Annotated in this window: 38 protein-coding genes and 6 pseudogenes; 18 read left to right on the forward strand and 26 right to left on the reverse strand. The window is 57.0% G+C overall.

All coding sequences use genetic code 11. From position 1 onward, the window contains the following. The 4 genes and pseudogenes from ASD54_RS06340 to ASD54_RS27500 form a co-directional block, all read right to left on the reverse strand. A partial coding sequence (locus ASD54_RS06340; protein ID WP_156379103.1) for an SDR family NAD(P)-dependent oxidoreductase occupies positions 1-193 on the reverse strand: 193 nt, incomplete at its 3' end. A gap of 75 nt (positions 194-268) precedes the next feature. Then, positions 269-493: a hypothetical protein gene (locus tag ASD54_RS27225; RefSeq protein WP_244484699.1), complete on the reverse strand. Its 225-nt coding sequence runs from the start codon at positions 491-493 to the stop codon at positions 269-271. Between the two features lie 3 nt (positions 494-496). Further along, positions 497-799: a hypothetical protein gene (locus tag ASD54_RS27230; RefSeq protein ID WP_244484700.1), complete on the reverse strand. Its 303-nt coding sequence runs from the start codon at positions 797-799 to the stop codon at positions 497-499. 64 nt (positions 800-863) lie between these two features. Further along, positions 864-1,025: pseudogene (locus ASD54_RS27500) on the reverse strand (MarR family transcriptional regulator); the annotation flags it as partial. 764 nt (positions 1,026-1,789) lie between these two features. Between ASD54_RS27500 and ASD54_RS06350 the strand changes: the two are divergent. The 4 genes and pseudogenes from ASD54_RS06350 to ASD54_RS27240 all read left to right on the forward strand — a co-directional run. Continuing rightward, positions 1,790-3,298, forward strand: a complete 1,509-nt coding sequence (locus tag ASD54_RS06350; RefSeq protein ID WP_062553785.1) for an ATPase domain-containing protein — start codon at positions 1,790-1,792, stop codon at positions 3,296-3,298. Beyond that, positions 3,282-5,327, forward strand: a complete 2,046-nt coding sequence (locus ASD54_RS06355) for a hybrid sensor histidine kinase/response regulator (RefSeq protein WP_062553786.1) — start codon at positions 3,282-3,284, stop codon at positions 5,325-5,327. The genes ASD54_RS06350 and ASD54_RS06355 overlap by 17 nt, the downstream gene beginning before the upstream one ends. A gap of 788 nt (positions 5,328-6,115) precedes the next feature. Then, a complete protein-coding gene (locus ASD54_RS06360; protein ID WP_244484696.1) occupies positions 6,116-9,082 on the forward strand; it encodes a DEAD/DEAH box helicase in 2,967 nt (988 codons plus the stop codon). 8 nt (positions 9,083-9,090) lie between these two features. After that, positions 9,091-9,348, forward strand: a pseudogene (locus ASD54_RS27240) (hypothetical protein); the annotation flags it as partial. A 57-nt stretch (positions 9,349-9,405) separates the two neighbouring features. Here the strand turns inward: ASD54_RS27240 and ASD54_RS26040 are convergent. From ASD54_RS26040 to ASD54_RS26045, 3 genes and pseudogenes are all read right to left on the reverse strand, one after another. Then, on the reverse strand, positions 9,406-9,732 hold the full coding sequence (locus ASD54_RS26040; protein ID WP_082547110.1) for a hypothetical protein: 327 nt from the start codon (positions 9,730-9,732) through the stop codon (positions 9,406-9,408). Then, positions 9,729-10,493 carry an exonuclease domain-containing protein gene (locus ASD54_RS06370; RefSeq protein ID WP_200958455.1) on the reverse strand — a complete coding sequence of 255 codons (765 nt, stop codon included), beginning with the start codon at positions 10,491-10,493 and terminating at the stop codon, positions 9,729-9,731. Before ASD54_RS06370 ends, ASD54_RS26040 begins: the two co-directional genes overlap by 4 nt. A 21-nt stretch (positions 10,494-10,514) precedes the next feature. Beyond that, positions 10,515-11,160 (reverse strand): annotated as a pseudogene (locus ASD54_RS26045) (hypothetical protein). 152 nt (positions 11,161-11,312) lie between these two features. Here ASD54_RS26045 and ASD54_RS06380 point away from each other — a divergent pair. Both ASD54_RS06380 and ligD read left to right on the forward strand, forming a co-directional pair. Then, entirely contained in the window at positions 11,313-11,621 is a 309-nt protein-coding gene (locus tag ASD54_RS06380; RefSeq protein ID WP_062553790.1) for a hypothetical protein, read from the forward strand. Between the two features lie 58 nt (positions 11,622-11,679). Then, positions 11,680-14,343: a DNA ligase D gene (gene ligD, locus ASD54_RS06385; protein WP_062553791.1), complete on the forward strand. Its 2,664-nt coding sequence runs from the start codon at positions 11,680-11,682 to the stop codon at positions 14,341-14,343. Between the two features lie 7 nt (positions 14,344-14,350). Here ligD and ASD54_RS06390 read toward each other — a convergent pair whose 3' ends face one another. Beyond that, entirely contained in the window at positions 14,351-14,725 is a 375-nt protein-coding gene (locus ASD54_RS06390; protein ID WP_062553818.1) for a GFA family protein, read from the reverse strand. A gap of 11 nt (positions 14,726-14,736) precedes the next feature. Beyond that, positions 14,737-15,693 carry an SDR family oxidoreductase gene (locus ASD54_RS06395; RefSeq protein WP_062553792.1) on the reverse strand — a complete coding sequence of 319 codons (957 nt, stop codon included), beginning with the start codon at positions 15,691-15,693 and terminating at the stop codon, positions 14,737-14,739. A 176-nt stretch (positions 15,694-15,869) separates the two neighbouring features. Between ASD54_RS06395 and ASD54_RS06400 the strand changes: the two are divergent. Further along, positions 15,870-16,043, forward strand: a pseudogene (locus ASD54_RS06400) (DUF2934 domain-containing protein); the annotation flags it as partial. Between the two features lie 104 nt (positions 16,044-16,147). Here ASD54_RS06400 and ASD54_RS06405 read toward each other — a convergent pair. The 4 genes from ASD54_RS06405 to ASD54_RS06420 form a co-directional block, all read right to left on the reverse strand. Beyond that, positions 16,148-16,666, reverse strand: a complete 519-nt coding sequence (locus ASD54_RS06405) for a hypothetical protein (protein WP_062553794.1) — start codon at positions 16,664-16,666, stop codon at positions 16,148-16,150. Positions 16,667-16,672: 6 nt separating this feature from the next. After that, complete coding sequence (locus ASD54_RS06410) at positions 16,673-17,074, reverse strand: DUF2177 family protein (RefSeq protein ID WP_062553795.1); 402 nt, start codon at positions 17,072-17,074, stop codon at positions 16,673-16,675. Between the two features lie 193 nt (positions 17,075-17,267). Continuing rightward, positions 17,268-18,083: a Ku protein gene (locus tag ASD54_RS06415; RefSeq protein WP_062553796.1), complete on the reverse strand. Its 816-nt coding sequence runs from the start codon at positions 18,081-18,083 to the stop codon at positions 17,268-17,270. Between the two features lie 13 nt (positions 18,084-18,096). Beyond that, positions 18,097-19,002, reverse strand: coding sequence for a Ku protein (locus ASD54_RS06420; protein WP_062553797.1), 906 nt, complete (start codon positions 19,000-19,002; stop codon positions 18,097-18,099). Between the two features lie 200 nt (positions 19,003-19,202). On the opposite strand from ASD54_RS06420, the gene ASD54_RS06425 reads away from it, so the two are divergent. The 4 genes and pseudogenes from ASD54_RS06425 to ASD54_RS06440 all read left to right on the forward strand — a co-directional run. Beyond that, entirely contained in the window at positions 19,203-19,382 is a 180-nt protein-coding gene (locus tag ASD54_RS06425; protein ID WP_062553798.1) for a hypothetical protein, read from the forward strand. Further along, on the forward strand, positions 19,379-20,179 hold the full coding sequence (gene xth / locus ASD54_RS06430) for an exodeoxyribonuclease III (protein WP_062553799.1): 801 nt from the start codon (positions 19,379-19,381) through the stop codon (positions 20,177-20,179). Before ASD54_RS06425 ends, xth begins: the two co-directional genes overlap by 4 nt. Continuing rightward, positions 20,170-20,391: a hypothetical protein gene (locus tag ASD54_RS06435; RefSeq protein WP_062553800.1), complete on the forward strand. Its 222-nt coding sequence runs from the start codon at positions 20,170-20,172 to the stop codon at positions 20,389-20,391. The genes xth and ASD54_RS06435 overlap by 10 nt, the downstream gene beginning before the upstream one ends. Positions 20,392-20,607: 216 nt before the next feature. Further along, positions 20,608-20,988 (forward strand): annotated as a pseudogene (locus ASD54_RS06440) (LysR substrate-binding domain-containing protein); the annotation flags it as partial. A 12-nt stretch (positions 20,989-21,000) separates the two neighbouring features. Here the strand turns inward: ASD54_RS06440 and ASD54_RS06445 are convergent. After that, positions 21,001-21,903 (reverse strand): AraC family transcriptional regulator, encoded by a 903-nt coding sequence (locus tag ASD54_RS06445; protein WP_062553819.1) that lies wholly within the window; start codon positions 21,901-21,903, stop codon positions 21,001-21,003. 97 nt (positions 21,904-22,000) lie between these two features. Between ASD54_RS06445 and ASD54_RS06450 the strand changes: the two genes are divergently transcribed. Continuing rightward, on the forward strand, positions 22,001-22,759 hold the full coding sequence (locus tag ASD54_RS06450; protein ID WP_062553801.1) for an SDR family oxidoreductase: 759 nt from the start codon (positions 22,001-22,003) through the stop codon (positions 22,757-22,759). A 39-nt stretch (positions 22,760-22,798) separates the two neighbouring features. After that, complete coding sequence (locus ASD54_RS06455) at positions 22,799-23,743, forward strand: dienelactone hydrolase (RefSeq protein ID WP_062553802.1); 945 nt, start codon at positions 22,799-22,801, stop codon at positions 23,741-23,743. 225 nt (positions 23,744-23,968) lie between these two features. On the opposite strand, the gene ASD54_RS06460 is transcribed toward ASD54_RS06455, so the two are convergent. Then, a complete protein-coding gene (locus ASD54_RS06460; RefSeq protein WP_062553803.1) occupies positions 23,969-24,280 on the reverse strand; it encodes a hypothetical protein in 312 nt (103 codons plus the stop codon). Between the two features lie 47 nt (positions 24,281-24,327). Here ASD54_RS06460 and ASD54_RS06465 point away from each other — a divergent pair. Then, a pseudogene (locus ASD54_RS06465) lies at positions 24,328-24,635 on the forward strand (DUF736 domain-containing protein). A gap of 45 nt (positions 24,636-24,680) precedes the next feature. Here the strand turns inward: ASD54_RS06465 and ASD54_RS06470 are convergent. Both ASD54_RS06470 and ASD54_RS27245 read right to left on the reverse strand, forming a co-directional pair. Next, positions 24,681-24,875, reverse strand: coding sequence for a hypothetical protein (locus ASD54_RS06470; protein WP_062553804.1), 195 nt, complete (start codon positions 24,873-24,875; stop codon positions 24,681-24,683). Positions 24,876-25,225: 350 nt separating this feature from the next. Continuing rightward, on the reverse strand, positions 25,226-25,426 hold the full coding sequence (locus tag ASD54_RS27245; protein WP_062553806.1) for a hypothetical protein: 201 nt from the start codon (positions 25,424-25,426) through the stop codon (positions 25,226-25,228). Between the two features lie 336 nt (positions 25,427-25,762). On the opposite strand from ASD54_RS27245, the gene ASD54_RS06485 reads away from it, so the two are divergent. Then, entirely contained in the window at positions 25,763-27,445 is a 1,683-nt protein-coding gene (locus ASD54_RS06485; RefSeq protein WP_062553807.1) for a PAS domain-containing methyl-accepting chemotaxis protein, read from the forward strand. Positions 27,446-27,469: 24 nt separating this feature from the next. On the opposite strand, the gene ASD54_RS06490 is transcribed toward ASD54_RS06485, so the two are convergent. Together ASD54_RS06490 and ASD54_RS06495 are read right to left on the reverse strand one after the other, a co-directional pair. Further along, positions 27,470-28,732 carry a DUF2254 domain-containing protein gene (locus ASD54_RS06490; RefSeq protein WP_062553808.1) on the reverse strand — a complete coding sequence of 421 codons (1,263 nt, stop codon included), beginning with the start codon at positions 28,730-28,732 and terminating at the stop codon, positions 27,470-27,472. A 71-nt stretch (positions 28,733-28,803) separates the two neighbouring features. Continuing rightward, positions 28,804-30,786: a BCCT family transporter gene (locus ASD54_RS06495; RefSeq protein ID WP_062553809.1), complete on the reverse strand. Its 1,983-nt coding sequence runs from the start codon at positions 30,784-30,786 to the stop codon at positions 28,804-28,806. A gap of 292 nt (positions 30,787-31,078) precedes the next feature. Here ASD54_RS06495 and ASD54_RS06500 point away from each other — a divergent pair, with 292 nt between their 5' ends. Together ASD54_RS06500 and nhaA are read left to right on the forward strand one after the other, a co-directional pair. Further along, the gene (locus ASD54_RS06500) at positions 31,079-31,825 is read left to right on the forward strand and encodes a potassium channel family protein (protein WP_244484697.1); all 747 of its coding nucleotides are present in this window, start codon (positions 31,079-31,081) and stop codon (positions 31,823-31,825) included. Between the two features lie 172 nt (positions 31,826-31,997). Continuing rightward, a complete protein-coding gene (gene nhaA / locus ASD54_RS06505) occupies positions 31,998-33,212 on the forward strand; it encodes a Na+/H+ antiporter NhaA (protein WP_200958454.1) in 1,215 nt (404 codons plus the stop codon). 295 nt (positions 33,213-33,507) lie between these two features. On the opposite strand, the gene ASD54_RS06515 is transcribed toward nhaA, so the two are convergent. The 7 genes from ASD54_RS06515 to ASD54_RS06545 all read right to left on the reverse strand — a co-directional run bounded on the left by ASD54_RS06515 (position 33,508) and on the right by ASD54_RS06545 (position 41,334). Continuing rightward, positions 33,508-34,611, reverse strand: a complete 1,104-nt coding sequence (locus tag ASD54_RS06515; protein WP_062553811.1) for an FAD-dependent oxidoreductase — start codon at positions 34,609-34,611, stop codon at positions 33,508-33,510. Continuing rightward, entirely contained in the window at positions 34,604-35,275 is a 672-nt protein-coding gene (locus ASD54_RS06520) for an ATP-binding cassette domain-containing protein (RefSeq protein WP_062553822.1), read from the reverse strand. Before ASD54_RS06520 ends, ASD54_RS06515 begins: the two co-directional genes overlap by 8 nt. A 2-nt stretch (positions 35,276-35,277) precedes the next feature. Continuing rightward, complete coding sequence (locus ASD54_RS26805) at positions 35,278-36,963, reverse strand: ABC transporter permease subunit (RefSeq protein ID WP_062553812.1); 1,686 nt, start codon at positions 36,961-36,963, stop codon at positions 35,278-35,280. Positions 36,964-37,005: 42 nt separating this feature from the next. Next, entirely contained in the window at positions 37,006-38,235 is a 1,230-nt protein-coding gene (locus ASD54_RS06530; protein ID WP_062553813.1) for an ABC transporter substrate-binding protein, read from the reverse strand. A gap of 92 nt (positions 38,236-38,327) precedes the next feature. Next, a complete protein-coding gene (locus ASD54_RS06535; RefSeq protein WP_062553823.1) occupies positions 38,328-39,089 on the reverse strand; it encodes a TVP38/TMEM64 family protein in 762 nt (253 codons plus the stop codon). Between the two features lie 122 nt (positions 39,090-39,211). Then, complete coding sequence (locus tag ASD54_RS06540) at positions 39,212-39,826, reverse strand: CDP-alcohol phosphatidyltransferase family protein (RefSeq protein WP_062553814.1); 615 nt, start codon at positions 39,824-39,826, stop codon at positions 39,212-39,214. Next, positions 39,823-41,334 (reverse strand): FAD-dependent oxidoreductase, encoded by a 1,512-nt coding sequence (locus ASD54_RS06545; RefSeq protein ID WP_062553824.1) that lies wholly within the window; start codon positions 41,332-41,334, stop codon positions 39,823-39,825. The genes ASD54_RS06540 and ASD54_RS06545 overlap by 4 nt, the downstream gene beginning before the upstream one ends. A 556-nt stretch (positions 41,335-41,890) precedes the next feature. On the opposite strand from ASD54_RS06545, the gene ASD54_RS06555 reads away from it, so the two are divergent. After that, a partial coding sequence (locus ASD54_RS06555; protein WP_156379107.1) for a methyl-accepting chemotaxis protein occupies positions 41,891-43,332 on the forward strand: 1,442 nt, incomplete at its 3' end.

The raw sequence follows: 43,332 nt of genomic DNA on the forward strand, positions 1-43,332 counted from the left end.
TCGCAATCGCACGCCCTCCCTGGTCGATGATGCGATCGACCAGCTCTTGTGCGGCTTCGGCGTGAGAATGATAGTTGACCGCGACCGCGCAACCAGCCGCCGCCAAGGCTTCGGCAATGGCCAAGCCAATTCCTGAGCTCGCGCCTGTGACAATTGCACTATGATGGGCAAGACGAGACGCTTTATAAGCCATGAAACAGTCTCCGATTAAACTGGGTGTATGGTGGTTGGTGGAACCATCAAAAGGGCGCTTGACGCTTGACGTGTCTTAGTTGTTGGGGACGAACTCGTCCCGATGGTCCCGAACAAAGTCTTTAAAGCTCCTTGGTGCCACGCCGGTCAGCCGCATGATCTCGAAAGTGGGATCGATGTCGTGGTGGCCGGCGACAACATTCGAGAACTGCGCAACCAGGCCATCGGCCATCCAGCGGGAGTTGCCGGTCAGACGAAGAATGAGTTTGAAGAGCGGGCTTGGCAGATCGAGATACCGCACCTTTCATTTCGTCACATTCGAAAGGCGTGACGCAGCCTCCTTCATGTCCAAGGTCTCCGGACCGGTCAGGAAATAGGTCGCTTCGTTGTGACCTTCTTCGGTCAGAACCTTGGCCGCAACGCGTGCAACGTCGCATGTGTCCACCCACGAAACCGATCCCTTGCCGGCGATTTGCGGCAGGAGACCCTTTGCAATCGGATCTTTGAACCAGAAGAAGTTCTGCATGAACGCGGTGGGTTTCAAAATGGTCCAGCCGATCCCGGCATCGCGCAAGTGATGGTCGATGAGCGCGTGCGATTTTGCCAAGGGTATCCGCCAGGACATCAACGATGCGCTGGACCGCCTGTCGGGTCAGGCCCATATTCCGGGCGATCGATGCGGCTGGCAGCGGGACTGGTGAATAACGCAGTGCCCCGAGCACCTGCCACCAGGCGCTGGTTAGACCCAGATGCGCCACCAGTTCGTTTCCGGCGCTGATCAGCCTGCCGTTTGCTGCGAAAATGGTGAGAGCCAACGCTCGGACCTGGTTCACGGCAACATGCTGTCAATGAACCTTTAGGCGGAAGGTTCCGGTTCTTTGGTCCAGAAGTCTCATCCATCGAGGTAACGAGGGGGCTCTTTGGAAGAAGCACGTACTATGGGCATCGCCGGCACCCGATGCGGTAGGCGCTGACGTCGTGGCGCTCCCAGTGCTACCGCCTGCTTGGGGGAGTAACCAAAATGGCCGCGTTCACTGATGCATATCTCCCTCATGTTAATGGATGACGATGTCGTCCTGCATGAAGGATCGTTCGGTATGGTCGCACCAATCCTGCCATTTTCCGATGACGAACGATGCTCGAGACGGTCAACGAGCTTTGGGTCGAGATCGGGTGGCTCTTTTCTTTCACATATGGGTTCGACTGGAGCTTGATCTTGGAGGCACGTGTCAGAGATCCAGGCAAGCGGTGTACGACATGTGTGGAACGGCCTACCCCTTTAAGCGCCCACTGACGCAGTGGCGGTACCCACATGTAAAACGGAATGCTTCCGCCGGTGTCGATCGGCGAGAGCTGTGCAAGGACCCTTCAGGCCTTCATGTCAGCAGCAAACGAGCCAATTCAGGGTACGAGGAAAACGAGTCGAACCACCAGAACGGAGCGGTTATTTGGTGATTCCCAGCTTAAGACATGGCTATTTGTTATTCGAACAAGCTGTCGTGTTCCGCATTGTGTTTCAACGGGAACAAATTTCGCGTTCGTGCGTAATCTTGAGAACAAATTTTGCCTGAACTTACAGCGCAAAAGTGGAGGATCCATGGCGGACCAACTGACCGCAAAAGCAAAGACGGGTGTCAGGGGGCTCGACGATATTCTGGCAGGGGGGCTGTCCCGTCGACACGTCTTTCTGTTGGAAGGCGCGCCTGGGTCAGGGAAGACGACCATCGCCTTGCAGTTCCTGCTAGAAGGAGCCAAAGTTGGCGAGCGTTGCCTTTACATCACCTTGTCGGAAACGACTGAAGAGTTGGTCGACAGTGCAACCTCGCATGGCTGGAATTTACGCGGTCTCGCCGAAATCTTTGAACTTGTGCCGCCCGAAAGCCTCTTGAATGCAGATCAACAGCAGAGTCTGCTTTACTCATCTGATCTGGAATTAGGCGAAACTACAAAGTTAATTTTCGAAGCGTTCGAACGCATCAAGCCGCAGCGGGTGGTCATTGATAGCCTGTCCGAAATCAGGCTTTTGGCTCAAAGCTCATTGCGTTACCGTCGCCAGATACTCGCACTGAAGCATTTTTTTGCTAAATCCGACGCAACCGTTCTACTGCTGGACGACATGACATCCGACACGCTCGACAAGACCGTTCATAGCGTCGTCCATGGAGTCGTACATCTTGAGCAACTCGCACCCGACTATGGTGCTGAGCGCCGCCGTGTGCGGATCCTTAAATATCGGGGACAGGCCTATCGTGGTGGGTATCACGACTTTATCATCAAGACAGGCGGCGTGGCGGTATTCCCGCGATTGCGGGCCATAGAACATAAGACAGGCTTTGAGCGGAGTCTGCTCGCAACCGGGATCGCCGAGTTGGATCGTCTGCTGGGCGGAGGACTGACACGTGGGTCAAGTACGCTCTTAATCGGCCCTGCCGGAACAGGAAAAAGCTTGGTTGCGCTGCAGTTTGTCAGTGCAGCAGTGTCGCGCGGCGAGAAGGCAGCGATATTCGTGTTCGACGAAGAACTGGGTCTTTTGTTCGCGCGGACAAAAGATATGGGGTTGGATCTTGAGAAGCTGCGCGACTTGGGACTCATCCATATCGAGCAACTCGATGCTGCGGAGTTGTCACCTGGAGAATTTGCCCAGCGCGTACGCGATAGAGTGGCCGACTTCGAAGCGAGGACAGTGATTATCGACAGCATAAACGGGTATCAGGCAGCCATGCCCGAGGAAAACGGGCTGATCTTGCATATGCACGAGCTTCTTCAGTTCTTGAACAGGCAAGGTGTCAATACTTTTATTACGGTTGCGCAACACGGTCTTGTCGGCGATATGAAATCTCCGGTGGATGTCACCTATTTGGCCGATTCTGTGATACTTTTGCGATACTTCGAAGCTGATGGACGCGTGCGCAGGGCGATTTCGGTCATAAAAAAGCGAACTGGTAACCACGAAGATACTATTCGCGAGTACAAGATTGGCAGTGGCGGGTTAACACTTGGCGAGCCACTTTCTGGCTTCCAAGGTATCTTGCGTGGCGTACCTCTTTTTGTCGGAGAGACCAACCTCCCATTGAAGACCTCTGTTGAGGATGATAGCCATTCCTGAGCACGCCGCATTAACTCTCGTTCATACTCCTATCGGACGCGATGCCGAGATTGCATCAGCACTGCTGAAAGAGGCTGGCATATCTGCAAGGATTGCCGACAGCTTACAAGATCTTGTCGGGTCTCTTGGTGACAATGTTGCTTTTGTTGTCATTACGGAAGAAGCGATGCGTGGTGCGGATTTACGCCTTTTCTCTGCTTGGATTGAACAGCAGCCGAGCTGGTCGGACCTGCCGTTTATCGTCTTGACTGCCCGCGGCGGAGGACCCGAGCGAAATCCCGGCGCGGCACTCCTGTCTGAGATCCTTGGAAATGTCAGTTTTGTGGAAAGACCGTTTCATGCAACGACGTTCATCAGCGTTACTCGTTCAGCTCTACGAGGTAGGCGCAGGCAATGGGAAGCTCGCAGTCGCATCGAGGCGCTCGATGAAAAGGAGCGTCGCCTTCAGACAGCGCTTGAAGCGGGCCGCTTGGGAGCGTGGGAGCTTGATCTAGCGACAAATGTCTTGACCACGTCTTCTACTTGCCGTGGAATTTTCGGCAGGGCGGAGGACGAGGATTTTTCCTACGAAGACCTCTTGCAAGCGATTCACCCCGATGACCTCGATGAAATGAAAGAGGCGGTGCGCACCACGATTGAGACTGGAGCGGACTACTCCATAGCTTATCGTACGATTTGGCCGGACGCCTCCATTCATGGAGCGGAAATTCGGGCTCAGCTTCATCGTGATAGGGCCGGACGGCCAATAAAGCTGGTGGGTGTTTCCGCTGACGTCACCCAACGGCTGCAAGCAGAACAAGAACAACGGCACCAGAATGAGTTGTTGGAAGAACGAGTATCTGAGCGGACCCGCGAGCTCAAAAAAGCCCATGATCTTGTCCTAGCGGAAGTAAGCCAGCGTGAGCGGGCGGAAGAGCAGCTTCGACAAGCCCAAAAGATGGAGGCGATCGGGCAGCTGACAGGCGGGGTCGCGCATGATTTCAATAATCTTTTGATGGCAGTGCTCGCAAATCTAGAGCTACTTCGAAAGCACGTTGCAGGCGATGAGAGAGCCAGCAGGCTCGTCGAAGGGGCAATGCAGGGGGCTCGACGCGGCGCCTCGCTAACGCAAAGATTGCTTGCCTTCGCTCGAAGGCAAGATCTCCAAGTCGGACCGGTGAATCTCAGCGGACTTGTAACAACGATGGAAGAGTTGCTCCAGCGCTCCGTTGGATCAAGAATTGCGATCCAGGTAGAGGTGGCAGACGGCTTGCCCCAGGTGTCAGCGGATGCAAACCAACTGGAACTCGCTCTCTTGAATCTCGCAGTGAATGCCAGGGATGCAATGCCCGACGGCGGAGCAATCCATATCACTCTGAGAGAAGCTGAAGTCGCTACAGATTCGGCGTCGATGGTATCTGGAAGTTACGTTGTCTTATCGGTCCGAGACGAGGGTATCGGCATGGATGAGGGAACGTTGCAAAAAGCGATCGAGCCATTCTTCTCGACGAAGGAGCTGGGTAAGGGTACTGGCCTGGGGCTCTCCATGGTCCACGGATTAGCGTTGCAACTCGGAGGTCAGTTGGCGCTTGCAAGCACTCCTGGGAAGGGGACAACCGCTGAAATCTGGATTCCCGTTTCGGCAAATAGCGTCGTTGCACAGCCACTTGCCGAGACCGTTCCGGACAAGCCAAGTGAGACGGGACCAAAGAGAATTTTGCTCGTTGATGATGACGTCCTCATCGCGATGAGTTCAGCGGACATGTTGAGCGATTTAGGACACGAGGTTGTCGAAGTCTATTCCGGGAAAGACGCATTAGCTTTGATAGACACGGGTGAGTGTTTCGACCTCGTGATCACCGACTATTCGATGCCGGGTATGACGGGTGCCGAACTAGCCAAGGCGCTCCACGAGCGTCTGCCGTACTTGCCGATCATCCTCGCGTCTGGCTACGCAGATCTCCCACCGGGGGTAGAGATGCAGGCGGCGCGGCTTTCCAAGCCCTATACGCAGGAGCAATTGGCGCACACTCTTTCGAAGATCTTCTAGTTAACCGTATGCGATCCCAAACAGAATGGCCGGTCATCTAAAGCTCGGCAGCCCTCAATTGCTCGTTTCACAACGGCCGAGCGTCCAATTCCGGGTGTGACCCCCAATCGATTTCACTATGGAGCGACACCAATCCTCCTGGGCAGCCCACGGTCGAATGAGGTAAGACCGACTTAGCTAAACAACTTGTTGAGGGCATAAGACCGAAACAGGACAAACTATTCAATCAACAATGTCGCAAATTATCCGAAATGTAGACACTCCCTGCCAAGACGTAGCGGATCCGCCGTGCGCCGTTCGCGCAGGACCGCAAGTAAATCGGCTACAAGCAGAAATGTGATTCAACCACTGACTGCGCTGACAAGGGAACACATGGGGGCGATTGTCGTTTCTGAATGCCGGCAGTTGCCGGCGGTAATCGGCGGCTTGATGTGCGTAAAATGAACGACGATGGTGCGGGCGCTGCAACGCCCCTTTCTCCAGACCTCCCCGTGCAAAAATTGGAGTATTCTCCCGGTTTGCTGGCGTCCCGGTTGGCAGCGGCTTTGAAAGAGGCGCGACACCCAACATGTTATGTGGCGCTCAGCGATAGGGTGGCTGACGAAATCGCAACTGCAGTCAAAGCTCTTTTCCCAGATATCCCGCTCCTTGTCCTGCCGCCATGGGATTGTCTACCCTATGACCGAGTGCCACCCTCGCCACATTGCATGGGCCGTCGCATGGATGCGTTGCGCATCTGGAGAGAACCTGGCGGCCCACCTAAACTCTTGGTCACCTCTGTGGAAGCGATGCTGCAACGGGTGCCGCCGGCGGCAGTTATCGAGGGCAGCAAGTTCGATCTGGTCGCGGGCCAGCGGTTCGACAGAGCAAGTTTTTCGCAATTCGTTCGACGCGCCGGTTACGTCGAGGAAGGTGTGGCAGACGATCCCGGTGAGGTGGTGGTGCGGGATGGAGTGATAGACATCTACCCTGCAGGAGCTCCAGGCCCGATGCGAATTGTCTTGTCGGACAAGGATGAGGTCGAGGAACTGCGGGGCTTCGACCGGATATCCCAGCTCACGGAAAGCTCTCTGGATCGGGTAATTCTGGGGCCTGCCACAGAAGCCATCTTAACAAATGCCGATCTCAATGGAGCAGTTCCGACATCAGGGACGATGGAACATGTTCTGGGTCGCCTCTATGAAAAAATGCCCAGCGTTGTCGAGGTCTTGGGTGATGCGATCATACATCTGGCTCCTGGCGCTGAAACACGCGTTGAGCGGTATTTCAGCATTATCGAAGATGCACGGCAAGCTCGCGGGCATTCCGGTAAAACTGACAACGGCTCCGCGCGGTCGCTCTACTTGAGCCGTGCGGAATGGGATCGATATGCTCAGGGCATGGCGGTACATAGTCTCAATCTTGAACCGGAGGACAGTCAACCCGCAGAAAGCTTCGCCTCCGGTGCTGGTAAATCCGTGGGGAGGCTGGTTCAGGAATGTGCGAAGCAAGGGCAAACCATCGTCCTTACCGGGACAGGCAAGAGCGTAGAAGCACTATCTCGGCGTCTCGCAAAAGCAACTTGCGCGACCTTGCAGCATGTCGACACGTGGCAGGCCGCGATATCGGCGGAACCCGGCAGTCTCTTGAAGCTCCCATGCACGCTAGAACAGGGCTTTGTTGACAGGAGGAACAATATTGTTGTGATCGCGGCCCCGCAAAACAGTGTAACGAACAACGCGCGTCTATTCCTGGCGGAGCCGGAGCTGCAGATCGGTGATGTCGTGGTTCACGAAGAGCATGGTGTCGGCGTCCTGAAAGACGTGCAGAGCCTCTACATAAACGGCGTCGCCCGCGACGCAGCCCGCCTTGACTATCGCGACAGCGGATCGCTTCTCGTGCCGATGGAGGATTTCGGCAAATTATGGCGCTATGGATCCGAGGCGCAGACCGTAACGCTTGATCGGCTGCACACGCAGGCCTGGGGAAAAAAGCGCGAAAAAATCGCCCAGGATATTGCATCTACGGCTCGACATTTGAGCAAGATCGCCAAGGAAAGAGAGGCATCGCGATCCGAAACATTCTCGCCGCCGCGTACTTCATACACAGCGTTTACGCGACGATTTCCCTATGCGGAAACGTCAGACCAGAGCGAGGCCATCAATTCCGTGCTCTCGGATCTTTCGTCCGGCCGCCCGATGAACCGTCTGATCTGCGGAGATGTCGGGTTCGGCAAAACGGAGGTTGCCTTGCGAGCGGCTGCGGCGGTTGCCCTTGCCGGGGGGCAGGTTGTTGTTATCGCGCCGACCACCGTTCTGGCCCGTCAACACTTTGCGACTTTCGAACAGCGTTTTGCAGGTTCAGGCATTTCAGTTGGGATGCTGTCGAGGCTCGTCAAAGCTGGCGAGGCAAAGCAAGTGAAGGCAGAGCTTGCCGAAGGCAGCCTTCGCATCGTCGTTGCGACGCAGGCGGTACTGGCCAAAGATGTGCGTTTTGCTCGCCTCGCGCTTCTGATCGTCGATGAAGAACACCGCTTCGGACTGCGACAAAAGCGGGCGATGGCCGCGCTCGCACCCTCTTTGCATGTACTTGCCATGTCGGCGACACCCATCCCCCGGACACTGCAATCGGCGATGGTCGGGATCCAGGAGGTAAGCTTGCTAATGACACCGCCGCGAAGGCGGATGCCTGTCCGCACCACGCTTTTGGCCTTCGACAGCGCGTCCGTCCGTATCGCACTGATGCGCGAGTTCAGGCGTGGCGGGCAGAGCTTTGTCGTCGTGCCGCGCATCGAGGACATCACCGCGGTCGAGGCGCGACTGCGCCAGATCGTTCCGGAGCTTGCGATCCGAGTTGCGCATGGAAAGATGCCTGTAGCTGCCCTGGATGAAGCGGTCGTGTCTTTCGCGGCAGGCGAGGGCGATATACTACTGGCCACCAACATCATCGAAAACGGCCTCGACGTTCCCCGGGCGAACACAATGTTCGTCTGGCGTGCAGACCTGTTTGGACTAGCGCAGCTCCATCAATTGCGCGGGCGAGTCGGGCGCTCTGGCACGCAAGGCGCGGCAACCTTCCTGACAGACGAGAACACGAAATTGTCTGAGGAAGCGCGCCTGCGGCTATCGACGCTCGTCGAAAACGATCGGCTTGGCTCAGGCCTGTCAATCAGCATGCGTGATTTTGATCTGCGCGGCGGAGGGGACCTCGCTGGCGAGGATCAGGCCGGGCACATCAAGGCTATTGGCATTGGTCTCTATCAGAAGCTGCTGGCGGATGCAGTCGTAAAGCATCGCACGCCGATGAAGGACGCGGAGGAGCAGACATTTCTCAACTTCGGAGTTTCAGGAGGCATACCAGCAAACTATGTGTCCGATCCGGCGGTGCGTCTTCATCTATATGCCAAGTTGAGCCGAGCCTCTTCACCGAAAGCGCTGGCGGATTTAGAAGAGGAATTCGAAGATCGTTTCGGCGAGCCGCCGCAGGAAGTAAAACTACTCTTCAGAAGAACCCGCTTAAAGCTCGCCGCGTCACGACTCGGCATCGCCAAATTTGAGGCCGGACCAAAAGCATTGGCCATTACGATCAAGGAAAAGGCGTCTCTCCGCGTTTGGGCGAGCTTCGCAAAAGCAGAAAATGCCATTTTGGAGAAGAACCGCCTGCTGTTCGAGGCCAGTCGAGCAGCTGATAACGAGCCGCTTTACTTCTTTGAAACAATGGTCGCGAGCGCGCAGAAAAGGTGCAAACCAGGTATTAGAAAACGTACCCGAAACTAAGTAAGACTGAACTGGAACGGCGACAGGCGCTGTGGAACATCAAGGCGCTCCGTGACGAACTCATGGAACTCTGGGCAGCAGCCGCTGAGCGCGAGGCCGGAGTGATTGCCGAGATGCAGGAACCCGAGGTGGCGCTGAAGTCGATGATCGAGAGCAGGGATGTGGTCGAGGACTATTCGCATACCGGCCTGACCCTAAGGGAGCATCCGGCCGCTTTCCTCCGCCGCGATCTTGAGCCAAAGTATATCGTGCCCTGTGCCGAAGCTGGGCGAAAAAGAAGGCAGCTCCGGAGGCGCCTTTGCTGCCTTGACGACAACCTGTTCCTAGAGACCTGCAAACCAGTCGGCATAGGGCGTGTTCTTGGCCATGTGCCTGTTGTAGTCAGGTGCGCCGTCGTTCCACCAGGGGGCGCCGCGCTCGCCGAGCGCGACCTTCGCCTGATCGACCAGATGCCGGGCCGTTTTAATGGCCTCCGGGTCTCCCTTTGCCTCGCGCACGGCACGTCTTGCTGACATCAGGTCCTTGACCAGCCTTTCTCTAGTAGCGCCGTCCAGTGCCGGATTGCTCTTGCGCCAGAGCCTGCCGCGCACCACGAAATACCGCCCATCCGGCGTGTCGGGGTAGGACGGGCTATGAGGTCGTTTCGTCACAGGAGTGTTCCCTGGGCAGGTTCGAGCGGCGCGATTTCCTGGCGTTCTCCACGCCGTGCCAATTCCGTCTGAGCACTGAACCGGACGTCCACATCGCGATCACGCGCGAAGTTCTCAAGCGCTTGATCAGAGATCCGATCCCAGGTTTTGCCGCGGTCCGGGCCGGCGGGCACGCGCGGCAGTAGACCCGGTTCGCGGCTCCAGGCCAGGAGTTGGTCCAGGGACGTCGCATTCAACAGGTCGCGGAGATGATGCGCGGTTACATAGGCGTCTGGCATGGCGCGGTGGGCCGGCAGCCCGATCTCATGCACGAGACCCTCCGGCATGCGCTGGTAACGCAGCATCTGGTTGGAAAAGCGCGGCAGTTCGGGCCAGACTCGCAAAGCCGATTTCCAGGTGCAGATCCATGGCGTGCCGCCGGTGAAGCGCGTCGTGCAGTAGCGCTGTTCGAAGCCCGCACGGTGCGCCGCAAGCGCATCCAGCCGCCCCGGAGGCCGCAGTACGCTTGCGGCGATCTCCTTCCAGAACGGCGCATCGGCCACGTGGCTGTCCAGGATATGATGAACGGCGATCGTATCCGGTGTCATTGGCCGTCCGGGATTGACAAGCAGTGCGCCTCGCTCCTCGGTCACATGCCACAGGCCGTCATCACCCAGAACGACGTCCTGCCAGCCGATCTCGCAGACATCGTTCGGGCCATTGCCGCCGGTCTCGAGATCGATAACGCGGACTCTGGGGAGACAATTGTTTGAAATCGTGATCGATCCTCTTGTTGAACCCGATCATAAAGCCAGGTCGAGCTGGGGTTGTTCCTCCGCATGTTCTCCTTGATCGTTGGTGAGTGAGGAGAGCGTAACGTTAAAGAGACGGACCGGGCGCTTGAAGGGATAGACCGTGGCAAGGAGCGCCGATGCCGCCTCCATGATCCCGGCAACACCCGCGACAGGAGACGTCTCCGTCTTGCTTCGTGTTGCCTGCGTGAAGTCCGAATATTTGATCTTCACGATCACCGTCCTGCCGCTGATCGAGTTCGCCTGACAATGCGACCAGACTTTCTCCGCCAGAGGTTTGAGCTCGGTGGTGACCAGGGCAAGATCATCGTCAACGAACGTATCTTGCGCGACAACTGATTTCGACCAAAATCTCGCGGATCTGCTGCGAGACGGCGCGATAGACCGCAAACCGTGGTTTCACGAAAATCAGCTCCGGGCACTTCCGAGCCGCCGTCACCGACGGTTTGGCTGATCGGACACCAAACTCGCGGGCCTCGTAGCTAGCCGCAGCAACCACGCCACGAGCCGCCGCTCCGCCGACGGCGAGAGGCTTACGGCGCAGTTCCGGATTGTCGCGCTGTTCCACCGACGCGTAGAAAGCATCCATGTCGACATGGATGATCTTGCGAGGGGATGGTGCAGGCATGTCGTTCATGCGGGTCGTTCAGCGCAAATGAATACAAAGAGGGAACATAACATGCGTCGGGTACGAATCCAACCCGACCAGATTGAGTTTTCCATCGGGACCGAAACAACCCGCCCGGAGCGACGTTTGGTACACAATCACCAAAACGCAGGGAGAAACTCATGTCTGACGATAGCACCACGACCATCCGCGCTACCTTCAAGACCCGCGAGGCCGCAGACCTTGCGATTGAACATCTTGTGCAGCAGCATGGAATTTCCCGGCCCGATATCTTCGTGCAGTCGGTCGCGTCTGAAAACTCTACGGGATCCGCACCTTCAGGCGGAGACGTCCGGCGCGATGGCGACGTGCGAACCGATGCCCCGCTCGGGGGAGAGATCGAAGTGTCGGCCGACATTGCGTCCCAGAAGATCGCCGCCGTGCAACGCAGTTTCGGCAATCTGGATGCGATCCGGGTTTCCGGACGGTGAGCAATCAGGAGCCGGTCGAACCGGATCCGTTCGGATTGTATTGCGGAGTTGCGAAATCATGGCTGACAGTCTTTCGACATATCGATCAAAGCGGGATTTCAAGAAGACAAAGGAGCCGAGCGGCGAGGTGGGCATCAAGCCATCCAATCGCCTGCGCTTCGTGGTACAGAAACACGACGCGACCCGCCTACATTACGATCTGCGCCTTGAACTCGACGGCGTATTCAAATCCTGGGCCGTAACCCGGGGGCCGTCGCTCGATCCGAGCGACAAGCGCCTAGCCGTCGAGGTCGAGGATCATCCGCTCGATTACGGCGATTTCGAAGGCACGATCCCAAAAGGTGAATATGGCGGTGGTACCGTCATGCTCTGGGACCGTGGCTACTGGGAGCCGGAAGGCACCAGATCGCCGGAAGAAGCCCTGAAGAAGGGCGACTTCAAGTTCGTACTGCACGGCAAACGCCTGCAAGGAAGCTTCGTCCTTGTGCGGATGCGGCATGATCGAGACGGCGGCAAGCGAACCAACTGGCTGCTGATCAAGCATCACGACGAACATTCGGTCGAGGCAGACGGGGCAGCAATCCTGGAAGACAATAACACCTCCGTTGCATCCGGTCGCACGATGGAGGCGATAGCGTCCGGCAAGGGCAGGAAGCCGACGCCGTTCATGCTGCAGGGTGATGCGGCTGAAGCGGATGCCGTCTGGGATAGCAGTCGTGGTCTTGCCGCTGACGAGCGCAACGCGGCGGCAAAGACGGGCACAACCAAAGCGAAAAAACGCGGGGCCACGAAGCGTGCAAGCTCTGCGATGCCCGACTTCATTGCACCGCAGCTATGTGAAACCCTCACTCGCCCACCGGCAGGGAAAGGCTGGATCCACGAAATCAAGTTCGACGGTTACCGGATCCAGATGCGCGTCGAGAATGGTGACGTGACGCTGAAGACCCGCAAGGGCCTCGACTGGACCGCGAAATGGCCCGCAATCGCTGCCGCCGCTTCTTCTCTTCCCGACTGCACCATTGATGGCGAGATCTGCGCTCTCGATGAGAACGGCGCACCTGACTTTGCTGCCCTTCAAGCCGCGCTCTCAGAAGGAAAGACGGATGAGCTGGTCTATTTCGCTTTCGATCTTCTCTTTGTCGGCGGTGACGATCTGCGCGATCATCCGCTGACGGACCGGAAGGAGAGGCTGGCATCCTTCCTATCAGACGCAGGCGACGATCCGCTCCTTCGTTTTGTCGAGCATTTCGAGACCGGGGGCGATGCGGTGTTGAAGTCGGCTTGCCGCCTGTCGCTGGAAGGTATCGTATCCAAGCAGGCGGACGCCCCATATCAGTCTGGGCGTACGGAAACATGGGCAAAATCCAAGTGCCGTGCTGGCCATGAAGTTGTCATCGGCGCTTACGCTACAACCAACGGCAAATTCCGTTCGCTGCTGGTGGGCGTCAATCGCGGCAATCATTTTGTCTATGTCGGCCGGGTCGGCACGGGGTACGGCGCAAAGGTCGTCGAGACACTTCTACCGAAGCTGCAAGCACTTGAAACCGCGAAGTCACCGTTCACGGGCATCGGGGCTCCCAAAAAGTCGTCCGACGTCGTCTGGCTGATCCCCGAGCTCGTCGCCGAGATCGAATTTGCCGGCTGGACCGCGGACGGACAGGTCCGGCAGGCATCGTTCAAGGGCTTGCGGGAGGACAAGCCGGCCGATGAGGTCGAGGCAGAAACACCGGCATCTCCGGTCGAACAGGAGGTGCCAGACCCCGAAACTGACAAGCCGGCGCAGAAGCAATTTCGCAGGGGTGCAAAAGCGGAGGTAATGAGCGTGATGATTTCCAGCCCTGACAAGCCGCTGTGGCCGGACGCCGGCGACGGGAAGCCCGTCACAAAGGTCGATCTGGCTCGCTATCACGAAGCTGTCGGGTCCTGGCTGATCGAGCATATCAAGGGTCGACCGTGCTCGATCATCCGCACGCCAGATGGCATTGGAGGCGAGCAGTTTTTCCAGCGCCATGCCATGCCGGGAACGTCCAATCTCCTGGAGCTGGTCACCGTCTTCGGCGACAAGAAACCCTACCTGCAGATCGACCGGGTCGAAGGGCTGGCGGCGATTGCCCAGATCGGCGGCGTCGAGTTACATCCCTGGAACTGCGAGCCCAACCAGCCGGAAGTTCCTGGACGCCTGGTCTTCGATCTGGATCCGGGTCCGGGCGTCGAATTCTCCAGCGTCGTTGAGGCCGCACGCGAGATACGCGATCGTCTGGAAGAGCTCGGCCTGGTCAGCTTCTGCAAGACGACGGGTGGCAAGGGTCTGCATGTGGTCACGCCCCTCTTGGTGCCGAAAGGCAAGAAACTCAGCTGGGACGAGGCAAAAGGCTTTGCCCATGACGTCTGCCGGGAAATGGCTCGGGACAATCCGGATCTCTACCTGATTAAGATGGCCAAGAACCAGCGCGAGGGTCGCATCTTCCTGGATTACCTGCGCAACGATCGGATGGCGACAGCGGTTGCGCCTCTGTCGCCACGCGCACGGCCGGGCGCGACGGTCTCGATGCCGCTCAACTGGACGCAGGTGAAAGCCGACCTCGACCCTAAGCGCTTTACGGTCAGGACAGTGCCGGATCTCTTGAAGAAAAGCACGGCGTGGCAGGACTACTGTGACGGCCAGCGACCACTCGAGCCCGCCATCAAGCGGCTCGCGAAATCCCGGAAGGTCGCGGCCTGACCCGATTTCACGTCCGATCCTCGTCGAACTGTTCAGCACCGTCTATCGCCGCGAGCCAGGGTTCGCGGCGCTTCACCCACAGCTCGTAGACCGGGACCAGATCCGTTGGCGCCTCGCTCAGGCTCCCCAGTTTGATCTCGGCCTCCGTCTCATCATATGCGAACAGACGTGAGCCGCAGGAAGGACAGAACCGGCGGCCTTCAAACACGGTCGTCTCACCCGCACTGGTGAACTGGGCTGCAGGCCAGATGCCGAAATAGGTAAAAGCCGAACCGCTCTCGACGCGGCAGTCGGTGCAGTGGCAGATGCCAATGCGTGTCGGCTCGCCTTTCACCGCAAATGAGACCCGACCGCATCGGCATGAACCCTGTCGTTCGCTCATGGGTGCCATCCTCAATACCCTCCGACGATCGGCAGTATCTCGCCGGTGATATAGCTTGAGCATTGCGGTGAGGCGAGGAAGACATAGGCCGGCGCAATTTCTTCCGGCTGGGCCGGGCGCTTCATTGGCGTGCCGGAGCCGAACTGGGCGACCTTGTCGGGCTCCTTGTCGCTTGGGTTGAGCGGTGACCATACGGGCCCTGGGGCGACGCAGTTGACGCGGATTCCTTTTGGGATGAGCTGCGATGCAAGTGACCTGGTGAAGGCGTGGATGCCGCCCTTGGTCATAGAGTAATCGAGCAGCGTCTTTTCGCCGTCAAAACCGGTGACGGATCCCGTATTGATGATCGCCGAGCCGTTCTTGAGATGCGGAACCGCGGCGCGAGCCATGTGGAAATAGCCGTACAGATTGGTCTTTAACGTCTCGTCGAAATGATCCTCGGTCAGGTCGACGATGTCGTAGGTGTGGACCTGGAAGGCAGAATTGTTCACCAGGACATCGAGCTTTCCGAATTCGGATACGGTCCTTTCGACGGCGTCGCGGCAAAAAGCGGATTCCTTCACGTCGCCCTTGATCACCAGGCAGCGGCGACCTTCCTTCTCGACGGCGGCTGCCGTCTCCTCGGCGTCGCCATCCTCGTCAAGGTGAACGATCGCGATATCGGCGCCTTCCCGGGCAAACAGCACCGCCACGGATCGCCCGATACCGCTGTCGCCTCCGGTGATGAGCGCTACCTTGTCCTTCAGCTTCGCTGAGCCGATATAGAACGGCGCGTCATACATTGTGGCCGGCACGAGGGCGGCTTCGTCACCCGGCTTGTCCTGATGCTGCTCTGGAAATGGCGGCTCAGGATATCGACGAGCGCCAGCCTGCATTGCGCGCGGCTCGGAAGAGACCTCCTGCTGATCGGCCTCAGCGACCTGTTCCTGGATTTCACGTTGCTTGGCTGCGGTAAATGCTGCGGTCATCGTCCTGTCTCCATACTTATGTTTCAACCAAACGATCGGGATGAGAAATCGTTCGCAAGGCGGTAGACGGCCCTCAAGCTCCACTCAAATGGTTGCGATGAAAAATAGGAACTTGTGGCGGGCTTGCGCGCTTATCGCAAGTGAATGCAATCGCTTCAGGATTGAGAGGTTGGAGAATGGCCAGGGATCAATATGAGCGCATCCAGCTGAGAGCCTATGAAATCTGGGAAAACGAGGGGCGCCCGGAAGGCGCTGCCGCCCGTCACTGGGACCAGGCACTGGATGAAATCGCCGGCGATGACGAACATGAAACACTTCAGGACTTGATCGACGAAGATGACCGGGAGGACGAGGAGCGTGAAGAACGCGCTGCAACGGAGCCAAACGACCCCGGGCGCCCCTGAGTCGCGACTGACATCCCTGCCGTGCGACGAAGACCATTCACTCCGGCCAACTACATGGCGTCGGCAGAGACTTTGGTCTTTGTCTTGGAATTGAGGATTTCGGCCAGGCTCACTGGCTTCAAACCCTGCGCGTCGACCCCGACATCGAACTGGCGCGGTGCGGGTTTTAGTCGACCATGCGAGTGGCCGTGGAGATTGATCGATCCTTTGCCCATCTGGTTCCACGTCCGGAATGCGTAGTGGCACAGGATCAGGTGATGGCCACCCTCGCGGAATTCGGCATAGTGCTGGACGCTGGCCCACCCCTTAGATGCCGTCGTCGTCTCCGGATCATTATTCCCGACGATGAGGTGTTTCCTCCCATTCAGTTTCCCAAGCAAAGTCGCACAGTCTCCGCCTTTCACCGACATGAAGTCGCCAAGATGCCAGACATCGTCATCCTGTCTGACGACGGCATTCCAGTTGTCGATGACTGCAGCGTCATGTGCTGCCATGTGTGAAAATGGACGACGGTCGATCCGCAGGACGCGAGGATCCCCGAAATGCGTGTCTGCGGTGAAGAAGATCACGGCCGGCTAACCGAACTGACGCACAGCAGCATGGCCGCATGCGCTCGTGGCGGCGGTCAGGGCCGTGCCCCAGGCCAGATCAACGATCGTCAGCGCGACAGGCCATCCTTTCAGGGTCGACAGGTTCGTCATGTCGTAGGTCCCATAGGCAGCCAGACCTAAAATGGCTCCATAGCCAATACTGGTCCATATTGAGCCGGCCTCAATGCCGGGACGGACCGCGAGGATCACAATGGCGACCGCGAAGAACAGGTAGAATAGCGCAGCGACCACAAAATTCGGTGAGGGCAGCATCATGTCCCCGAGTTGTTCGCGATAAAAATTCTTGGCAACGACACCAAGCCAGATTGCATCGATGAGCAGAAATGAAATCAGCGTTCCGGCGTAGGCGATACCAAGGGTCTTCATCCGTTTCATCCTTGTCTGATGAGCTCTGCCCGGATGAACACGGTTGCCGCCACCTTGTTCCGGGGCGGCAACCGTGAAGGATGCAACGAAAGCCGCTTCGTCGGCGCATGCTGTTAGCCATGCGGACGTTATGAGCCGTCCGTGATGGCAATCTGGCAGTTATTGAAAAAAGGACGCCTGCCTCGTCGATCTCTCAAACAGCCTTCCGCTTCTTCAGTTCGGCAGAAACAGATTTGCGCAGTGCATCCATGATGTTCACCACGTTGGATTTCGGTCCGACCTCTTGCGCTTTTCTGCTCTTTGTAGCCTTCTTCGGCTTGAGCGCCTTCTTCTTCTCCTCAATAAGCTTCAGGAGGCTCTCCTGGATCGGATCACTGACCATGTCGGGTGACCAGCGCTTTGTCTTCTGCTTGATCAGTTCCTGGACGAGAGGAATGAGATCAGGATCGACCTCGTCGTCGATATCTTCGAAATAGTTTTCTTCCGGCCGCACTTCGTCGCCGAAACGCAGGGACCAGAGTACGATTCCGTCGTCCCGGGGTTCGAGAACCACCGCCTTCTCGCGACGACCGATGACGAGCTTCGAAATCCCGACGACCTTGTCCGCCTTCATCGCGTCGCGGATCACGGCGAAGGCTTCATTTCCAACCGCATCGTCGGGCATCAGGTAGTGCGGCTTTTCCAGGTAGACCCACTCGATGCTGTCGGCGGGCGCAAACTTCGCAATGTCGATAGTCTTCACCGTATCGAGGGCGACGTTATCGAGGTCGTCTTCGGTCAGGATGACATAGTCGTTCTCACTGCGAGCATATCCCTTTGCCTCGTTTTCATCCTTCACCGGCTTGCCCGTGATGGAGTCGATGTACTGGGAAACGACACGGTTGCCGGTATCCTTGTTGAGGGTGTGGAACCGAACCTTCTCCGATTCCGATGTCGCGGGGGTCATGTTCACGGGGCAGGTGACGAGGGAGAGCCTGAGGTATCCCTTCCAGTACGGACGCAAAGCCATGGCAACCTCCCCCTCAAGCCGACTTGCGCTGCGAGGCCGCCTTAGAAGCGGCGGACTTCGCCGCAGCTCCGCGCGAGGCGCTCTTACGGCCTACGCCTTTGTTGGCATTGGCCGCAGTGCGTTTCGGTATTTCGTCGGTCGCCTTCATCATGCCAGCGCTCTCCCGTAGGGCGGCAAGCAGGTCGTTCGGCTTGGAAACCTCGACTTTTTTGCGCTTTGGTATCGACTTGCCCTCGATCTTGGCCTTGACGAGTTCTTCCAGCGCGGCCTCGTATCGATCATCAAAGCTGGCGGGATCGAAGTCACCCTTCTTGGTCGAAATGATGTGCTTCGCCAGATCGAGCATCTCACCCTCGATCTTGATCTTCGGCATCTTCTCGAATGCCTTTTTCGACGAGCGGACCTCGTAGTCGTAATTGAGGGTGGTGGCGATCAGGCCCTTTCCGTGCGGGCGGATCAAGACCGTTCGCATCCGCCGGAACAGCACCGTCCTGGCGATTGCCGCGACCTTCGACTTGCGCATCCCGTCGCGCAGTGCCGCGAAGGCTTCGGATCCGAGTTTGTCAGGGGTCAGGTAGTAGGGCTTGTCGAAGTAGACATCATCGACATCAGAGCACGGGATGAACGCCTCGATCTCAAGCGTCTTGTTGCTTTCGGGGATTGTCGCGGCGACCTCGTCAGGGTCGATGACGATGTACTGGCCGTTTTCAATCTCGAAGCCCTTGGTCTGCATCTCCTTTTTGACGAGCTCTCCGGTCTCGCTGTCGATGAAGACGCGGTTGACCCTGTTTCCGGTCGCCTTGTTGATGGTGTTGAAGGTGATGCGGTCCGATGTCGAAGCCGCGGTATAGAGTGCGACCCCGGCCGAGACCTCGCCAAACTTTATGAACCCTTTCCACTGGGCGCGCTGACCTGCCATCGAACTCTCCATACGAAACGCAACTTTGGCGATTCAACCGAATCAGTGAGCGAATCGTTCCGGCCCGAAAAGCGACTCTTTTTCAATGACTTGATTCAGTTCTTCGATGCAACCTGGGGAGCAGGATCAAGCTGCTAGAATCGATGCATCTTTTCGTAGCCTCGCGAGTTATTGACGTATCGCAACTGCAGGAGAGTCCCATGAGCAAGCGTGAGCTCATCGATACCGGTACCGACAAACGCTACGTCCGCCGAGACGAAGAGGGCAAGTTCAAGGAGTCCGTCGATGTCGGCCGTTCCCTGTCCGCCGACAAGCGTCATGACGCGAAGCACGATGCCAAGCCGGGTGAGGGCGACAAGGGCGATCACAAGCGCAAGTGAAGATCGCGACCTATTACGTCAATGGCGTAAACGGTCGCCTCGATCTTCTGCTTCGGTGGCTGCACGAGGCGGAGCCGGATGCGGTCATCCTCCAGGAGCTGAAGGCACCCGACGCCAACTTCCCTGCGAAGGCCATTGCCGCCGCTGGTTATGGCGCTGTCTGGCATGGCCAGAAATCCTGGAACGGAGTTGCCATCCTCGCGCGCGGGCAGAAGCCGCACCTGACGCGCAAGGGCCTGCCGGGAGAGCCGGAGGATGAGCAGAGCCGGTATGTCGAGGCCATCGTCGATGGGGTGGTGATCGGTGGCCTCTATCTGCCAAACGGCAACCCCTATCCTGGCCCAAAGTTCGACTACAAGCTGCGCTGGTTTCAGCGCCTGCAAGCCTATGCCGCCGAATTGCTGGAGCTTGAAGTGCCGGTCGTGCTGGTCGGTGACTACAATGTCATGCCGACCGAGCTCGACGTCTACAAGCCCGAGCGTTGGACGAACGATGCACTGTTTCGCGTCGAAGTGCGTGAAGCGTTTCGCGATCTGGTCGGCCAGGGCTGGACGGATGCGTTGCGCGAACTTCATCCCGGTGAGCGCATCTACACGTTCTGGGATTATATCCGAAACGCCTACGCGCGCGACGCCGGACTAAGGCTAGATCACTTTTTGCTCAGCCCCGACCTCGCTGCACGCTTGAGAAAAGCAGAAGTCGACAAACACGTGCGCGGCTGGGAGCACACCAGCGATCATGCGCCCGTCTGGATCGAGCTATCCGAAAAACCGAGCAAAAAGAGGAAATTGAAATGATTGACTGGCGCCAAGAGTTTCAAAGCGGTCTTGCGAACCTGGTTGATCGGGCGGTTGTCTCCGGCGCGCGACAGGCTGATGTTTTTCAGGCCGCGATCGAGCAGATCGAGCGCCTCCAGGATGCCAATGATCGTGATCCGGACCCAGCGGATGACGCATTGGAAGGCGAAATAGAGGAACCGGCAAATGACTGGCCGGCCGCAGGTTCTTAAGGGCTTGGACGGACTTCACACCCGCGAGTGCATTCGTCCAATAGGCTCCTTGAAAATCGCTAGTCGAGCAGGCTCTTTCGTTCGAGGCGTCAAACTTCCTCACATCCCCCCGCATGCGTCCCTGCCACCGCGCAACGAACGTCTTGGTGTCCTCCGCATCGAGATGTGCACTCAGTGCTGCCTGGTCGGTCCAGCGTTCCGCGTTCAGCAGCCTTTCCACGACCCGCCGACGGTCAGTCGGTTCCGGGCGTCGTCCGGGGAGGGGGAGATACAGAGACCTGGAATGTCATCAACTCCGAAGGTTCTGCCAAGATCACGATCGATCCCGTCCTCGTCCTGTCGTCCCTCATCATGGTGCGGGATGCGGTGAGGGCAGGCGTCGGGGCCGCACGCCTGCCGATTTCGCTTGTGAGCCACGATATCGCTGATGGGACATTGCAGCACTGGGGCGACATCGAGGGATCCGAAATCGCGCTCTGCGCGCTTTACCCGTCGCGGCGTCTCCTGAGCGCGCGGGTCTCTGCCTTCCTCGACTTCCTCAAGCAGGCTTTTCCAAAGGGAACGCCCGAAGAGCTGGCCGCCTATATAGGCGAGTAAGGATCGGACGCTTTAAGCCGCAGCAGCAACTGCGCGCGAATAGGCGCCAGGCGGCATTCCTACATGCCGATTGAAGGCGACGCTGAAGGCGCTTGTCGATCCGTAGCCGACGCGCTCCGCGATTTCGGCCAATGCGATATCCTCCCGAAGGAACTCTTTCGCCAGCGCCATGCGCCATCCGGTCGCATACTCCATCGGCGCAACCCCTACTTCCTTGCGAAAACGATCGAAGAAAGTCGAACGAGACATGGCAGCCTCCTGGGCAAGCGTCTCCACCGTCATGCTGCGACCCGGATCTGCGTGGATGCGTCGCAGGATCGGCGCCAGCAGCGGATCGGCCATGCCTCGCAGGAGGCCCGGCGGCGCCTTGGCATTGGCTGCTGATCGTAGCGCATCGATGAACAACACTTCAAGCAGCCGATGAAGCACCATCTCACGCGCGACCCGGTCAGCTCGCGTCTCCTCGTTTATCATCTGGACCAGGGCCATCAGTCGCCCTTCACCATGGATATGGATGACCTCCGGCAGCAGCGATACGAGAAGGGCCTTGTCATCCGAGCCGAATGCACAGTGCCCGACCAGTGCCTTGATCTCTGCCGGTGCTTCCGGATCGCCCAGCCGAAAGACGCCGGGGCTGGTCTCCAGACGTTGGGCAAGTGCGCCGCGTGGCGGCGGCTCCATGCTGCTCATCGTGAAGGAGAAGATCTTCGGGACCAGGACGAAGTCGCCAGCGTTCAAAACCATAGGGTCACGACCGGCGATCGTCATCAGGCAACGGCCCTCGACCACGGCGCAGTAGAAAGGGCTGCCAAGCTCCGTCCGCTCGACCAGCCACTGGCCACCGCCCGTGACGAGCTTCGAGATCGACGGGCTTGGCTTGAGTAGCGAAACAACTTCGGCGACGGGGTCGGTCATCATTCGGACTTTCGCTAAACACAATCGGACATATGCATATAGCAAGTCCGGGTGATTAAGTCCATCTTCAGCTCAGTTGAATGTCAGGAGACGGAACATGCCAAAGATCCTCATCACCGGTTGCTCATCCGGGTTCGGCCTCGCCATCGCACAGAAATTCCTGGACGGGGGGTGGGACGTGGTCGCGACCATGCGCACGCCGCGAAACGACCTTCTTCCGTCGAACGACCGGCTCGAAATCCTGCCGCTCGATATCACGAATCCGGATAGCATCGCGAAGGCGGTCGAAACCGCCGGCACGATCGATGCGCTGGTCAACAATGCCGGCGTCGGCATGCTCAATGTGCTGGAAGGCACAGAGATGGCGAAAATCCGCGAACTGTTCGAGACAAACGTCTTCGGCGCGATGGCGATGACAAAAGCTGTTCTCCCGCAGATGCGGGCCCGTCGCTCAGGCGTCATCGTCAATGTCAGTTCCGCCGTCACGATAAGGCCGCTCCCAGCACTTGCGGTTTACAGCGCCAGCAAGGCGGCCCTCAACGCATTGACGGAGAGCCTCGCGCTCGAAGCGGCTCTGTTTGGCATCCGTGCCAAACTTGTCTTGCCTGGCTCGGCGCCCACAACCGGCTTCGGCAAAAATGCCGTCTCGCGGATGGGCATGGAAATTCCCGAGCCATATAGCGAATTCGTCCAGGACTATATGACGAAGCTTCGTTCGGGCGCGCAAGTCACCACGGCCGACGCGGTTGCAGAGGCGGTCTGGCGGTCTGTGACGGAGATCGACGCGCCGATGAAGATCCCCGCCGGCGCCGATGCGGAAACCTCATACCGCGAGGCGGGCAATCGACTAGCCTGAACATCACCATCCGAAATCCACCTTCGAAGGTCCAGCCCCATGAACAATCTGATCAATCTCGCAAAGCATATTCCCACACCTGAACCCACTCTCACCGTGGCCTACACGCCGATTCGTCTTTCGATGCCGGGCCGCCAGCCGCTGGAACTGCGTCTCACCGCGCCCGCTGCGGGAAGTAACCTGCCGATCATGCTTCTGTCACATGGCTACGGTCCCTCGAACTATATCCCGTCAAAGGACGGATACGCTCCACTTACTCAGTTCTGGGCGGAGAGAGGGTTCGTCGTGATCCAGCCCACCCATGCGAGTTCTCGCGTTGGCGGCCTGCCTGCGAATTCATCGGGCGCACCGTTCTTCTGGCGCGAACGTGTCGAGGAGATGAAGGCGATACTAGACCAACTGCCGGAGATCGAACGACAGGCTCCGGCCGTCGCCGGCCGGATGAACCATTCGCGCATCGGCGCAGTCGGTCATTCCTTCGGCGGCCACACGGTTGGGCTCCTTCTCGGCGCGCAGGTGGATGGAGAGGATTTTTCCGATCCAAGAATCTCGGCCGGCGTTCTCCTGACAACACCGGGACGCGGCGGCAGGGACATGACGCCTGAGAGTGCTGCGCGGTTTCCGTTCTTCGACGTCGACTTCTCGACGCTCTCGACACAGAGCCTCGTCGTTTGCGGTGATATGGACAACCCGCACTTTACGACGCGCGGCCCCGAATGGCATGCGGATGCCTTCCATGATGCGCCGGGCGCTAAAGCAATGCTGATGATGCATGGGGTCGGGCATGGCCTTGGGGGGATCGCAGCGCTCGACGCAAAGGAAACAGAGACTGAAGCACCAGATGTGCTGGAGGCAACACGACGTCTCACGCTCGCCTGGCTTCAGAGTGTGCTCGGCGCGGACGAAGGCGCTTGGCCGAGAGCGCGGCTGTCACTTGAAAACGAAGCCGCTCCGCTTGCAACGGTTACCGAGAAGCAGCCCTGACCGCTGGGTAGATCTGCGCGGTTGAAGCTACGAGGAAAATAAACCATTGGGCGCCCGTTCTTCGGCGCTCAATCCAGTCTGCTGCAACGTGTGGTGCACGGCGCCAAACTTGAGATTCCGAAGCGCGCCTAAATCTCTCCCTTTTCCAGCAGCCTCTCACGGGCCCCGGTGGAACAGTATCAGTCCCGACGGAGAACTGCGATCAGCAAGCTTTGGTATTTGACTTTAGCACTCGGTCAGGAGAGGCCGGGCGGCTCCGGCATGCAATTTCTCGGGCGCGCAGATGATGCCAGTGCCGTATCCCTTGATCCGGTAAGTTGGCACGTCCACTGCGGTCTCGATGGGACATGGCTGACCAAAGACCGCCTCGCGGTGCTCTGCTCGATCGGCATCCGCAACGGCCGGATCGTCTTCTTCCCCTGTTCGCTGAAGCGCCCATTCCTCGCGATAGCCAAGAAAGCCTCTCCCAGGCCGTCCTCCACTCCGCTTCGGTTCTTTGTATGCGGGCCGATCGTCTCCGGTCCTATCGACTGCCATCGAGGACGCGATGGATGCGGCCCGAACAGCCGAAAAGGATTATGACAATGGCAACCATCGGCTCTTTCACCGCTTCCGGCAACGGCTTCACCGGCACCATCAAGACCCTCAACTTGCATGTCAAGGCAACCATCCGCACCGTCGAGCGCACCGCCGACAAAGGCCCCGACTACCGCATCCTCGCAGGGGCAACGGAGTTCGGCGCAGCCTGGAAAAAAACCTCGAATGAAGGCCGCGACTATCTCTCGGTCAAGCTCGACGACCCGAGCTTCCCGCTCCGATCTACGCAACGCTGATCGAGGTCGAAGGCAAGGAAGGCCTTTCCCTCATCTGGTCCCGGTCAAACCCGGACTGATCCGGGATGCCCCGCGCGACAGGGCGTGGCTCTCCATGTCAGAGATCACTTGTTCAGTGCATCCTTGAGCGCCTTGGCAGGCGCGAAGGTCATTTTGTTAGAAGCCGCGATCTTCATGATGAACTTGCGACTGACATTGACTTCAGCGAGCGTGATAGACTGATCCGGGTTTGCGTCACGCTCGACAAGGTATTCAAGCCTGGACAAGCTGACCACCAGCAAACCGATTGCTGCGGTCATGGCAAAATTGGAGACAGCAATAGGTGCGCCGGTTCATTCAATCGCAAGCAAGAAACGCTTTGTTCCAAGGATCGTCATCACGGCTAGGCTCAATTGCTGAAACGCGATTGTGATGGGGATTGCTCTCAGGCTGCTAACGGCCTCCTGCCAGCAGGCAGCCAGATAATGGGCACCAAGATCAGTGCCAGCAAAATGGCAGCCAGCCTAGTAACCGAACCGACACCGCCAACGGCCAATCTTGCAGACGATGCAATACAGCCTGACAAACCGACCGATTTCATGGGCATAGGAGAGACGAGGAACTTTGTTTCTTTGGAAGAAGGTGAGGCCTCCATAACTCCTGGCAAGTATTAGTCGCGCTCAAAGCTAGGTCTCCAGCCCCTTGTGATGCCTCTGCTCATGGCGCGTTCAGCGAGGATGAGTTGACGGCGCAGATGACGCAGGTCAGCAAGCAAGGTCTCAATGGTTGCTACCGGATCTCCGTCATGATGGGCGAGAGCCAGCTCAACTTCTGACGGTTCATCTATCTCAATTCGCTCACAGGCAGACATGACTTCTCCTTCGCGCCGAGGCACGTTGCGATGATTAACGTAAGGGGCAGGCCGCTCTCATACGGCATATGTTCCTAATATGTTCTCATCATATTAGGAGTCAATGGGGCGCGTCTCCGACTTCCTCAATGCAAGCCTGAGACCTCAATGTTGATGAGCATAGATGATTAATCGTTTAATCAATTCTACTTTGGAATAAGCTTTAAAACCCAATCATTTAGAATATTGAGATAAAACAGCGCGGTACTAATTTTCGTCTATGTGTTTTGAGGTCCCTAATTCAGATTGCATTAAATAAGCAGATCTTAGATCTAGCTAGATTTATAGGAGGGTGCGATGTTATTTGCAGATGTTTTCAGTGCAGGGCGTGTTGCCGATGATGTCCGCGCTATATCGCAGTCTCTCGCCATGATCTGGTTCAATCCAGATGGTACCGTCATCTCCGCAAACGAGAATTTCTGCAACGCACTTAAATATCAACTGAGTGAGATAGTTGGGAAACATCATCGCATATTCTGTGAGGATGCAATTCGGCAATCTCCAGACTATCAGACTTTCTGGAGAGACCTCGCAAATGGGCAGGTAAAGAGTGGTCAGTTCAGGCGGCAGAATAAGAATGGTGAAGATGTCTGGATTGAAGCGACGTATTGCCCGGTGTTCCACGGTGGTAAGGTCGTTCGAATTCTCAAACTGGCCTCTGACATCACGGCCACTAAAATAGCGGCTCTCCATGACAACAATCGCCTGCGTGCGATCGATCAGTCTCAGGCGATAATCGAGTTCGCCCCCGATGGGACAATCCATCATGCGAACGAGCGCTTCTTGACCGCGATGGGTTATCATGAGTCGGAGGTGATCGGACAACACCACCGTATGTTCTGCGACCCACAATATCGTGAAACTCCAGACTATGCTCAGTTCTGGAAGCGGTTGCAGGCAGGAGAGTTCATCTCGGATAACTTTGTGCGCATTGGCAAAGGTGGCAAAAGGGTCTGGATCCAAGCGGCTTATACGCCCGTTTTCAGCTCCCGTGGCGTTGTCTACGGTGTCATCAAGGTTGCCAGTGATATCACGTCACGAATGGAGGCGGTCAGCCAGCTCAGCGAAAATATAGGTCGGCTCGCGAAAGGTGATCTTGCGACGCGAATGGACGCAAAGATCGATCCGGCGCTGGAACAAACTCGCGCAGATTTCAACGCAGCGGCCTCAGCGCTTGATCAGATCGTTTCAACGATCAAAGCTTCAGCCGAGCTCCTCTCGTCCAATGCAAACGTGATTCACTCTGTCTCAGACGATATTGCTAAAAACGCAGAGCATCAGGCAGCAGCAGTCGAGGAAACTGCCGCAGCCCTTGAGGAGATACGCACTACCGTCAAGGACGCCAGTAGGCGCGCGGATGATGCAAAGCAACTCGTTGCCACGACCAGGGGCGCTGCGGAGGCATCTGGCGAAATAGTGGGGCAGGCGACCCAAGCGATGGGTGAGATCGAGTCATCCTCGAAGGAAATTGCCAACATCATCGGCGTGATCGACGAGATTGCCTTCCAGACCAACCTCCTTGCTCTGAACGCGGGTGTCGAGGCAGCGCGTGCCGGTGAAGCCGGAAAGGGCTTCGCGGTCGTAGCACAGGAGGTGCGTGAGCTGGCCCAGCGATCTGCGAGCGCCGCGAAAGAGATCAAGGCCCTCATTGCCAAATCGTCCGCAGGTGTCAGCCAAGGTGTAGCTCTGGTCAATAAAACTGGCACAGCCTTGAAGCAGATCGTCGAGCAGGTGCAGCAAGTCGATGCGAATGTCGCTGCCATTGCCACGGCGAGCCAGGAGCAAAGTATCGGTATCAATGAGGTATCAGGCGCAATCAATGCGCTGGATAGTGGCTCTCAGCGAAACGCAGCCTCAATCGAAGAAGCAAATGCAGCGTCACAAAGCCTGGCGCACGAGGCATCCAAACTATTTGAATTAATCTCGCACTTCAAAGTGTCTGGCGTGGTAGAAGGCAGAAGCTCACGGCACGCTGCCTAGTGCAGCCTGCCGACGCGCATGAGTTCACTGCGAAGGGCGAGCCATCAGTCCTGCCAGACGCCGAACGTGCTCAAGATCGTCTTCCACCATCGCCGATGCTTCAGATCGCTTAACAGCGGCTGCCGAATGTCTGCACGCTACCTTTTCAAAATTCCCGTTTTTGAAGCCGTGAAGGATGTGAAATGCCTTTTGGAGGCGTATGGAAACCTCGACATTTGCGGCTCCATCTCTGGCAATCGGCACAAAAAGATCATCACACAGCTCATCAAGGGTAACTGGCGCTACGAAAAGGCGGGGATAGCGCACATCGCGTTCTCGGCAGTGTTCGTCCCAAGTCGCAAGCATCCGGACTCCACGAGAGATGACGTCAATCGCAGTCCCCGGGTCGTTCACTGCTGGAGATAAGGCTCGCGAAGCGATCTCTGATAAAACGACGGCTCCAAAGCGAGGATCCTGATCGAAGGATCTGACGTCGCCAATCGTGAACGCATTCGCTATGCGCTCGCATACTTCTACCCTGATCTGCCCAGTTGCCCAGGCAAGCGGTGTGGTATGTGACACCAGCTTTCCGGCTATCGCAACAACAGCTATTTCGACATCGAATTCATCAGCGATCTCGGACAGCATGCCTGCATCCACATGCTGAACATATCCAACCTGTCGTTGGAAGATTGCTGTATTTGGTTTTCCAACCCGCTTGTCGTTTTCTTGCAGTCGGTTACCTCCAAGATGTGGCGTCTCCAACCAGGCTTTCAATGACTCGATCGCAGCCTGCTCAACACGTTGCGTGGTTTCTGTTACGCGCCCCAGCCGGGAAAGGTGATCGATCCAGCGCAACAGGGTTACAACGATCAGGATGATGACGCCGATCGTCACCACGAAAAGAATGACGCGTCCGCGGTCTCCGTAATATCCCGTCGTCAGTGCGATTATCCCCACGAGGCTGAACAGGAATGAGCCGACGAAGGTGGCAAGCACATTCTGAGTCGTACTATCTTCCATCACCAGTCTGGTTGCCCGCGGAGTGACATTCGTTGTGACTGCAGAATAAGCAGATACCATCGTGGTCAACGAAAACGTCGTCACCGTCAACATGCTCGAGGCGATGATGCCCAGTATCTTGTCGACAGCGTCAGCACCGATCTTGGTTGGCAGATCCTGGGGTATGTAGGGCGAAACGGCAACTGCCAGCAAAGCGGTGAAAACCCCTGCCAGCGAAAACAGTGTTGCCCTGAACCAAATGCGGCGTACGACCTGGCCGAACCACCACTGCCACTTTGACTTCATCGATGTAGGTACTCCAAAAAGGCCGTTCCCGAAATGACATCCCGTCTTCACCCGAGGTCATTTCCAGTTATTCATGCCGTATGTTCCGGGGCCGCGTGGACAAGCTGGAACTCCGGTGAATGGACCAGATGCAGGTAACGCTCGAACTGGATGAGGACGTCACTTATGATCTGATCCTGGGTCATGCCCATCAGGTCATAGCCGCTATTGCCGCTGGAAAAGAAAGTCCGTGCTTCATAGCGGTATTCCGCTTGCCCGGCCCGTATCGTTGTGAAGCTCGCGACACGATGATGTTGTGTTGTGACCCCATAAATAAAGTCACGCACGTCCGAGGCCGGAGAACGTAATGTCACCAGGCCCGGAGCGTCCCGCTCGACGACCGTTGGCCGACCTCTCGATTGCAGCTCCGCTGCGACTTTGTCTAAAGCAGGTGAGACTTTCTCATCGATGAAGCGAACGACTTCTTTTTCTGTTGTCGTTGCCAGTATCAGTGCAAGCCGACGCTGCCAGGTTTGCCCGGAGGCTGGCTCTGCCGGAACGGCACCGCGAACGTTGTGCACCTCCCTCTGCGCCAGATCTTGCCGCATGCCAAGATAGAGAGAAACGACAAGCGCCAACATGACAAAGGTAAATGGCAAAGCACTGGCAACGGTAGCGGATTGAAGTGCACCCAGTCCGCCTGCAACAAGTAGACAGGCCGCTACAATTCCCTCCATCGAGCACCAGAAGATTCGCTGTCCGGTTGTCGTCTCCGTCTCCCCGCCAGCGGCTATCGAGTCCACCACAAGTGCCCCGGAATCTGCAGAGGTGATGAAGAAGATCGAGACCAGCAGGACCGCCAAAGTTGAGGTGATGCCGGGAAGAGGCAGATACTCGAAAAAGCGAAAAAGTCCGACCGACACGTCATCGGAGATCGCAGCACCCAGCGCACCAGCAGCGACGCCCGTATCGATGAACATCGCCGTGTTGCCGAACACTGTCATCCAGAAGAACGTGAAACCTGCAGGAATGAAGAGAACCGCGGCAATAAATTCGCGCACGGTTCTGCCGCGCGAGATCCTGGCAATGAACATGCCCACAAATGGCGACCAGGAAATCCACCAAGCCCAGTAGAACAACGTCCAGGAATCGATCCACGGGGTCGGCTCGTAGGCGTAGATATTGAATGTCCGCAGCACGATAGTGTCGAGGTAGAGACCAATGTTCTGAACAAAGTCCCTCAACAGTTGCGTGGTCGGCCCGGCGACCAGAACAAACAGCATGAGTAGAACTGCGACGATAAGGTTCGTTTCGGAGAGAATGCGCACACCCTTATCCAAACCCGTGACTACCGAGACGGTAGCCATACCGGTGACCAGAACGATCAGAAACAGCTGGACAGTCGTGCTGATTGGTACGCCGAGCAGGTGGTTAAGCCCTGCATTTATCTGCGCCACGCCTAGTCCCAGTGAGGTCGCGATGCCGAACATGGTGCCAACAATGGCGAAAATGTCCACTGCATGTCCAATTGGACCGTTGATCTTGTTTTTGAGCAGAGGGTAGAGGCCAGAGCGAACGGTCAACGGAAGATTATAGCGATAGCCAAAGTAGGCCAGAGACAGACCAACAACGGCATAAATGGCCCAGGCGTGAATGCCCCAGTGGAAAAAAGTCACTGTCATGGCTTCGCGCATGGCCGCAACGCTTTTCGGCTCGGCGGTCGGTGGCGCCATGTAATGAGTCATGGGCTCGCCGACGGCGTAAAACATCAGCCCGATGCCCATACCCGCAGCAAACAGCATTGCTATCCACGAGAGAAACCGAAAGTCTGGAACAGAGTCGTCCGGTCCTAGTTTGAGTTGTCCGTACCTGCCAAAACATAAGAGCAGCATGGCAACCAGAAAAATGCCGACTGAAAGGAGATAGAACCAGCCGAACGTCCCGAGGATAAAGCCCTGAACGGTGCTGAACAGAGCTTCTGCCTGACCAGGCAGCACAATGCCGACAGCCACAAACAAGGTGATGATGATAACCGATCCATAGAAAACTGGTGGATTGACAATGAATGATTTCATCTACCTAAACCTCTCCTCGGAAAAACACCGCGCAACTGATTTGAAATATCCACTTTGGCTCTGTCTCGGCATTCGACAAAAGATCGCCACAGATTAGACATCTTTCGCAGAGGGAAATGCGCAAGACCGGATTTGGCTCCATCCTCTTCAACCTGAAGAACGGATTGTGTTGTGCTGGCTACGTTGCCAGCCATTGATGTTGACCACGTCCGTGGTCGCCCACTATCCAGTGAGAATGACAGATACAACGCGCAGTAAGAGATCATTTCCATCCCGCCTCGCGATTTTGCAGATGAAGTTGCGGCGCATAGAGCGTGGACGAGACGCCTGGGCGCTTCGTTGGCAAGCAATTCTTGCCATCATCGACGTGAGCATCATCTCATTCTTCATATTCGGACCATTTCTGCGCAGCGGACCGTCGTATCTGATCATCGACTATATGATCGCGCTCTGGATCCTCGCGGAACTGGCTGCGCGCGCCTTTGCAACCGGATCTCTCGGCGTGTTCCTAAGGAGGCCCATGACGTGGATTGATGTCGTCATTCTCGCCACGCTGCTGTTCCCGAATGCGCTCTTCAACTTTGCATTCCTACGCGCGATGCGCCTGTGGGCGGTGAGCGAGAGCCCGCTCTTTTCCGTGATCCTCAGACGGCTTGGCTGTCATCCCTACAGGGACGTGGCGCGAGCATCACTGAATTTTCTCGTCTTCCTGTTCATGGTGACAGCGTTCGTCTATACGACATTCTTCTATCACCAGAGCGGCCTTATCGGTTTCGTTGACGCGCTGTACTTTACCGTCGCAACGATGACGACGACAGGATTTGGTGACATTACACTGCCAGGCCCCCTCGGGAAACTAACGTCAGTCGTCACGATGATTGTCGGCATCTCCCTGTTTGTCAGGCTCGCGCAGTCAATCGTCCGTCCTTACAAGGTGTCGTATCCCTGTGAGAAGTGCGGTTTGCAACGGCACGAGGTTGATGCTGTACACTGCAAGGCTTGCGGCCATTTGTTGAACATACCGAATGATAATGACTGAACCAAACAATCGCGTGATCGAGACGTTTGTTTGGGTAAATATTTCGGTTTTTGTGGAAACTTCCTCATAGGTCCACTATACTCTTGTTCTATAGCGCGTGCTGCGTGCGCTGCGGGTTCCCCCGAAATCGACGGAGACTAAGATCAACTTCCAGCAAAGGGAGCGTGAACCTGTGTCTTCGACATCAAATTCAGGTCGCATCAATTCCACACTTCGGCGGTTTCTTGAAAATGAGGCTTCAGGTGGCCTGGTGCTTATGGCAGTCGCTCTCCTGGCAATCGTAACGGCCAATTCTCCCTTGGCCGAAGACTATTTCCATATTTTACACGTGTACATCGGTCCGCTCAGTCTTCAGCATTGGATCAATGATGCCTTGATGGCAGTGTTTTTTCTGATGGTTGGCCTGGAGATCAAGCGTGAGATGCTTGACGGACAGCTTTCGACGTGGAGCCGCAGGGTGCTGCCGGGTGCCGCCGCTGCAGGCGGCATGGCGTTTCCAGCACTTTTCTATATTCTCTTGAATCGCGACAATCCGGCGGCCCTTCAAGGGTGGGCGATTCCCACCGCAACCGACATCGCATTTGCCCTCGGCGTCCTTTCGTTGTTCGGATCACGGGTTCCAGCCTCACTCAAGATCTTTCTGGCAGCGCTTGCGATCATCGACGACCTCGGTGCCGTGATTGTGATTGCCCTTTTCTATACGGCAGATTTGAATCTCTTTGCGCTCATTGGGGCAGCTCTTGTCTGGGGCAATCTCTTCATATTCAACAAGATGAAGGTCAAGGTGCTGTGGCCGTACCTGGCATTGGGCGGAGTGCTCTGGGTTCTCGTCTTTGCTTCCGGCGTTCATGCTACACTGGCTGGGGTCATGCTGGCATTGACCATTCCGTTGAAGCTTACCCCCGGCACGCCAGAAGCAATGCCAGATGAATCACCGCTTCATCGCCTGGAGTATGCGCTCCACAAGCCCGTTGCATTCATCATCGTGCCGATCTTTGGCTTCGCCAATGCTGGCGTCTCGCTCTCCGGGCTGAGCTTCTCTGTGTTCGGCGAGCCTTTGACGATGGGTGTTGCCGGCGGTCTTGTCATTGGCAAACTGGTGGGTGTGCTCGGTATTGTCACACTGCTGGTCAAGCTTGGATTGGCGCAGCTTCCAGCCCAGGCGAGCTGGGGTCAGGTCGCCGGCACGGCTCTTCTTTGCGGGATCGGCTTCACGATGTCGCTGTTCATCGGGCTGCTCGCCTTCAACGATCCAGTGGTTCAGGATCACGTCAAGATCGGGATTTTGATGGGCTCACTGGTTTCAGGTGTCGCCGGCGCAATCATCCTTACTGTTTCAAGCCGGCGTCAGTCAGACAGGCCCCAGTCCGATCAGGTCGCTGCCTGACAATCATGGGTCGCCACCATCTCAATCCTCAAATTGAAATGGTGGCGATGCTCGTCATTCGATGCAAACCCATGCGAATTTCCAACGAGGCGCCGTTCGCTTACCAGCAACCGCTTCTCTAAAGCGCATCGCGATCTTCCAGATCCGCTCCTGCCGCTTTAACTCTTTGCTTTGACGCGTGTCGTTATCGCAAAACCGCTGGACACTTTTACGCGACATGCGTTGGTGGTTCGAGACCGAAATAAGCATCCATTCGCAGCACCCTCAAAGGCAGATGCCGGAACCTTGAGAACCATCAGCGATATTTCCGCATGAAACGACTATCGATGCGATGCTTCCATTTGGCCACCCAAGATCCAAGAATCGCAAAGCCCCATTTGTCTGCAATGGCCCGCCCGTCTCCGAGCGAGATCAGCACCAGCCAAGAAGATTGCGGCCGATAGGACTTCATGCGCCTTTTAGAGAGGAAGCGCTGGATATTCCCTGCCAGGATCGGTCCCTCCTTAACAGCGAAGACACCAGCCTTGGGGCGCGGATCAGGCAGTGAAGCGACATCCCCGGCCGCGAAGACATCCGGATGCGATAGAGATTGCAAGGTAAGATCCACGCGAATGAAACCGTCTTGGTCGAGAAGAAGGCCCGTATCCCGCAAGAGAGCAGGTGCACCGCTGGACGTCGTCCAAATGACCTCATCGACGGCAAGTCGCCGTTCGTCGCGGGCAATGAGTTCACTATCCTCAACAGCTAGGACATCGAAAGCTGGAGTGTGAACAATTTTTGCGTTTCGCAATTCCCGCTCCAGCATCTTCCGGGCGCGACAACTCCGCTCTGGAACAACCTCCGCTGCTCGACCAACGAGGCTGATACTGACGCTGTGCCCTTCAAACCGGCGTTTGAGCGCGAAGGCCACCTCGATGCCGGCAACCCCTTGCCCAACGACTGCAAGTTTCGAGATCCGTCCTTCTGCGACCAAAGCATCAAGCTGCGCAAGGCGATCAGTAAAGCTCGCGATCGGCTTAACGGAGATTCCAACCGATAGACCTCTAGGCACTGATGGGACGGAGCCGATATTGATTGAGAGCAGACCGTAGCGAAGGCGTTCGCCATTCGCCAGTAAGACAAATCTGCGATCAACGTCGATCCCAGTTGCAGCGGTTTCAACAAACTCGACGCCAGAGCGTGCGCACAGGGTAGCCAGATCAATATGGAAATCGTCAAATCCGTATTCCCCGGAGATGTAGCCAGGAAGCATGCCGGAGTACGGCGTCTGACGCGACGGCGACACCAGCTTGATCTGCGCACCAAGCCCTGCCTTCCCCAGCAGACGCACCACCTCGACATGGGCATGGCCACCGCCGAGAAGCACAATGGGAGCCATCGCTTCGCTCTGCTCACCCATGGGCGGTTCCCTTCAGCCCTGTGCGATGAATTTGGCCGCCAGCGGCTTGGGCATCAGCCTCGTCATGGGTGACGAGAACGACCGGAAGACCGGCGATTTTTGCACGATCGAACACCAGGGTCCGCATTTGGGCGCGCAGGTCCATATCGAGCTTGGCGAAGGGTTCATCGAGCAGTAATAACCTGGGGCGGGAGACGAGAACACGGGCGAGCGCCACCCGCGCCTTCTGTCCGCCGGAGAGCGTGGCAGGGTCCCGGTCATCAAATCCACCGAGATCCATGTCCGCCAGCATATCTGCCGCGATCTGCTGACGCTGACGCCGGTCGGAGACACTCGCCGGGATAGCGAAAGACACGTTGCGGCCAACCGACATGTGGGGAAAAAGCAGCGGGTCCTGAAACAAAATCCCGGCGCGACGTTCTTCCGGCCTTAATGCAAGAAAATCGACACCGTCAACGAACATGGCACCTCTGGCGTCGAAGACCGGATTGAGGAAGCCGCTAATGAAGGAGAGCAAGGTAGATTTTCCCGATCCCGACGGTCCCATGATGGTGAGAACCGAACCGGGCGCGACGTCGGCAGTCAGATCGATCAGCGTTACCGTGCCCAGACGGATCACAACATCTGAAAGAAAGAGACCTTTTGAAGTTGCTCGCTCCGCCATCATCAGACCTTCATCTCTTGACGATCACGATGGAGCGCCACCGGTATCAACGACGCAAGCACAAAAGCCAGAAAAGGCAGCATTGTTTGCAGCAGGGCGTACACTGCGATGACACGACGGTTATTACCAGAGGCCAGTGCGACCGCCTCGGTGGTGATTGTCGCTAGCCGGCCCTCGCCAATCAGCACCGTCGGCAGATACTGCGCGACAGAGACAGAGAAGCCGACGGCCATGGCTGTCAGGATCGGACGCATCAGCATGGGCAGGCGGATCGACAGGAGCACCGAGATCCGTGACCGACCAAGAGCCGTTGCGATGATTTCGTAGCGCCGGTCGAGGGCTCGCCAGGGATCCGCCAGTGAGAGGAAAACGTAGGGCAGAACAAAGACCAGATGGACGAGAACGAGCGCTGCGAGCCTATCTCCGCTTCCAGTGCCAATGAACAGAAGCTGCAAGCCGAAAACGAAGGTAATCTGCGGCACAATCAGCGGCAGATAAAGCATCAGCAGCGATTTCTCGCCGACATTGCGTCCGGTCTGAAGCTCCCTCTCCAGGCAGCCGATTGTGAGCGCGATGGCAAGGAGCGTTGACGCGAAGCCAGTGATTAACGTCGTCACGACCGCATTTCCCAGGCTTGGCGAGGCACTCATCCAACTTCGCAATGTGAAGCTCTGTGGCAGGATATCTGGAAATCGCCAGAGACCGGCGAGCGACCAGATTGCGAGAATGGCAAGTCCAGCGAAAACAACGCCGCTGACCAGGCCAACCGCGAGGACGGAGGCACGGCATAAAAGTCGATCCCTTTCGAACCGCCACCCTCTCTCTCGAGCGTTCCTCATCATGATCGCAGAGAGCCGCTCGAGAAAAAACCAGAGAAGCAGTGCAGCCAGCGTCACGCCCAGTTGCAGCACGGCACCGGCCGATGCGAGAAAGCGTGCATCGAGATCGGGATCATTCATCCACTGCACCAGCTGAACCGCCAATGTGCCGGGCAGGTTAGGACCGAGGATCAACGCAACATCAACGACCGAAGACGTATAGGCAATGACAGCATAGACGGCGAAACGGATCTGCCGGTACAGCGTCGGCCAGAGGAGGTAGACGAAGCCCGCGATCCTGCCGTAACCAAAGGATGCCGCCAGCCTGCGTGCAGCGCCAAGCTCCACCTGTGGCAAAGCCGCGAGCGTAACCAGCAAAAGAAACGGCGTTTCCTTGATCACGAGCCCTGCGATCATCGTAAATCCCAGTGGATCATGAGGAATAAGGACGTCCGGCGGCCTATCGATCCCCAGGAATGGAGCAGCAAGGCGAATGAGAAAACCCGAGGGGGCAAACAGAAAGGCAACGCCGAAGGCGACAGCGGCATGAGGAACCGCCAGCAGAGGCGCCAGCAGATGCTGCATGCGCGACAGCATCGGGGTTCCTGCGTGCCCTGCTATGAAAACCAGAGTTACAGCGAGAGAGATGAGGGTGGCAACAAGGCCGGTTGCCATACTCAACACGGTCGCCGTGACCAAGCCTGGTGTCGAGGCAAGATCTCGAAACGGCTGAAGGCTAAGGCCATGGTGACCGAGCGCCGGGAGATAGCCGAAGGCTGGCAGCAGCGTGCCAAGAAGCCCAAAAGTGATCGGCAGGAACAGAAGGCAAAGCGTGAGGACGACCGCACTCTTTGGCAGATATGCGATCAATATTTGTCCGAAAGAGTGATCGGCCGATTGCGCTGTCACGGCTCAATTGCCGCTGGCATAGCGTCGACGCCACTCTACCTCGATGCGATTCATCCAGGTTGTGTGTGGTTCTGCAATCACGGGGCCGAGCTTGTCCGGCGCAAGCGTTGCGGCACCGAGGTCAAGGGCTGCAAATGCCGCACGATCGGCTTCCGGTAGCTTTGATATGGCAAGAACAGTTGGATCACCCCAGTAGGTCGGATTCTGTTTGCGCAACTGCGCCTCCGGCGAAATCAAGAAATTTGCAGTCAACAATGCCCCTTCCTTCGCATTGGCATTGTAGGGAATGGCCACGAAGTGCGTATTGCCAAGTGTGCCACGGGAGAAGGTGAAGGATCGTACCGTCTCCGGCAGTTCGCCAGCCTTGATGCCGGCCGAGGCTTCAGCAGGATTGAATGCAAAAATGATATCGAGTTCACTATCGGCAAGCTTCTGCTTCATATCCGGGTAGTTCTGAGGAAAGGTCTTGCCGGAGCGCCAAGCAACCGGATGCAGTGCATCAAGGTAGGCAAAGAGCGGTGCGACGTCGCGTTCGAAACTCGCCTCGTTCACTGGCTGTGACAGCTTGGCGGGATCATCGATCACTTCGGCAAGGACCTGCTTGAGGAAAGACGAGCCAATGAAATCCGGAGGCGCGGGATATGAAAAGCGGCCCGGATTCTTCTTCGCCCAATCGAGCAGTTGTGCCGAATTATCCGGCAGCGAGGATGCATCGGTTCGGGCGCTGTCGTAGAAGAAAACCATCTTGGCACCGCCCCAGGGGCTTTCCAATCCCTCCGTCGGCTCGGTAAAATCCGTCAAAATCGTCGGCTGGTTTTCGCTGTCAACATAGCGCCAGTTCGGCAGAGCTGTTGCCCAGCCCGGCGTAAGGAGCAGATTTTTCTGCTTCATCGAGACGAAGTTCTCACCATTGATCCAGATGAGATCGACCGAGCCCCCCTCGTTCTTGCCGGATGCCTTCTCGGCGATAACCTTGGCAACCGCGCTTGCGGTATCATCCAGTTTCACCTGCACGACGGTAACGCGGTACCGCGACTGCATCTCAGAGCTCACCCATTGAAGGTAGGCATTGATATTTTCAGACCCACCCCAGGCGTTGAAGTACACCGTCTGTCCAGATGCGGCTTGCTCGATACGATTCCAATCAGAAATGTGTGGTTCGGCTGCTGCCGCCGGAAGACTGCTTGAGGCAGCCAGAAGGCCAACCGCGAATATCGCTGCCATTGAACGCATTGTCGCTCTTCTTCCTTTTGATCAATTCTTGACGTGCAGGCTCTGCGGATCCCGTTGGAGCGACGTCCCGATCACCATGGCAAAACACAATGTCATCGCGAATCTCCTCGCTTGCGGATCTGCCTGACGACGATGGGGATTAGGGCGACGAACGCAAGCGCCAGAAACGCGATTGTGATCTCCGGTGTCACCAGATCCGAGACCTGCGCTTGCCGGCCGCTGGCTTGCGCAGCCGCGAGTACGCTATCGACACCCTGGCCGAGATAGGCATAGGCAAAGGTGCCGGGTAAAATTCCGAAAAGCGTCGCGGTGAAAAATCGGCCAAGGCTGATATCGAACAATGCAGCGGCGATGTTGACGACGAAGAAGGGAAAGACAGGCGCAAGCCGGATAACGAAAAGATAACTGAATGCATTCGCCCTGAACCCATCGGCCAATTTGTTTGCAAAACCATCGACACGGGCGCGCAGAAAGCCCCCAAAGGCGGAGCGCGTGGCAAGGAACAGGATGGACGCGCCTATGGTGGCGCCGATGGCAACCAGCGCGCCGCCAATCAACCAGCCGAACAGGAAACCGCCGAAGATGGTCAGCACAGAGGCTGCAGGGAACGAGAAAGCAACTGCCAAGATATAGATCACGAGGAAGAGCAGCGCAGACCACAGAAGGTTCGCATCGACGTAGATGCGCAAAGCCTCCCGCTGTTGAGCGAGGAACGTGAGGCTCAGGTAGTCCTGCACACCAAAGACATACCCAAGCGTAAAGCCTGAGATGACGAAAGCCACCGGCGCATATTGCCAGAGGCGGTGACCGCTGCCGTTGCTGTTCACTTTCCCTGAAGATCGCCGTTCATCCATGATCGTATCTTTATCCAGCATATCGGACCTTGGGGAAGACTTCACACCGGAGCGCAAGTTCGAGGGTCGCAGCATAGCGCACGGTCTGGAAACGGTCGTCGGGAAAGATAGCAATCGGTTCACTATTCTTCCGTCGAAAAAGCAACCCAGCCCTGACGCCAGCGGATAAGGGTGGTGAGCGCGCAGAGGGCAGCAAAGCAATAGGCAAGCAGCGGGAAATTTGTCGGCAGGAGACACATGGCGACAAAAACCGCAATGGTCTCGAAACCTTCTGCGATACCTGCCGCATAATAAATGCCTTTGGTAGGAAACTCTGGCGCGTTGCGACCCAGTCTCGCCGAGACCGCTGAGAAAGCGAGAAACGAGGAGCCCGTACCGACAAAGGTCACGATGAGTACGGCGGCCGGCAATGCATTGGCCTCGGGTATTGCTATAGCAAAACCCAGTGGGATCAGAGCGTAAAAGACCATATCCAGTGCAATATCGAGATAGGCACCACGGTGCGTTGGGCCTTGGATTCGGGCAACGGCACCATCCAGCCCATCCAGAAGCCGGTTGATCAAGATCAGCAGCAAAGCGGGAAGCCAGAGGCTTAAACCGAGCATGACAAAGGCGCTGAACCCTGCCAGAAATCCGACCAGACTGATCGTATCAGCCTTTACGCCACGCTGCGCCAGAAGCGTAGCCGCAGGCTGAAGAATTGCCTTCTGGAGCGGCAATATTCTTGCATCAATCATCCGCGCCTCCAGGTCTGGAAGCGCTCGAGCAGAAAGAGGAGAAAGCCGCTCATATGATTCCTCCGCCACTGACCGGCGACCATCTTGTTGGCTTCGGCCAGCGTCGGATAGATGTGAATTGTGCCAAGGACCTTGCCGAGCCCATGGCCGTGCTTCATGGCGAACACAAACTCGGCGAGCAGATCGCCCGCATGCTCACCAACGATCGTAACGCCGAGTATCCTGTCCTTGCCCGGCACGGTCAGCACTTTGACAAAGCCGCGAGCAGATCCATCTGCGATCGCACGATCCAGGTCGTCAAGGTTGAAGCGTGTGATCTCATAGCGTACGTTCTTCTCTTTCGCCTCTGCTTCTGACAAGCCGACACGCGCCACCTCCGGATCAGTGAAGGTGGCCCAGGGAATGACGGAGTAATCGACCTTGAAGCGCTTGAAGTCGCCGAACAGCGCATTGATCGTCGCGAACCAGGCCTGGTGTCCGGCAACATGGGTAAGCTGGTAAGGACCTGCAACATCGCCGGCCGCGAAAATGTTTGGGTAGAGTGTCTGCAGATACTCGTTTGTTTCTACGACACGGTCAACCTTGATGCCGAGTTCTTCAAGTCCAAAACCTTCCAATCGCGGTGCGCGCCCGACGGCTACGATAATCTCGTCAAAACAGATACGGCGTCGGTCGCCTTCATGTTCGACTTCAATCCATTTCTCGCCCCCATGAGCCCCGCACGCGACCGCCTTATGGCTGGTCAGAACATTCACGCCATCCGCCCTGATCGAGGCCTCGACGAATTGGGCCGCATCTTCATCCTCCCGCGTCATTAGACGCGGTGCTGTCTCAATCTGGGTAACGTCTGAGCCGAGCCGGGCAAAACTCTGCGCCAACTCGCAGCCGATTGGACCGCCACCGAGCACGACCAGCCTTTGTGGCACGGTTGGCCGACCACGAAGTCGCTCCCACATATCGTCCGAAGTCATGAAGTCGATTTCGACAAGACCTGCAATGGATGGAATAACTGGCTGAGCCCCGGTTGCGATCACGACAGCCCGAGTGGTCAGGCGCTGGGTGCCGCCGTCATTGAGCGCAATTTCTACCGTCCACGGATCAATCAGCTTCGCGTAGCCCTCGAGTACTTCCACGCCAAGACCGGTGTATCGCTCGACGCTGTCATGGGGCTCTATCCTGGCGATGACCTCGTGGATACGCTCGATGACGGCGGAAAAGGGAACGCCGGGTTCGACTGCCTTCAGTCCATAGTTATCTGCGTGGCGTATCTGATGGGCCACCTTGGCACTCTTGATCAAAGCCTTTGACGGGACGCAGCCGAAGTTGAGGCAATCGCCTCCCATCTTTTTGGCCTCTACCAGCGTTACCCGCGCCTTGGCAGCTGCCGCGATATAGGCCGAGACAAGCCCCGCCGAACCCGCTCCGATGACGATCAGATTGCGATCGAACCGCTTCGGTCTTTTCCACGCGGACCGGGAAAAACGCTGGTCTCTGTCTTTTAAATTCATTGTTCTGTCCGGCGATGTTCGTTTTGTCATTGAGTGATCTTGAGAGATGCATGTTGTGACAAGGCTACATCAAAATGGATCACTTTGTCGGGGCAAGGTTCCCCTTTCTAACCTGTTTGAAAACGGCTTGTGCGCCATCGTCCTGATAGGAGGCAACCAAGGTCTTGGTCCACTCCTCGTTTACCTTGGGGTGGCGGACGCGGTGGTAATGTTCGCATTGCCGATCGGACAGGCTGAATGCCTCTCGCCGTCCGGTCGTGGGGCCAAGATGCTATCGAAGGAATACGGAGCCACAGATGTGCCGCAGCGCCATCCAGGTTCACCACCTGTAGCCCGTGCTCTTGAAGGTCTGTATTGTGTTCCCTTGGCCCAGCTGGACTTCAGCTTGCCATAAAAATGCGTCTTGATCGGCGTAGGATTGCTTCGTGAGAGCTCGATACAATTTACGGATGATGAAATATACTATTTCTGGATGCCATACGTTAGAGGACGTTTACCATTCGGAAATAACATCATGTGAGTATTTGACTAATATATTAATTAAGCGGAAGCTCCCATGAAACGACCTTCACTTCGCATGGCTCTGATCGGAATGCTTGGCTTCATTGCCTTGGCTGTCGCAGCTCTTTCTTTCACGAGTGTTTCAAACATTTCCTCCATGCGGTCTGAAACGGCTGATATCGGTGATTACTGGATGGAGCGTCTGCTCACCGCCCGCGACATCAAGGGTGAGTTTGCCAACGTCCGTCTTGCGCTGGCTCGACACGCCATGGTGACCGACAAGGCCGGGCTAGATGCAGAGCAGCAGACTTTGAGAGGCTATGAAGCAGCACTTCGTGATGCAATGGCCCGCTACGAAGCAAAGGTCCGGACAGAAACGGGTCGCAAGCTTATCAATGATCTCAAGCCACTTGTTGCCGAATACGATAGTGTGGCCAAGCGGTATGTTGATCATGTTGCAGCTGGAGATATTCCAAAGGCCGTCATTTACTTCAAATCTGAACTGAAACCGCGTGCTGACGCGGTCAACGTAAAGATCAATGAACTGGTCAATGCGATCATTGCAAATTCCAAAACCGTAGTCACCAATGCCGAGGACGATGCCAGCTTCGCCTTCACGGCGGTTCTGACACTTGCGATTGCGACGCTGTCTATCTGTGTTGCGGGCATGTATTTTGCGGTTGCAGGCATCGCGCGGCCCATCAATGCCATAACCGAGGCCATGCGCCGTCTGGCAGGTGGTGATGACCAGAGCAGAATTCCCTTCGAGGGCCGCTCCGACGAGGTCGGAGCCATGGCCTCTGCTGTTGAAGTCTTCCGGCAGAATTCGCTGTCCAACAAGCGTCTCGAACAGGAGGCTCTGGCCAATCGCTCGGAGGCCGAGAAGCAGCGCGAGGCCGAACAACAGCGAACTGCCCGTGAGGCTGAGCAGCTGCGTATTGCAAGCTCGGCACTCGGTGCGGGTCTGAAGCGGCTTGCCGGTGGCGACCTTGCCTGTCGGATCCAGACGCAATTTGCGCCGGAATACGAGCCTCTTCGCCAGGATTTCAATGCGACTGTCGAACAACTCAGCCAGACGGTCAGCGCGGTTATTACTGCGGTTGGCAACATGGATTCCGGGACACGCGAGATTGCCTCCGGTGCGAATGATCTATCCAAACGCACTGAGCAGCAGGCAGCAGCCCTTGAGGAAACAGCTGCTGCGCTCGATCAGATCACGGCAAACGTTTCCAGTTCCTCCAAAATGACTGAGGAAGCAAGGTCGGTGGCCCAGGCTGCAACGCACAGTGCCACGCAGTCAGCAAATGTCGTGGCTCATGCCGAAGAAGCGATGCAGCGTATCGAAAGCAGCTCACAGCAGATCTCCAACATCATCGGGGTCATTGACGAGATTGCGTTCCAGACGAACCTGCTGGCACTCAACGCAGGTGTCGAGGCAGCACGCGCCGGGGAGGCCGGAAAAGGTTTCGCGGTTGTCGCGCAGGAAGTTCGTGAACT

Source organism: Rhizobium sp. Root149, assembly GCF_001427345.1.
In the GTDB taxonomy this organism is placed as follows: domain Bacteria; phylum Pseudomonadota; class Alphaproteobacteria; order Rhizobiales; family Rhizobiaceae; genus Neorhizobium; species Neorhizobium rhizoryzae.

Excerpts from the sequence above, each read along its gene's own strand:
- ASD54_RS06355 (WP_062553786.1), top strand. The coding sequence starts at position 3,282 with ATGATAGCCATTCCTGAGCACGCCGCATTAACTCTCGTTCATACTCCT.
- ASD54_RS06515 (WP_062553811.1), bottom strand. The coding sequence starts at position 34,611 with ATGGGTGAGCAGAGCGAAGCGATGGCTCCCATTGTGCTTCTCGGCGGT.
- ASD54_RS06425 (WP_062553798.1), top strand. The coding sequence starts at position 19,203 with ATGAGCAAGCGTGAGCTCATCGATACCGGTACCGACAAACGCTACGTC.
- ASD54_RS06540 (WP_062553814.1), bottom strand. The coding sequence starts at position 39,826 with ATGATTGATGCAAGAATATTGCCGCTCCAGAAGGCAATTCTTCAGCCT.
- ASD54_RS27245 (WP_062553806.1), bottom strand. The coding sequence starts at position 25,426 with ATGTCTGCCTGTGAGCGAATTGAGATAGATGAACCGTCAGAAGTTGAG.
- ASD54_RS06350 (WP_062553785.1), top strand. The coding sequence starts at position 1,790 with ATGGCGGACCAACTGACCGCAAAAGCAAAGACGGGTGTCAGGGGGCTC.
- ASD54_RS06470 (WP_062553804.1), bottom strand. The coding sequence starts at position 24,875 with ATGACCGCAGCAATCGGTTTGCTGGTGGTCAGCTTGTCCAGGCTTGAA.
- ASD54_RS06395 (WP_062553792.1), bottom strand. The coding sequence starts at position 15,693 with ATGACCGCAGCATTTACCGCAGCCAAGCAACGTGAAATCCAGGAACAG.
- ASD54_RS06520 (WP_062553822.1), bottom strand. The coding sequence starts at position 35,275 with ATGGCGGAGCGAGCAACTTCAAAAGGTCTCTTTCTTTCAGATGTTGTG.
- ASD54_RS06390 (WP_062553818.1), bottom strand. The coding sequence starts at position 14,725 with ATGAGCGAACGACAGGGTTCATGCCGATGCGGTCGGGTCTCATTTGCG.
- ASD54_RS06485 (WP_062553807.1), top strand. The coding sequence starts at position 25,763 with ATGTTATTTGCAGATGTTTTCAGTGCAGGGCGTGTTGCCGATGATGTC.
- ASD54_RS06445 (WP_062553819.1), bottom strand. The coding sequence starts at position 21,903 with ATGACCGACCCCGTCGCCGAAGTTGTTTCGCTACTCAAGCCAAGCCCG.
- ASD54_RS06410 (WP_062553795.1), bottom strand. The coding sequence starts at position 17,074 with ATGAAGACCCTTGGTATCGCCTACGCCGGAACGCTGATTTCATTTCTG.
- ligD (WP_062553791.1), top strand. The coding sequence starts at position 11,680 with ATGGCTGACAGTCTTTCGACATATCGATCAAAGCGGGATTTCAAGAAG.
- ASD54_RS06450 (WP_062553801.1), top strand. The coding sequence starts at position 22,001 with ATGCCAAAGATCCTCATCACCGGTTGCTCATCCGGGTTCGGCCTCGCC.
- ASD54_RS06500 (WP_244484697.1), top strand. The coding sequence starts at position 31,079 with ATGAAGTTGCGGCGCATAGAGCGTGGACGAGACGCCTGGGCGCTTCGT.
- ASD54_RS06380 (WP_062553790.1), top strand. The coding sequence starts at position 11,313 with ATGTCTGACGATAGCACCACGACCATCCGCGCTACCTTCAAGACCCGC.
- ASD54_RS06420 (WP_062553797.1), bottom strand. The coding sequence starts at position 19,002 with ATGGCAGGTCAGCGCGCCCAGTGGAAAGGGTTCATAAAGTTTGGCGAG.
- ASD54_RS06490 (WP_062553808.1), bottom strand. The coding sequence starts at position 28,732 with ATGAAGTCAAAGTGGCAGTGGTGGTTCGGCCAGGTCGTACGCCGCATT.
- ASD54_RS06495 (WP_062553809.1), bottom strand. The coding sequence starts at position 30,786 with ATGAAATCATTCATTGTCAATCCACCAGTTTTCTATGGATCGGTTATC.
- ASD54_RS06545 (WP_062553824.1), bottom strand. The coding sequence starts at position 41,334 with ATGAATTTAAAAGACAGAGACCAGCGTTTTTCCCGGTCCGCGTGGAAA.
- ASD54_RS06460 (WP_062553803.1), bottom strand. The coding sequence starts at position 24,280 with ATGGCAGTCGATAGGACCGGAGACGATCGGCCCGCATACAAAGAACCG.
- ASD54_RS06455 (WP_062553802.1), top strand. The coding sequence starts at position 22,799 with ATGAACAATCTGATCAATCTCGCAAAGCATATTCCCACACCTGAACCC.
- ASD54_RS06530 (WP_062553813.1), bottom strand. The coding sequence starts at position 38,235 with ATGCGTTCAATGGCAGCGATATTCGCGGTTGGCCTTCTGGCTGCCTCA.
- ASD54_RS06535 (WP_062553823.1), bottom strand. The coding sequence starts at position 39,089 with ATGGATGAACGGCGATCTTCAGGGAAAGTGAACAGCAACGGCAGCGGT.
- ASD54_RS06415 (WP_062553796.1), bottom strand. The coding sequence starts at position 18,083 with ATGGCTTTGCGTCCGTACTGGAAGGGATACCTCAGGCTCTCCCTCGTC.
- ASD54_RS06360 (WP_244484696.1), top strand. The coding sequence starts at position 6,116 with ATGCTGCAACGGGTGCCGCCGGCGGCAGTTATCGAGGGCAGCAAGTTC.